Below are 57,671 nucleotides of genomic sequence, written 5' to 3'. Positions count from 1 at the left end.
AGCTTGAAGTATGACGGGTATAGTTGCGAATGCAGGCCAATAAATCATGACTAAAATTGTCAGGTCGTGAATATAGAAGCAGGGGGAGCGACTGATTAGCTCCCCCTGCTTCTAGCACCTATAATTCGGGGTGGTCAATGCTGATTTCTTAGAAATGTACTTTCGCACCGATACCCACTTCACGCGGTTCCAGCATGTATCCTGAAGACCCGGCATCACGATCCTGGTATTTGTATGTCGGCACACGTTTGTCAAAGAGGTTATTGACGTAAGTAAAGAGTTCCAGATTGTGGGTCGGATTATAGGATAAACGGAGGTTGGAAACGAAATAGGCACTGACTCGCAACGTGGGATCATTCTGGTCATTTGAGAAGTAACGGTCCACGTAACGAAGATCGCCACTCAGACGCACTTTTTCAGTGATGTTCCAGTCAGCACCAATGTTAAACATGTAACCAGGCGCTTTAGCGAATTGTTTTCCTTCAAACAAATTGCCTCGATAATCGGCGAATTTTTTGATTTCGGTATGCAGCAATCCAAGCCCGCCGCGTAGGCGAAGATTGTCCAGCGCCCGATAATCTGCCCCCAGCTCAAGTCCATAGGTTACCGCCTTATCGGCGTTGACAAGGATAGAACCGTTAGGTCTGCCTTTCGTGTCATCCTGTACAGAACTCTGGAAGCCCTTATAATCGGTATAAAAGAGATTACCGGTTACCAGCAACCGGTTATTGAGTGCGCTACCACGCGCAAACAACTCGTAATTCCAAGCCTTCTCCGGAGCGAAGGTGTAATAGGAGTGCCCAGAGAAATTCACCCCTGTCCCCCCCGGCGCATAACCTTTGCTTATCTGAGTACCGACGGTGATATCATCAGTCACGTCATAGGCGAGAGAAACTTTCGGCAGAATAGCCTGGAACCCTTTGCTATATTCATGATAGACGCCGGGCACATAGCTGGTGACCCCTTCATGCTTGACCTGATCATATTGATAACGCAAACCGCCAGTCAGAGCCCATTTTTCCGCAAAACGCCGGGTGGTTTCTGAGAAAATACCGACACTGGTGTTGGTGAGATCGGCGTCAGCCTTACCCAACGCGTTATCGAGCACATTCTTGGCCTTGTCACGCGAATAATAGAGTCCTGTCACGCCACTCCAGGTTGAATATTCATCACCGAAGTTCAGACGCGTTTCGTTGCTAATATTGTCCGAATCGCGGTTGGCGATACCTGAAAACCGCTTCGTGAACGTGTAACGGTACTTCGATGCAGAATATTGGAGCTGGTTAGAGAGCACCATATCGTTTTCGAACGCATATTGAAGATCGAAGATACCGACATCACTGGTCGTCTTGGATCTGTTGATGCTTAACGTCGCGTTCTTAAAATCACGGTAGGGCAATGAAGCCGACTCACTGTCAGGGCTTTTGTCTGCCATATGGGAGTAGGTCAGTTTGACCAGCCAAGGGCTATCCAGCGGTTGCCAAAGTGCCTTAACCCGGGCATCCAGATTTTCGAAGTCTTTGTTCATGTCAGCATCAAAGAAACCGGGGTTGGTATATTTGATGAACGTATTTTTGCCGCTGTAATCCATCGCGAAGCGGACTGCGAAATCTTCTGTCAATGGACTGTTGACGGTAAAGGAAGCACGTTTCTTTTGGTGGCTGCCATACAAAATCTGCCCATCGAATTCGGGGGTAAAGGTAGGATCGTTAGTCTTGATAACCACCGCACCGGCGATGCTATTTGCCCCCTGTGTCGTGGTTTGTGGACCACGGAATACTTCCACTGAATTCACGTCCCAAACCGGCCCCCGTCCCAAACTAAATTCTGCGGAGCTAATATAACGTCCATCAACACTGATGGTCGCTCGTGGTATGGGTTTGGATAGAAACGTATTCCCGCCTACGAGAGGCCCGTTTGTCTCAATACCACGAATACTCGGCGCCCCTGTACTACTGGTGTAAAGCACATTGGGTGTGCCCTGCAAAATGTCGGCGATGGTTGTCGCTTCTGGTTTACTTTGTATCTCCTGCCCGGAGATAACCGTGACTGAACTTGACGTTCTCTGCAGAGATCTTTCTGTTTTTTCACCCGTTACCGTGATGACATCGGTGTCATCGCCCCCTGTTTTGTTTTTCTCTGTTTGAGTCAAAGCGGTAGCTTGGCCCCCCACGGACGATAAGGAAAACAAAATCGCACTGCTAAGTAATACTTTTCTGCGTGAAAAAAGCAGATCCCCCATCTTTGTACCAACCGGAGCGACTTTCTTAATAGATATCATTATCATTATCATTAGCATTAATGTTCACAGACTGCCAATAATATGTTAACTTCCATATTTGTCAATTGCATATTTGTCAGTCCGCTTCAAATACGGCAGCCACTGCAACGTACATTTTGCAGGCAGCATTAGTCCTCCTATGTGGCATTTAATGGATATTGGCTCGTATTAATGCATTGATGTATTTATATGCATTGATGAAAGGTAAAAAACGACTGTTCAGTTTGATAAAACGAGAAAATCCATGTTGAATGTTGATTCAGGAAAGTTATCGCACCTATCCGTATCCCGTTATGAAGAACATATCTGGCTACTACAGCAACAGAACCCTGGCCGAATTCTCAAGCAGCTCTCAGCCTGGCGGCTTCATGACAATGTTAATCTTTCAATGATGGTCCATGCTATTCAGTCTGTGATTGAGGCAATACCGGATCTGAACGTACGCTATGAGTTAAATGATGACGGTGAGTTGCATAAAACCCGAGTCATGGGCTGGCAGGCATGCCTTGAGTTTTTCCACGCCAGCTCACATACAGACATGATCAAGCAGATGCTGGCTGTGCAAGCATCTGCTTGGGTTCCTGAGCAGCATCCACCCTTTAAGATATTGATAATACAAAAAAATAATGAAGTTGTTTTATCTCTTATTCTGCACGAGATATTGGCACAAACGTGTCATGCAAATGAGATACTCGAAATACTGATCCGCGCTTATGCCGGTCACCGGGTAGAGCCCCCATCCCTGAAACGCGCCTCCTTACTTCCTTTCGACGGAAAGGCGGCTTCTCTCATATCCTGGCTGCGCTGTTGCAATAGTGAGGACACCCTCATTCACTCCTGTTTTGATGTCACCGCCGACCTGAGTAAAGCCCGGCTCGCACTGCGTTGGAAAACAGGACTTAAAATTAATCAACTGAAAACGTCCCTTCTTCGTGACAGACTGCCCCATGGTGTGTCGGCTATGATTTCAGCCCGATTCGCCCAGTTCATTGGCCTGCTCGGTGGCCAAGAAAAGATCGCACTTTGTCTGTTACAGTCGGACGGTTTCCGCCGCATGATTATCGAGTGTGGCATGGCGGAAACAGCGATCATCAAATCCGTCATGGATAGGCTTCAGGCGCAACCAGACGAAGACCATCTTCTCTCCGGTGCTCCCGTAACAGGGAGTGATGAGTCCTGGATATATGTTCGGTTGCTATCTCGCCCGAATGGTCTGGTTGAACAGCAGAGCTTACTCAGTCAGCCCATCCTGTTGCCAACCTATGAAATGCGGCCCGATTTTGAACTGGCAATAGAGTGCGACGGTACAGAAGAAATTAGCCTTATATTAACCACCGGTCAGGCGATTTCCGGTCATGCCGGCGAGTTCCTGCTAAATCGTTTTGTGTCATTTCTTAAAAGTGGGGAAGATGCCATTGCGGGTTTAGTCGCGAACTCGGTGTCTGGCACTGCTGTGCATTCTGCTCACAACGTTCCCGAAAAGGAGATCTCTGTTGGTACTGATGAAATAGCCGCGATCATATTGTCAGAATTCCGTGAAGCTTTGGCCGTTACAGATATGACACTGGATGATGATTTTTTTGACTGTGGCGGCCATTCTCTGCTGGCAACGCGCATTATCGGTAAACTGCTTGGCACGCACGGGCTGGAAGTGCATTTCGGTGATTTCTTCAGCCACCCATCAGCTTCCGCCTTGGCATCGCGGGCAGTGATAACAAATCGGAACAAGGACGCGGAACCTTCGGCGCAGACGCAAAACGATCGTTTGACGGCGCCCTTGGCGCTCGCACAAGCCTCTCTTTGGAATGCCTATAACGCTTATGAATTTGGCACCATCTTTAACCTGCCATTCGCGCTGGATTTTCTTGATGAGGTTGATGAAACGCTCCTTGAGCAGGCTTTTTCTGATCTTATCGAGCGTCATTCCAGTCTGCGCACTTTATTCCATGTTCAAAATGGTGAAGCCTGTCAGCAGATTGTCGCCATGTCGGACGTGACTAATGATAAGTGGTTCTGGCGCAGTCATGAAAGCAAAGGTGTACGTCTTGATGACGAAGCGGCTTATAAGTTCGATCTTTCCTGCGAATTGCCGGTCAGAATACGGCTGATCCGCAATCCAGAAACCGGACGTCAAATATTGTCATTCCTCGTTCATCATATGGTTATTGATGAATGGTCGTTGAACGTCCTGATGGCGGAACTTGCCCAGGCTTATTTAGCGCGTTCTACAGGTATGGCTCCTGTCTGGAAAAAACCCGCATTGTCATTCCATAAGTTTGCTCTGCAACAGCAGGCAGACGGCTTTAATCAAAAGCATCTCGATTACTGGACGAACATGTTGCGTGATGCAACACGCGGGTTAGAACTCGCTTTATCTGACAACCGGAAGACTATCGCAGCGCATGAAAGTTCGTCAGAAGCCGGCTGGATCGAGTACAAACCTAAAGCTGAAATCACTCATCGTCTTTATTCCCTTGCTCGGCAAAATAATGCTTCCCTGTTCAGTGTCGTCTACGCTGCAATCGCGCTTTCGTTGCACAAACTTGGCAATCTGAAAGATATTGTGATCGGCACCTCTGCGTCGGGTCGTACCGATCCCGATACCTATGAAACAGTAGGTTATTTTACCACCATGGTTGCTCATCGGCTGCAGTTCTATCCAGAGAAACCCGTCGGTGCATTGATCGAAGACACCAGAGACACGATTAATAATTCAATGCCGTATGCGGATGTACCGCTCGATCTTATTCAACAATCGTTGGGGATGACACCTGAGGATGGCCTAATCTTCGACGTTTATATTCAGATTCATGCCAATAATGCGCTGAATGGTGCTCTTAAAACCTCGTCTGGCAACGATATACGCTACCGGCAAATCGATCCCGATAAAAAAGAATCCATGTTCGGTCTTCAATTCGAGATCATGGAAGATGTCATTGATGGAGAAAGAATAATGCGGCTGGTGATCACTTACCGAGCGGATCGTTATCCTGAAGAACACGTCCAACGCATCCGTGAAACAATAGATAAAGTTTTCGCATTCTTCACAACGCCTGAGGTCTCAAGCCTCCCCCTTGCTCAAGTTCCTGTGTGATGTTTATAGGGATGATGAACTAACCATTATGGGCGCGGTCAGGGGCGGTTTGTTGCCTGACCGAGCCCTATAATCCTACTCCGCTCTGAAAGAGAACTGAAAGAGAAAACGTTATGCGATCTGCTATTACTGTCATATTACTGTGCTTGATGGGGACATCGGTCTTTGCCGCAACGCGGCAGGTCACGGATACGATGGGACGGGAAGTCGTTATTCCTGAGGAGCCACAACGTATTGTGGTGATGAGCGAGCCAGCTATCGGTCTGCCCCTAATGGAGCTGGGCGTTCAACCGGTCGGCAGTTATGGCCGTTCGGAAGATGGCACCTATCAGCTTGGTGCCGATTTCATCGATATTGTGCTCGGTAAAGGATACACAAAACCACAAGGCATCAGTACTGGCCGGGAAATCGACCTGGAAAAACTTTACGCGCTGAAACCCGACCTCATTATTGGAACAGAATTCGATATCGACAAAGTAAAACAGCTTTCAACGGTCGCTCCTGTCTATCTGCAAAATTTCCTTGCTGGGAAATTCCATAATTTCAATATCGAAGAAAATCTGGCCAGACTGACCGGACGTGAGCAGGACTTTCAAAAACGGCGGGATATCTATTTACAACGTGTGGCGGCAACGCGCGCCCTTTTTCCGGAAAATCCGACTAATAAGACCTACCTGCCAATCCTTGTCACAGATCAGATCAATGTCGTCGGCGAAGCAACCGGTTTCACTCAAGCATTGGAAGATCTTGGGTTCACCCGCCTGAGTCTCTCGGCACAAGGCGATCCTTCTGTCACCTCATCTCAACTGCTTTTACAGTTGAGTGCCGACAAATTAGGCGAACTCAATCCGGACATTCTGGTCGTACTCAACAGTTGGGGCAGCAAGGAGCACGATGAGAAGGCTATTCGCTCCGCCCTTGATCGGATTGTGCCTGGATGGGTTCATTACATAAAACCCGCGCGCGAAAAACGGGTGGTTTTTCTGAATGCAGGCGAAGTTTTTACCCCCACGTTTGCCAGTGCGGAACATACTCTCCGAGCCATGGGAGAATGGGTTAAGACAAAGCAATAAAATGATCTCGTCCGCCAGAGACGGTATGAATTCAACTTATTTTTATACTTGCTCCTATTTTTATACTTGTTTCTATTCATCAGGATTTTTCAACTACGTGAATAAACTATGAGAGAATTAACATCAATGCAGGCAGCCTGTTGGGTCGGGCGTAACGTTCAGACTGATTTGGGGGGCGTTGCCGCGCATCTTTATGCTGAGTTCGACGGCGATGACATTGAGGTAGAGCGATTTAAACAGGCTCTGGAACGTGTTTGTGCTCTGCACCCCATGCTAAGACTCTGTGTCAACGCAGAAGGGCTTCAGTCTGTGATTCCATCCAGTGGGTCGTTGTTGCTGGAGATTGAGGATTTTAGGGGATTACCAGAACAGGAAGCGGCAAGGTTACTTCTTGTTAAACGCGAGGAGTGGACTCATCAGAAACTTGATCTTTCTTCTGGTCAGGCATCCCGTTTCTCGCTCAGTCTGCGAGATGGCGGAAAGTTTCGTCTGCATGTTGATACGGATATGATAGCCATCGATCCTTCAAGTTTCAGGGTATTAATGGAGGATCTGGCGAGATTTTATGATAATCCGGATCAGCCGGCTCCGGTTATCGCGTCCTATTTCGACTGGTGCGACCAGATGCGCACCGATCCCTACCTAAAAGTGGCCCGTGAAAGGGACAGGATCTGGTGGCGCTCACGTATTCCGCACATTCCGCCTGCTCCTATGCTGCCTATTAATAAAACGTTACCTATTAATAAAACGTTGCCCAATCAGGTTCGCAGCCATCGGCTGGCGGCCTGGCTCCAGCCAGACGAGCGTCAGGTGTTGAAAAGACTTGCCCGAACACACGGAATAACCATGTCGAGCCTGATGCTGGGACTTTTCTCTATTGTTCTTGCAAGGCATACCGGAGATAAATGCTTTCGGCTCAATGTGCCGATGTTCTGGCGTTCCCCCCTTGTGAATGACGTGGAGAGGATCGTCGGCGATTTCTCTAATGTGCTCATCCTCGGCGTGGATATCAATGAAGCAGAAAGCCCTGCTGACCTTTGTCAACGGCTTGGCGGGCAACTGACAGATGTGCTCGCCCATTCGGCTTATCCGGGGGTGAATCTGATGCGCGATCTTTCCCGGCATCATGGCGCGACGCAATTGACGCCGGTCGTCTTCACTGCGGCACTGGATATGCCGGGGGGAGAGCTTTTCTCAGATCGTGTCAGGCACGCATTGGGTTCCATGAACTGGGTGATCTCACAAGGTCCGCAAGTTGCGCTCGACGCACAAGTTGCTTCCGCCGACGGGGGTATTCTCATCAACTGGGACATTCGTCTGGATATTCTGCCAGAAGAATGGATAACGCCAATGTTCGATAGTTTTGTCAATTTCGTCCGTGAAATCGCTACCTATCCGCAACGCTTCGAGATAGCCGGAATCAAAACCCCTGACCCTGCGGTAAAAATCGACCAGAAGAACAACACGGAAAAACCATTAACCTCCCTGCAACTGGCATATTTGCTTGGGCGGCGAGCAGAATTACCGCTTGGTGGCGTTGCGATGCAAGAATTTCGCGAGTACCGCGGACGCATGGAATTGACACACCTGCGAAATCACCTGATGGATATGGTTCAGCGTCATGAAAGTTTGCGCACCCGGATAGATGCAAAGCGACTCGTCCAATATGTCAGTGCAGAAGCGGATATCAATTTACAGCAAATCGATCTGAGCGCCCTGTCACGGGAAGAGGCACTCCGTCATGTGGAAAACCAGCGTGAAGCATTTGCACATGCGCTTTGCGACTTGAACCGCTCTCCGTGGGACATCACACTGTTTCGTTTGCCGGAGAATAAACCGGAAGAGGATGATCTGATCGCGTTTGTTCGTTTCGACGCACTGATCCTTGATGGACGGTCGATAGCCGCCCTGATGGTAGAGCTTTTCGAGGGCAAAGTATCCATTGTGGCGGATACGGATGCGCCCTTGGAGGGGGAAGATATCTCTGAAAGGCGCAAGGTGGATGAAGCGTATTGGAAAACAAAACTTGAGGCAATCAGCGGTCCATTGCGATTTCCGTGGACAAAGCCACTGGCACAAATAGGTACTTCCCTTTATGCCCGGCAGAGCCTGATTATCGCACGGGAAGATTATCGCGCCGTGTCGAAAGCCGGTGCCAAACAAATGCTTTTCAAGAATTCTACCCTCATGGCGCTGGTACTTGAGGTGATGTCCCATTGGTTCGAAGAGGGATGTTTGTTCATCGGCGTTCCCGTCGCGCCGCAAGCATCCGGTGTCTTGTGCAATCGTTCAAGTTTTATTGTGGTCAACTGGAATGCTGAACAGGGCCACCTTTCTGAGCGGGCCAACACCCTACAGAACGATGTGCTGGAAGGGCTGGAACATCTTGCCTTTTCAGGGATAGACATTACCCGGCTTCTGGTTGAAAAGCAGGGGGCTGGCCCGGTTTTACCTGTGGTGATGACCAACGGACTTTCGTGGCCGGTATCAGGTCAGGACAGTGGTATGCAGTTGCACAGTGGGCTGACACAGACACCACAAGTCGCGATGGATATTCGTTTTTCGATCAATGCAGACAAAGCGCTGGTCTTTGACATCGATTATGCCACTGCGGCGATTGAATCGGCGCTCGTTCGGGACATTTTAAACGCTATCGGCAAGGCAATGCAGTCCATCGCAGCTTCAGGTGTATTTGCAATTTCGGCGCAGGATATTATCGATACGAACCACGGTCGATTGAACAGTCTTGAAGCTGATTTTCACTGCGGGCGATTTCTCAGCCGGATAGCCACCAATATCTTCGACAGCCAAAACACCAAAACGGCACTCATCAGTGGCGACAGGCATGTCAGCTACGCCGAACTGGGACGTAATGTGCGTCGGATAATGGGCGCTTTCATGGAGAAAGGGCTTTCCAAGGGGAGTGTTGTTGCCCTCTGTCTGCACCGTGGGCCTGAGCACACGGCGGTGACCCTGGCCTGTGCGTTGACGGGGATAATCTGGGTTCCGATAGACGCAGATTCGCCCTCAGAGCGACGGCACTATCTCCTTGAAAACTGCCATCCAGACCTTGTGGTAACGGCAAAAAGAGAAGGGATTGAACATCCGGCAGAAACGCCGGAAAAACTCTTGTCCGCCGAGCCTTTGGCGGAACTCCCGCTTGCGCTTGACGCTCTCTCATCAAGTGAAGCGCCGGCCTACTACCTCTACACATCCGGGACAACCGGAAGGCCGAAATGCGTTGTTTTATCCAATAAATCAACATCGAATGTCATCACCAGCACTCTGGACGAATGGTCCGTAACGCATCGGGATGTTTTCATTTCGGTCACGCCTTTGCATCATGATATGTCGGTCTTCGACGTTTTTGGCTGCCTGACTGCCGGTGCGACCCTGGTTCTGCCCGCTATCGGTGAAGAAAAGGATGCACTACGCTGGAATCAGTTGGTTGCCAAGCACAAGGTGACATTATGGTGTTCTGTGCCCGCGATTCTGGAAATGCTTCTCGCATGCCGTCAGGGAAATGAATTGAAAAGCCTGCGGCTGATTGCGCAGGGTGGCGATTACATTAAACCTGCTGTTATTGCCAGCCTGCGTATACTCCTGCCGTCAGTAAGATTGATTTCGTTGGGGGGACCGACAGAGACGACGATATGGAGTATATGGCACGAAATAGGGGAGGACGATGTTAGCCTGATCCCTTATGGAAGGCCGTTACCAGCTAACCGCTATTTTCTGCTAAACGGACGTGGTGACCATTGTCCGGTGGGTGTTACTGGCCTTATTCATACGGCAGGCGTCAATGTCGCACTGGGTTATCTGGAAAACGGACACCTCACCCAGACCGATTTTGTGACCATCAAGGATACGAACGGAGAAGAGATCCGCGCGTTCCGGACGGGTGATCACGGGCACTATCGTCGTGATGGCATCATTGTTTTTGATAGCCGTGTCAACGGTTATGTCAAGGTGCGTGGAATACGTATTTCGTTGCCGGACATCGAGAATGAACTGGTTCGTCACCCGTCGGTGAAGCATGTTCTTGTGGTGGACTATGGTGAGGAAATGCACGGCGAGACTTCCATCGGCGTACTTTATGTGCCGCAACAAAAGGAGGCTTTGTCAGGAGCAGAATTGCGCAAATATGCCTGCCAATGTCTGCCTCCATCGCATATTCCAACCCGGATCCTGCCGGTCACCGAATTACCGCTCTCGCCAAATGGCAAGCCTGATCGCGCTAAAGCTCGCAGCCTGCTGACGGAATCGGTGCCTGAGCAACCGACTATTCCGCACGATGTTTTCCCTGAGCGAGAAACAGCGATGAAACAGAAGGTGTTGGATATCTATCTGGATGTGCTCGGCCAATCGCGCGCTAGCCACATCGATGACGCCAGCGACTTCCTCGGTATGGGGCTGCGTCCTCAGCATCTGAAAACAATTTCAGCACGGATCTATGAAGAATTTGCGATCGAGCTTTCGCTCCCGCAATTGCTGCGTTGCCGTAACGTGGCAGAAGTTGAACTGCATCTTAATGAAAAAATGTTAGAAAACAGTCTGGATTATTAATATGAATAATATTGACCTGATCGGTATTGGTATTGGCCCCTTCAATCTGGGATTGGCGGCGCTGCTTTCGTCGCATTCTGATCTGACCAGCCTTTTCCTCGAACGTAAGCCTGAGTTTCGCTGGCATGAGGGTCTCCTGTTACCCGGTACAACGCTACAGGTTCCATTTCTGGCGGATCTGGTCACGATGGCAGAGCCGACACACCCTCTGAGTTTTCTTAATTATCTGCATCAGCATGATCGTCTTTACAAATTCTACTATTATGAAAACTTTCAGATCCCACGCCAGGAATATGACCATTATTGCCGCTGGGTGACGCAACAGCTTCCCTCCTGCCAGTTCGGTGAAAATGTCATTGATGTGGCTTATGATCCGGTTTCCGATCATTTTATTATTGAAAGTCAGCCTCATACGGGACCGACGCATCAGTATTACAGTCGTCACCTTGCCATCGGTATAGGCACCGCTCCGTTTCTGCCGGAGTGGGCTAAAATCCAGACCAAAGCCCCTGTCTTCCATTCGGCAGAGTTCATAAACAGACGTGCACAGCTCTCAACCTGCCGGCGTGTCACGGTCATTGGCTCAGGGCAAAGTGCTGCCGAATGCGTGCTGGCGCTCCACAATGCGTTGACGCCTGAAATGATAGAGGCCGGTGCTTCAATCCAGTGGATCACCCGATCTGCCGGTTTTCATCCTATGGAATCGTCAAAACTCGGTCAGGAATGTTTCACGCCGGCCTACATGAACCATTTTCACAGTATAACCAGAGAGAAACGCCGCAAGATCGTGGCGGGTCAGGGGGGGCTTTATAAAGGTATCAGCACTTCAACTATCGCAGATATCTTCGACATTTTGTATGAAGGCTCCATCGGCGGCCGTGATCCCGGACTTTCGCTTGTTGCAAACTGCGAGGTTGAGCAGGTGGAAAACACCGGAGATTCTGAGGCGTTACGGGTCATTTTTCGCCATCAGCATCTCGATAAAGTCGGTGCCATTGAAACCGATGCTATTGTCGCTGCGACAGGTTATACGCATACCCGTCCCGAATGGTTAGAAGGACTCAAGAATACCGTGCTGGCAACCGACGATTATGGCGATTTTATTGTCAAAGCGGACTTTAGTGCTCAGCGCCTTGACAAAGGAAAAGGCCGTATTTTTGTCCAGAATGCTGAGATTTTTCAGCATGGTATTGGCTCTCCCGATCTGGGGCTTGGCGCGTATCGCAATGGGATTATTGCCAACCAGCTTCTTGGGCGAGCGTATTATCGCCTGCCTCAAAACTCTTCATTCCAGAGCTTTAGTCTGCCAGAGTGTTACGATACCGGAGATAAAAATGATGTTGTCCCTTGCTGATAAAAACAGACTAGATGCGTTTTGGCATTACTGTGTTGAAAACCAGTATTTCAATATCAGCTATCCGGAGTCCTCAGACTTTGATTATGCTTATTTACAGAGATTTATGCAGTTCTCTATCAACAATTGTGGTGACTGGGGAGCGGAGTGCAACTATCTGTTAAACTCTTTTGAGTTCGAAAAAGAGGTCATGAAATACTTTGCTGAACTGTTCAAAATCCCTTTCGAAGACAGTTGGGGTTATGTTACCAACGGAGGAACGGAAGGTAATATGTTCGGCTGCTATCTTGGGCGAGAACGATTCCCGGAGGGGACACTTTATTATTCAAAAGATACGCATTATTCGGTGGCAAAAATCGTCAAATTACTGCGTATCAAATCGTGTTTAGTCGAATCTTTACCCACTGGTGAGATAGATGATAATGACCTGATGCAGAAGATCATCGCTCATAAAGAACCTCATCCCATCATCTTTGCCAATATCGGCACGACATTGCGCGGTGCGGTGGATAACATAAAGATTATTCAACAACGTATGCAGCAAGTCGGTATCGCTCGCGAGAATTACTATCTGCACGCCGACGCGGCCTTAAGCGGGATGATCTTGCCGTTCGTCGATAACCCGCAGCCTTTTACCTTTGCAGATGGTATCGACTCCATCTGTGTCTCCGGGCACAAAATGATAGGTTCTCCCATTCCTTGCGGGATTGTTGTTGCAAAACGGAAAAACGTTGAGCGGATTACCGTCGATGTTGATTACATCTCGGCTCAGGACAAGACCATCTCAGGTTCACGTAATGGCCTGACGCCACTGATGATGTGGGCGGCCATTCGCAGTCACTCATTTGCCGATTGGCAGCGCCGCACCAAACACTGCCTGGAAATGGCACAATATGCCGTCAAGCGTTTCCGTACTGCCGGGATAGATGCCTGGCGTCATGACAACTCCATTACGGTGGTATTTCCATGCCCGTCGGCCGCCGTCTGGAAGAAGCATTGTCTGGCAAGGTCGGGAGATGTTGCCCACCTAATCACCACAGCTCATCATCACGACAGTCGTAAAATCGATGCATTAATCAACGATGTCATTGCTGAATCGCACCAGATAGTTCAAGTGCGGGATGCGGTCATGTGAGAAGTAAAAACAACATTGGAGCTTACCCTGTGATTTTGGTAGGCGAGCCAAATCATAACTATTACACTGTAATTTATTTTATATAAGATAAACTGAAGGAGCCTTTGGTGCTTACAGCAAAAAATATCACCGCAACTTACGGCAAGAAAACCGTATTGCATGATCTGTCAGTAGACTTTGCCCAAGGACGCATCACTGCACTCGTCGGGTCTAATGGCTGCGGTAAGTCGACACTTCTGAAGTCCATCATGGGTTTCATCCCACTGAAAAGCGGAGAAATTCTGTTGGAAGGTAAGCAGATTACAGGGATAGGCCGCAAAGCGCTGGCTCGCAAAGTCTCTTATCTGCCGCAGGAATGCCACTGTCCGGATTACATGACACTGGGAAATTTGATCGAGCTGGCCGCTTGTGGGCGCAATTCGCTTTTCGGCGGGCCATCCTCACGGGATCGCAAATTGTTTCATGATGTACTGGAAATTGTCGGCTTGGCCGATAAAGCCGGCTCCCAAGTCAACGCCCTTTCCGGAGGGCAACGCCAGCGCGCTTGGGTGGCGATGGTGCTTGCACAGGACACTGACATCATTCTTATGGACGAACCAGTGAACCACCTGGATATCAAATTTCAATACACGGTGCTTAAACTGGTTCGCGATCTCTCACTCCAGCACGGAAAAACCATCGTTGTGGTGTTACATGATTTAAATCTGACAACGACTTTTGCCGATGATGTGGTGATGCTGAATACTGGCAGCGTTATTGCAGCAGGTGCAGTCAATGAAACGGTAACGGTAGAGAATATCCGGCGCGTATTCGATATTCCGGCCGATATTTTTAATTACAACGGCAGTCTTATCTGCCAGCCTTATCCGGGCATAAACCACCCTGGAAATCAGTCCGGAGTATGGAAATGAAATCCAGTCTGTTCTTTATATTCGCTCCTTTTGTATTGCTGCTGATCTTTTTTTCGAGTCTCGCTGTTGGCGCGAATATTGCGTCAGTTTCGCAAATTTATGCGGCCTTAACACTGCCCGAACCGCAAGACTATGAGCAGGCAGTTATTTTATACCAGCGATTGCCACGGGCTTTGATTTCTGTTTATGTCGGTGCAGTGATGGCATGCAGTGGTCTCGTCTTTCAGGGGCTTATCCGCAATCCACTGGCCTCTTCATCAACATTGGGAATCAATGCCGGTGCGACACTGTTTGTCATAATAGGCGCAATCAGCTTTGAATTCGATCTGACATTACAAGGCATAGCAGCCCTGGCCGGCGGGTTATTCGGTTTTCTGTCATCTCTTGCTATATCTCGTCTGGCGAGTGTCAACGGCGTTTCTCGCGACTTGCTACTGATACTGTCAGGCACATTAATAGCGATGCTTTACCTTGGGATAAGCAATGCGGTTCTTCTTGCCTATCCTGCATTACGAACCGAATATTTGAGCTGGTTAGCAGGGGCGATAAATCATGCCTATATCACAAGGCTTTACCATTTCTGGTGGTTCGGAATACTGGCCTTGATGGTACTTTTATTACTGGCACGTCCACTGACACTGATTCTGCTCGGTTACGAAAAGGCGCTTTCGATTGGCGCGAATGCCACGCTTGTTTCACGTATTGCGCTAATTGCAGCTATCGTTGCATCCAGTTCTGCCGTTGCCATATGCGGTCCGATTGGTTTCGTGGGGCTGGTTGTCCCCCATATTGTCAAGCCTCTGGTTGGTCAGAATTTTATGTTATCGTTGCCAGCTTGTGCTCTGACGGGGGCAAGTATCTGCCTGATTGCCAATCTCTGTGCGCAGACACTCTTCCAGCCTTATGTCATACATACCGGCGTTCTGACGGATTTTTTGGGCGGGTTGTTCTTTATCTGGATCATCAGAAAGCGCTATCTTTCAGCAACATCGGAGAGATCGTTATGAATTTCGGTCAGGCAACAGACGGACAAAGGGTATTACGTTTCGCCAACGGATTGCAGATGCGTACCCGTGATGTAAAAGTCGGTTTATGCCTATTTATCATCACGATCATACTCGTGGCTATCTCTTTAAACGTCGGGGTGACGAACGTGGGGATACGTGAATTCACGCATATGCTTTTCGGACATTCCCTTGAACACCACCAGTTTTATGCACTCTGGGTTGTACGGATACCTCATATTTTATTGGGACTGATGGTGGGTTGGTGCGCAGCCCTTGCCGGTGCTATTTTGCAGCCGATTGCCCGCAATCCGCTGGCCGACCCCGGCCTTTTTGGCATAAGTCAGGGATCGATGACGATGATCATCGTCTTGCTGGCGTTGGTTCCTTCTGCACCTAAGGTGCTGATCGTCCTTGCTGCACTGGCTGGCGGACTGATTGTTGCATTATTTTTGACTTTGCTCGTCGGCAATAATCGCGCAAGTGGCCTGGCCATTTTACTGATGGGGATTGCTATCTCGTCAGTTCTGAGTTCTGTCAGCTCTTTTCTTATTCTCTATCTTCCGACCGAGTTATCCTTGAATCTTGCTGGATGGATGCAAGGATCGTTGTTTCAGGCCAGTTGGTCAATTATCGCATCATTCATGCCATTATTCTTATTGAGTATTATCGGAATTCTGATAACTGGCCCCGCTTTAAACCGCTATGAGCTTGGAAACGAACTTGCTATGTCCCTTGGGGAGCCGATCAAATATTCCCGTCCGTTGCTAATGATGTTTGCAGTCCTGTTAAGCGCAGCATCTGTCACCGCAGTAGGGCCATTGAGCTTTTTGGGGATACTGGCGCCGCATCTGGCCAGCTTTATTTCATCAGCCACAGGCCGCGCCCGACTGTTTCTTTCTGCTTTGGTAGGCGGCAATCTGGTTGTTGCCGCAGATATCATGACGAAAACAGCACCCGCAGGCGTCTTTCTCCCTGTCGGGTTGAGCTTCACACTCATTGGTGTGCCCCTGTTCATACTGACGATGCGGCTGAGTGCACTACGTAAGCGCTGAATAGCTGGGGGGTGATATCAATGCATTGAATTGTGTATCGTCGCCATTTTTTTGGAGAAATTAAATGGCGACGATTGAAGTGAAATGTCGCCCTAACATAATGGCGTTTATTTAACATGTTAATAACATTATGAAGATCGTTTCGGGGTGATGTTTTCCTGAACGGCCTGTTTTTAAATTAATCAACGAAAACGGCTGACCCAGCCCTGTTAATGATGTGACCGCCTGCGAGCGGTCTTTTTTTGCTTGAATAAAATGTGCTTACCTGTGTAATAATTTCATAATGAAATTTTAGGTTAGCACGGGGAATGGATAATTTTATGCAAGAGGAAGATCGCTGCCTTTTGCTGACACACTGATACGAAACTTAGTCATCCTACGTAAGGAGATTTCCATGTCTTATTCTTTTAGACGTATTGATAGCTTTCTTGAATATGAAAGAAGCCAGGGAAGACATTGGAAAAAGCGGAGTGAGAATCAATTATATTATTCTGTCAATGGAAATTCACGCCATGAGTACCCTGTTTTATGGATTTCATTTAGCGACTTACAGTGTCATAACCTAGCCGATATAGAATATGAAATTAACCCCGACATGGGATATCTTTTATATCATCACGGTGTTTGGAACCAACATAATGTAATTAATAATGCCAGAAATATACGGGTTGTTATTGATAGTATTATCGAAATTTGGGGGTAAAAATAACGCTGATGACAGTATTCACTCATTATTATATTCCCGCCTGTCAAAGGCGGGATTGATCGTCTTTCCATTCAATCGTTTTAAACGTGTGCGAAGCGTCAGATTTGCTCTTTCTATCTATACGTTCTATACGTTGCGTACAACGCTTTCCAATAATCTATTTTTCTTCAGGAAATCTCCCATACGGGGGAAAATCATCTGTACAATAAAACCGGACATTAAAGGGCGATAATAATGCAATAAGTTTGCGTAAAGTCTTCGTGCTGCGATCACCAAGGACATGAGCCACAATCCGTTTCAGGAGAGGCTCCCAAGCAGCGCCGATTTTTCTTGTTGCGAACAAAAGACCACTGCTCTTTCACGCCGGGATGGCAGGCTTGATAGGTGTACTTGAGTTGGAAGGTCTTACGACAGGCATAGCAGTGATAACAGGGATGACCTCTATTCCCTTTTCTATGTCCTTGAAGTATAAAACTTTTGAACCAGTCAATTATGATAAATCAGATGACCCATACTTTTGATGTAATGGTCGAGAAATTAAATAAGGTAGCGAATTTTAACCGATTATATACAAAGGTGAATGGAATATAATCATGTTCCGCCTATTAAGGTTGATTTCCTGATTAACAGCACTCATGCGGCAATCGGACAAAAAAACAGTTTAAATGCTGTGATATTCCTAAAGCCAGAAGTGGTTGTAAAATAAGCAATTGGTGAAAAAGAAACGCAGTTCCCATTTTTTGTGAACTTACGCTACCTTTATTAATAGTTAATTATGATGTTTGTGAGGTTTTTATGCGTAATAACAATGTATATACAAGGGATACGGCGATGAGCTTTATGACATTTGAAAGAAATCAAGGAAGGCGTTGGGTATTCATCACTCCTGAATTATTTTTCATTCCTACAGGAGTTATATTGAATGGATATCCACGTCTTGGGCTTCTATTTAATCATAACGGTCTAACTGACCTACGTTGCTTACTTTCCCGTCGCGAAGTGTTTTATTTATATACTGAAAATAACTGGCTCAATCACAATATGCATAGAGTTGGATTTATTAATAATCCACAGTTAAGCGCTGCTGCTGAGAGTGCCAGGCAATTTTGGTGGGAAGACGCCTAACATTCGTAATCTTACCGCACGTTATAGATCCTCTGTCTATCATATTCTATTGTTGGAGATACAGTATATTTAACTGATTCACCAGAAAAATAATAGCATCCAGATATAATCATTACAGAAATGACGGAAAGCATTATGCAAACATCTCAACTAATTCTGGGCAAGCGGTGACTTTCCTTGTGAATGTGCTGGATAATTTACCCGTCGGGTTCAGCTACGATTGGCAATCTGATCCCACTCTTATTAGCCAGTCGTCGAAACTTTGCCATTCTCGATATGGCCGGTATAGCGGCGCAACCAGCGCTCGTCCATGTCGAGAGTGATGGTGAAATCGTACCAGCCATCGGATTTTTCGATAACTGGAAAGTAAAAATACTCAGTTTGGGCGGCGGCGACTGAGTACCGCCACGGACCTTCAGCAGTATAATCTGGATTGTTCGATGTGATGGTGAAGAGCACTTCCTGAGCTCCGTCATTGGTCAATGCGACGCGGATGCCCAAGCCCGTCCCTTGGTCGATGTAAGATGAGGTGATGCTACACTTACTGCCCAACCCTTTCAGATCGCCTGTGAAGTGGCGTAGAAAGCGGTTGGGGCCGATCACAGTAAAATCGTAATGGCTGTCACCGTAGCCTGGACCAACATTGAAGAAGTCATTGACCACGCTATTACTGTCAACCGTGTATTGCCACGGGCCACCATTGCGATATGCCGTGGCGTAAACTGCCAGTGGGACGGCCCGAGTGGCACTGCTACCCGCATTAACCATCTCGATCCATATCAAAATCCGGCCATTTTCGTTGTATTGGATTGACGAAATGTTCGCATCTGGTTGAAAAGGTAGGGGACGTGCGGGTCGTCTGCCATCTTCCTGTGCCGGAAGGCTGTTGGGAGCGTTGTCGCTTGAGGGAGTCGGCTGTTTATTGCATAGGCTGAGCTTTGTTATTTTGGTTGCCGGTGGCAAGCTGGGGAAACCATAAAGAGGATTGGCAAAATCGAATACGCCAGTGAGATCGCCGCTGATTTGTCGCCGCCATTTACTGATTGTAGAGCATAAGGCTGGGTGGCCCAAACTCGTTGTCCAGCGCTCCAGAAACTGGATGACTGAAGTGTGGTCGTAGACCTGCGAGTCCACGACACCGCCTCGGGTCCAGGGAGAGCAGATGATCAGCGGTACGCGAAACCCCATGCCAATCGGCTCATTCTTGAGGAATTCGTCAGGTGTGGAAGCGGGAGGAATTGGCGGCGGGACATGATCGAAGAGGCCGTCATTTTCGTCATAGTTGAGAATGAATACCGTAGAATTGAAGGTGTCTTCGTCCGCCCATAGCGCCTTCAGGACTTTGTTGATGAAATAGGCACCATTGTCCGGAGGTGCATTGGGATGTTCGCTATACTCTTGATTGGCAACGATCCAACTCACCTGTGGCAAATTGCCGTTTTTCACATCATTTTCAATCGCTTTTGCAATATCGTCTGGAGTGGAACCTGTTACTTCGGGCACGGACCCCATGCCATATTGATACAGGGGGCTGGTGGTGGGGGCTTTCTCAAATTGCGTGAAATAGGCCAGGCCATTGTCGGTAAAATTGTCTTGCGCATTTTGATAGACCTTCCAGCTAATACCTGCATCTTGCAATTCTTCCGCATACGTTTTCCACTTCAATCCAGATTCTTCGCCTCCGTCAAAGGAGGGTCCTCCGTTTTTACCATCCGGGTCGATCATCCCGCTCCACAGATAGGTTCGATTAGGGCCAGTTGGACCGATGACAGAGCAGAAGTAGTGATCGCAGATAGTGTAAGCATCGGCAAGGGCGTAATGGAAAGGAATATCCTGCCTCGTGAGATATCCCATCGTGCATGTGCTTTTTTTGGCCGCGATCCATGCATCAAGTTTACCGTTATTCCAGGCTCTATGTTGCGAATGCCACCCATGGTCGAGACTTGTATTACACTGAGCGATTATTTCACTAGGCTGGTCGGATGTCGGCGATGTTGTGTTCAATGCCCATGGGTATTGGCGTGAGGTGCCATTAGGCTGATTAAATATGGAGGGTCCGCCGAGGTTGAATATCGGATATAGGTTGGTAGTTACGGTGATAGCCGCTTTGTCCGAAAAGCCTCGCACGCCACGCAGCATTCCGAAATAATGGTCGAAGCTGCGATTTTCTTGCATAAGAATCACAACGTGTTTGATATTCGCCAAGTCTGCTGTGTTAACGGGCATGGCGAAAGATTTATGAAGATCGAGCTGGGTCATAAGGCACTCCATTTTAAATGTTGTGGTTGTATAGATCGCGCAGTCACACCTGTATTCAAAATAATTATTTCGTTACATTTCATTAACAATTATAGAGCCTTTTAACCCACCTATAGCCATAATATTGTTATACAGAACCGTAAAGGATGCCTTCAACAGCCAGATGATGTCCTGTTTTGTGATAGACAAATCAGAGTGTTTCATTAATGTGAATGGATTGTTTTATTGAAAAAAATCAAGCGATAGTTTCAATCTTAAAAAGGGGTAGAAATTTTTTAACCCGACCATCGCCGAATTCTGCGCCAAAATGGTAAAGGAGCGCTCACATTAATCTTAAAATGTTCACGTTAACCTTAAGGAAAAAATCATGGATATCGAAGTTTCCCTCAGCGGCGAATTACCCGATCCCCGGATTTATCAGGATGTCTCAGCCGTTGGGTTGTTGAGGGGCGAATATATTTTTCGCCGCGCTGGAAAGTATCTCACCGCATCCGGTGGGCGTCAGTTAATGAGCGATTATATCCAAAACGTACTTAACGTATTTCCTGATAAAGACGTTTGGTATCCTATGACGACATGGATTTCATGCTGAATTTTAAAAAGCAGGATAATCGTAAACGCCTGCGACTCTGGGCACAGTCACTACTGGATGTCACTAACGATGATGATTCCATGACCATTCAGGGACTCCAACGGCATAAGAAACCGTAGTCGGCTTGATTTGGCATAAAGGGCGAGTATGGAGTATCAAGTTTGATCTTGATAACGTAATGACAGGCGATGATATAAAATAAAAACCGATGACACGAAGTTATCGCGTCAAAGAAATATCCGAAATTATCAAAAAAGATTAAATAATTTTAGATGGAGAGTTTTTGTTTTTATTTTTTCTTCTTTGCCTGAGTATATTTAAAGTTAATCAGGGCTGAGGTTATAACCTTGTTTTATTCTTTTTGAAGCAGAATTCTCGGCCCCGATCCGGTTTCTCCCAAAATATCATTTGGATTACGCAACGGACATTCTGTCAGTGAAAGACACCCACAGCCAATGCAACTATCCAGATTATCACGTAGCTGGATTAATTTTGTTATGCGTTGTTCCAACGTATCCCGCCATTGCGAGGAAAGCATTCGCCATTGTTCGGCAGTGAGTTTGCTGTTAGGAGGAAACTGGCCTAGTATTTCCTGTATTTCTTTCAACGGGATGCCGGTACTCTGTGCGACTTTAATTATGGCTATATAACGAAGTACAACGGCCGGAAAACGGCGCTGATTTCCCGAATTACGTGAGCTTTTGATTAATCCTTTTGATTCATAAAAATGCAAGGTTGACACAGCGACTCCACTACGTTTCGCGACTTCTCCAACCGTTAATGCCCTATTAAAATCAATGTCTCTGTTTTTTGCCATCTTTATTGACCTTAGGTCAGAGTGTATTCCGCTTACCGGGAGTGTATGGTGCATCAATGAAAAGGGGGGCTTTCTGTTCGGGAATCAGATGAATTTTCATGGGCGTTAGAATGATCTAATTTCAATGAGATATCAAGCATCTTCAATGATGACGGGTATATAATCAATCAGAGTGATAGGTTTATTATGAAAAAAATACTTATTTTCATCGTATTTGTTTTAACCCCAATATCCTTACAAGCTGTGGCTGAACAGGTCAGCTATAGTTTACAGGGAAATGATGGCAAAGATATTATTTACTACCTGATATCGCGCGATGGCACGCATTATAAAGATCTGCTTGTCCTGATTCAGGGTTCTGATTGTAAAAGTGTTATCAATAACCGGACAATGATAGAAAATTTTGGGGCGACTTTTCCTGATAACGATATTCTCTTGGTAGAAAAGTCAGGTCTTGATCGCAGGATCGGCAAAAATGGTGTTGAACCTGATGAATTGACGTGCCCGCAGGAATATATGCAGGGTGACTCACCATCAAAACGGGTTAAAGATTATCTTGCTGTCTTGCATCAATTAAAAAACCGTTATCGTCATATTGTCCTGCTTGGGGGAAGTGAAGGTGCGATTATCACCAATATGATAGCTTCTGATGCAGATTTTATTACTGCTGCTATTTCAATGAATGGTGGAGGACGTTTCTTTATTGATGATGTCATTCAGAGTATCAGGCGTGAATCACCAGAGGAAATGACCGATGAAGCCGTTAACAATTTTAAGGCCTTTGCAGAAAAAGCCAAAAAACAACAATTGCCGGCTGGCATGACAGTGAGTAAACATGGTACAAACTGGTGGCACGAGGTGTTATCCATTGACAATCAGAAAATGATCCAATCCAGTAAGACGCCACTATTGGTTATCCAGACCATGAGTGATCATAATGTTGATGCGGCTGGGGCATTACAGATGATGGCGGCAATTGATAACCCAATGGTTTCTTTTAAAACTTATGAGGGTTTAGACCATTTTTTCAAGGATAGTGATGGGAACGACCATGCTTCAGCGATAATTAAAGACATTAAAAGCTGGTATCAGTTACAAGTGCACGGTCGCAAACAGGGTCATGAAAAGCGTGATGTTCCATAGAAACCGGCCATCAGAAATGAACGACCAGAAAAATATTTTTAATGCCCTGGCTGGAATAAAACGTTTTTATGCAAGCGTCACAAGGAACGACAAATCAGAAGGAAATAGCGCCAGTATGTCAATGCCCAAAGTGCTGCAAGTCACACGGTGGCAGAAAACAAATATTATAATCAATTTATTACACAAGCTGGTTATTTTCAGTCATACGGTGTACTACCGAAGTAATTTTGCCAAGATATTATGCCTGTTGCTTTTCAAGTTGCAGCTTTGTTGGCTGCATCTTGAAACCCATTGAGTATATTCATATTATCGTCAAGGCCACTCATTTTTGTTTGGTGGCCTGAAAAGCTCATTTTAGGTTTTTGTGGTGGTTATCAGCACATTTTTTCATGGCCTTGGCATGGTGGGCGATATGATCCTCAATGAAACTGGCAATAAAGTAGTAGCTATGGTCATACTCCGGATGCAAATTTAGGGTCACGGGATAACCAATTTCATCGCAGACAGCCTGTAATAAATGGGGACGTAACTGTTCATCCAAAAAGTCATCGTTGAGTCCCTGATCAACCAAAACAGGGAGCCTTTCTTTTGCGTTTTTGATCAGTTCTACAGAATCATACTGTTTCCATGCAGATCGGTCTTCGCCAAGATAGGTGGAAAAGGCTTTGATTCCCCACGGAACCTGACTGGGTGCGACAATGGGTGAAAACGCTGATACGCTGCAATAGCGATCAGGATTTCTCAGGGCTATCATCATGGCGCCGTGGCCCCCCATAGAGTGGCCGCTGATAGCCCGTATCTCCGTTACCTCAAAGTTTGCTTCAATCAGTTCGGGTAATTCCGCAACCACATAATCGTACATGCGATAATGTAAAGACCAAGGGTGTTTTAAGGCATTGAGATAAAACCCTGCCCCTTGTCCCAGATCATAAGCGGGGTCATCAGCAATATCATCACCTCGTGGACTGGTATCCGGGGCAACAACGACGATACCTTGCTCCGCCGCATAACGTTGGGCGCCTGCTTTGGTGATGAAATTTTGTTCTGTGCACGTCAATCCGGAGAGCCAATACAGCACAGGCAATCTTTTTTCTTTAATCTGGGGAGGCAGGAAAATGGAAAAACGCATCTGGCAGCCCAAGACTTTTGACTCATGTTGATAGACATCCTGCCATCCACGAAAACAGGCGTGATGTTCGATTCTTTTCATTAACTTTTCTCTCTAAGGTCATTGGTTGTGGCGATTTTCTGCTGAAGGTAAAGACTGAGTCAGTAGTGAATGACGGTTCGGATCGATTTACCTTCATGCATCAAGTCGAAAGCCTCATTAATATCCTCCAGAGACAGGGTATGAGTAACGAAAGGCGCCAGCTCGATTTCACCTTTCATGGCCTCTTCCACCATTCCGGGCAACTGGCTGCGTCCTTTCACGCCGCCAAAAGCACTGCCTTTCCATGTGCGTCCCGTAACGAGCTGAAACGGACGGGTAGAAATTTCCTGTCCGGCACCCGCTACGCCAATGATCACGGATTGTCCCCATCCACGATGTGCACTTTCGAGCGCCGCACGCATTACGTTGACATTACCGATGCATTCGAAAGTATGATCAACACCCCATTTTGTCATCTCCAGAATGACCTGCTGAATTGGCTTGTCATGCTCATTGGGGTTGATACATTCAGTGGCACCAAAGTGTTTGGCCAGTTCGAATTTAGCCGGATTGGTATCGATGGCAATAATACGTCCCGCCTTTGCTTGACGGGCACCTTGAATGACGGCAAGCCCGATTCCACCAAGGCCGAAAACCGCAACGGAATCTCCTGGCTGTACTTTGGCGGTATTATGTACGGCACCAATTCCGGTAGTGACACCGCAGCCTAACAGACAAACATGTTCATGCTTTGCTGCCGGATTGATTTTTGCCAGTGAGACTTCCGCGACGACCGTATATTCACTGAATGTGGAGCAGCCCATGTAATGATAGATAGGCTGTCCATTGTAAGAAAAACGTGTTGTGCCATCCGGCATAACGCCTTTACCCTGAGTATCACGAACCGCGATACAAAGGTTGGTTTTACCAGACCGGCAGAACTCACATTGACCGCATTCAGCAGTATATAATGGAATAACATGATCACCCGGTTTTACACTGGTGACGCCTTCACCCACCTCGACGACGATACCGGCTCCCTCATGTCCCAAAACAACCGGAAATACCCCCTCAGGATCATCGCCTGAAAGAGTAAAGGCGTCAGTATGGCAAACGCCTGTATGGCTGATTTTTATCATGACTTCACCCGCTTTCGGGGGAGCAACATCAATTTCAATAATTTTGAGTGGTTGGTTGGGGCCAAAGGCAACAGCAGCACGTGATTTCATATAACCTCTCTTTCTTTGATGGTATTTATTTTTAATATCAATGAGTTGGTGTTTATGTCTTCTTCATCTGGCGATTGACCCTATAGTTGTATCACAAATTTAACGATTGATGATTGGGTATCACTAAAATAATGGCTTCAAGACAGCAACGACATAAGACATAATATGAGGGATAAATTTGGCGAGAGATTTATAGCATTAAAACTAATAGAAAAATAAGAAACCAGTAGAAAAATAAAAGGTATTGATTTTGACTGGGGCTAAAATCACCGTCAAGACGCTGACGGTGATGATATATTTCTCGAAACTTATAACAACTCAAATGCCCGCTTAATGACAGCATCGGAATAGGGTTGCTGACCATTTTCCATCTGGATAATCGCCTTAACTAATCGACTCATCGTGTGGATATTGTCCACATCCAATACCGCACTGCTGGATACACCGACCGCTTTGCAGACATAAGCAATGTAATTTTCAGTATGATTTTCATTGGGTGGAGCCCAGCGGGAAATAAACTGGCGGATCGTGTTATATCCATATTTTCGTTCGTAATTACGCAGAATTTTCAGCATCGCGCGGATGCCGTACTCAGGAGCGACAAACTGGCAAAATGATTTGTCTGTTTGTGCCTCACGTAAACCCTGCCATTTATCCCCGTGGCGGATATTGCCTGGATTATGGTTACGGATCCCTCTTGTCATTATTTATCTCCTAAACGTTTGTTGATAGCGCGGATAGCAAATTCCCGTATTTTTTCTACGCCAATAAAGCCAACGGCACCGCCAAGGGCAGGTGAAACACTGCTTGGAATACCAAATAGTTCCAATCCGCTGGAACACCCCCATGACAGCGCTCCGCACAATAGCGGTTCGACCCAACGATTTTTTCGCTCCACACCGTCATAAATCAATCGGCCATAACAAATCATGATGGCTAAAATAGAGCCTGATATCTGTGGCCAGGAATTTTTCAGACCGTTTAATAAATCGGCCCATAAATCAGGATGTTCTTTCATTCTCAGTCCCATAATTTAATGATGGGATCACCGTAGCAGGCGCTTTCAAACGTGATGGTTTTTCAGTACCGACTCAGTGATGCCCTGTACTTTTCCATAGTAACGTCAGTAAAGAAAATCCACATTGCCATGCCGTTGTGCTCTGGCTCTTACTAAATTAACGTGATGATGGCGTGAATTGCCGGGAGGTTTTTACCGGGGAATAGCCAGTAAATGAGTGGTATGACATTTTTCTGAAGTTAACTAAAAGGCCAAAAAACAGCGATAAAATAGATTGGTTATACAAAAAACAAGTTAAATAAGCAGGGGGTAGATAAAAAACTAATTACGCTAAAATATTAGCATAACGGTGATTAACTGTTTTTCCTGTTATTTCAATATTCATAACCTCAACCCGGTATAACCACTCCAATCTCTGGCTATTTACCTAAATTGCACAAATTAAAATAGACACTATATTAATCAATGTGATTTTAAGCGTAGAAATTTATATACCAACGAATAGTTGTCATGAGTTATTACAACTCACCCAGCACCGTTAGAAATACTTTTTGTACAGCTCTGACAGAATGAAAACCATCCAATTTCCTGATTGTATCAACCATTCTATGGCAATTGCCAGTAACACTAAATTTATCTTGTTGGTTCAAGTAGAAATAGCGTAAGGAAAAATGTTATGAAAGTATTGATAGCAAAAAACGCAGTGGGTACACGATATCATAGTCACTATATTGAAAACGCGGTACAGCGTTTGGCTGATACATTAACTAAGAAAGATGTTGATGTTGTTATTGCGGATTCTCTTGAGGATAGCTATACGATAATTTCAGCCAATGAGCCATTCGATTGTTTGATGGTGAGTTGTGCACTTATGGATGATGATTTATATCGCAATATACAGCGAATATTGAATAAATTATCTCAACGTCAGGAAAACGTTCCCGTCTTTTTATTAAGTGACCGAGAAAAAACGGTATTTTTACTGAACCATGAATTGCTGGAACAACTTGCTGAATTTGCCTGGATACTGGAAGATTCGGCGGATTTTATTGCCGGCCGAGCCATTGCGGCCATGTCCCGGTATCGCCAACAATTGTTGCCTCCTTTAATGTCGGCTTTAATGAAATACAGCCAAACCTATGAATATTCGTGGGCTGCCCCGGGGCATCAGGGCGGGGTGGGATTTAATAAAACACCCATTGGCCGTTTTTATCATGACTATTATGGAGAAAATCTTTTCCGTACCGATATGGGGATCGAACGCGCGTCATTGGGTTCGCTGTTGGATCACTCAGGCGCCTTTGGCGAAAGTGAAAGAAATGCGGCCAGAATATTTGGCGCAGACCATTCTTACTCGGTTGTCGTCGGAACATCAGGTTCTAACCGCACGATTATGCAGGCTTGCATGACCGAAGATGATGTTGTCATTATTGACCGAAATTGCCATAAATCCATCGAACAAGGGTTAATCCTGACAGGCGCGAAACCTGTCTACATGCTGCCCAGCCGTAACCGCTATGGCATCATCGGCCCTATCTATCCGCAGGAAATGCAGGCGAAAACACTACAGAAAAAGATTAAACAGAACCCATTGACTCAGGGCATGTCCAGCCATAAGCCCGTCTATAGTGTAGTGACAAACTGTACGTATGATGGTGTTTGTTATAATGCCAAGCATGTACAGGAATTGCTGGATAAAAGTGTCGATCGGATACATTTTGATGAAGCGTGGTATGGCTATGCGCGTTTTAACCCGATTTATCATGATCATTACGCCATGCGCGGGGAACCTAAAAATCATTCAGGGCCGACGGTCTTTGCCACTCACTCCTCCCACAAGTTACTGAATGCACTATCACAAGCCTCATTTATCCATGTGCGTGATGGACGAAATTCCGTGGATTTTTCCAGATTTAATCAAGCCTACATGATGCATGCGACAACATCCCCTTTATACGCAATTTGTGCTTCAAACGATATCGCCGCTTCCATGATGGATGGCAATAGTGGTTATTCCTTGACGCAGGAAGTCATTGAAGAGGCTGTTGATTTTCGTCAGGCACTGGCCCGTTTGCATAGGGAATTCAGCAAAAAGGGTAGCTGGTTCTTTAAACCGTGGAATCAGGAAAAAGTCACTGATCCCGCAACAGGCAAAAAAATCGCTTTTGAAGAAGCTCCCAAAGAATTACTGACAAAAGAGCAAAGTTGCTGGGTGATGCGTCCGGGAGACAGTTGGCATGGATTTGAAGATTTGCCTGATGACTGGAGTATGCTCGATCCGATTAAAGTCAGCATCTTGGCGCCGGGGATGGGGGATAATGGCAAGTTACAGAAACAGGGCGTACCGGCGGCATTGGTGACTGCGTGGCTAGGCCAACATGGTATTGTGCCGACCCGTACCACGGATTTCCAAATTATGTTCCTGTTTTCAATGGGCATTACCAAAGGAAAATGGGGAACATTACTCAATACCCTATTATCTTTCAAACACCATTATGACGCTAATACGCCGTTGAGTAAGGTTTTGCCTGACTTGGTGAATCAATATCCGGAAGTTTATGGGCATTTAGGCGTAAAAGAACTGGGCGATAAAATGTTCGATTATTTACGGCAGGATAATCCGGGTGAAAAATTGAACCAGGCATATGCGGGTTTGCCTGAAATGGCAATGACTCCCAGAGCGGCTTATCAGGCCATCGTGACCAATAATGTGGAAATGGTGGCACTGGACGATTTACCCCACCGTATCGCAGCAAATTCCATTATCCCCTATCCACCCGGCATTCCGATGTTGCTTTCAGGCGAAAATTTCGGTGATAACACCAGCCCCCAGATTGAGTATTTGCATGCACTGCAAAAATGGGATCACGAATTCCCCGGTTTCGAACATGAAACGGAAGGTACTGAAATCATCAACGGTATTTATCACGTTATGTGTATCAAAAAGTGAGAACGGGAAAATAAATTATGGCTACAGTTTCAGAGACGACAAAAGTCGGATTGATCCCCGTTACACTGATGGTTGCCGGTAACATTATGGGGTCGGGGGTTTTTCTGCTGCCAGCCAGTCTGGCTTCAACGGGAGGCATTGCCATTCTTGGCTGGTTAGTGACTATCATCGGTGCGGTGGGACTGTCAATCGTATATGCCAAGATATCCTCATTGGACGATAGTCCCGGTGGTTCCTATGCTTATGCCCGCCGGGCCTTTGGGCCTTTTTTGGGCTACCAGACGAACATTCTATACTGGCTGGCGTGTTGGATCGGAAATATTGCGATGGTCGTGATTGGCGTAGGCTATCTGAGTTACTTTTTCCCCATCCTGAAAGACCCGATCATTTTAACGATCACCTGTACGGCAATATTGTGGATATTCGTTTTTTTGAACATTATCGGGCCGCATGTCATTACCAGAGTACAAGCGGTGGCGACAACGTTGGCGTTGATCCCCATCGTGGCGACGGCGGTATTGGGTTGGTTCTGGTTCAGCGGTAAAACTTACATGGATGCGTGGAATGTCAGTGGATTAAACACTGTTGGGGCGATCCAAAGCATTTTAAACGTGACGCTATGGTCTTTCATTGGTGTTGAAAGTGCTTCGGTTGCTGCCGGTGTGGTCAAGAATCCTAAGCGGAACGTACCGATTGCGACCATTGGTGGCGTGCTGATCGCGGCGGTCTGTTATGTCCTGTCCAGTAGCGTGATTATGGGCATGATCCCCAATGCAGCATTGAAAGTTTCCTCTTCACCGTTTGGGGATGCCGCCAGATTAGCATTGGGAGATACCGCCGGGGCAGTCGTCGCTTTCTGTGCTGCAGTAGGGTGTTTGGGATCGCTGGGGGGCTGGACATTACTGGCAGGGCAGACAGCCAAAGCAGCAGCAGATGATGGGCTGTTTCCTGCGATCTTTGCCAAAGTGAATAAAGCAGGAACCCCGGTTGCGGGTTTATTGATCCTTGGCGTTCTAATGACGATTTTCCAGCTTAGCAGCATATCCCCGAACGCCGCGAAAGAATTTGGGTTGGTTTCTTCCGTCTCAGTGATTTTTACCCTGATCCCCTATTTATATACCTGCGCGGCTTTGCTGCTCATCGGTCACGGACATCTTGGGCAAGAAAAAACGCGCTATATTATCATTACTTTTATTGCCTTTGCTTATTGTATCTGGGCAGTTTTGGGAACGGGAGCCAAAGAAGTGGTGTGGACGTTGATTGTGATGATGATCATCACGGCCATGTATACGTTTAACTACAACACTAAACATCCTGTCCCTTTTCCCTTAGATAAAAAGGAATAATTCAGGTTTACAGGATAAAAAGGTGCTGGTGTTTCAGCACCTTTTTGTATTTAGGGATAGAGATAATCAATTTTCATATTGATTTTAGGGCATAAAAATAGTTAAAAGTTGGAGTGTCTAAAATGATTAGACGTTGTGATAGACTGCAGTCTTTTTCTGGATGAAGTATGGCTAAAATTGATGTTTGTTGTCGTTATTGTCACAAATCAAAATGACATAAAAAACAATGGCAACACCTTGTTCGCTTTAATTATCCAGAACACGATATAATTAAATATAATTTAAGTGATGTCTTTATGGTAAATATGCGAGTAGACATATAAATAATAATCTTACTCAATATTTTAATGTTTTCTTGATTGTGAGTATTGCAATTGTTACTACAATCAGTGATGCTGCAGCAACATGGTTTATTCTAAAAGTTTAAATCTCTGTAATAATATGTAATGAATGCGTATTATAGTAACATTGTAAAAAATAAATACATTTAAATTCACTTGCTTATTCTTAATTATGATATAGAAATCTTTTTCATTGGAAAAAATATTTTTAAATATGATAAATAAATATAATCACTAAGTCGTGTTTCATAACTTACTATATATAAATAATTTTATAAATAATGCAGTCGCTGATAACTTATTAGGTGGAATGTAATAATAAGATAATGTTTTGTAATTTATTTTACAATAACTTGCATATGGTTGGTTGTGTTTTTTAATGCAATAAGATTGGAGAAAATTATGACTATGTTAATAGCGCCTGGCAGAAATGCAATGGTTGATATAAAAGACAAATCTTTGGTTGTGAATATTACTTATGTTGATAATGTTATTGGTACATTAATGTCAGGGAAAAAATTGCAATGGGAACTTGATCCATCTTCAAAAAAACTTGCTGAATTTCATTATTCAACAGTGCATACCTGTAATGACGGGACAGCCACTAATATTCTTCGCCCACTTGCTGATGCGAAAGTCGGAGATAAGATTTCCTTCAAAATTACAGATATCACTGACAGCAATAATAAAAAATCATTTGATACAATCACCTATTATTATGAAGATATTCTGTTATCCCCATTAGTCGCACCACTTGGTTTACACGCTTATAGTACTTTTTCTGATATTGCTGATATTGGTACTGCTGACTATTATCTGCAATTAACAGTAAAGGTAACCGAGGCAAAACCTGACGGTACACCCGGCAATCTGAAACAAAATGCTAACATTTGTTTTTATACCCCTAGTTCAGCAGTACAATTTTTTTCAGATAAAAACAAAAACGCCCAGCTGAAAAATGATAGTGGCTTAGGGTACCTAGTCCAGACAAATCCACAAGGGGTCGCGACCATCTATTTGGGAGCAACTATGCCAGGAATATTTAGGATAACAGCTGCATATTATTCAGGTAGTAGCCTCTATAAGAGAAATGTTCTAACTCAAGTTATCTTCCTTGATACCGATCCTGGAGGGAATTTACCTCCTCCATTTCTGCCATTAGATATTAATAATGTACTGGATTTAGATGAATATTCAGGAAATTATTATCCTGCAAACTTACCATCAAGTTTAACTACCCATTTTAAATTTAATGAAGAAAGAACATTGGGTGCGATTGTCATAAACGATAAAATTGTAAAAACCAGTAAATTGAAGACCCTAATAGAAGGTGTTTCATTAGCAAAAGCTAATATTCTTACGACTCAAGATAATTCAATCTATTATTTGTTAACTAATGAAAATAGTGATGATGGTTTTTCTTCCTCAGTACAAAACTTCACTGCGGTAGGTAGTGCACCATCAATGCCTGATCCGGTTGTTTTACGTACACTTGAAACACCGGAAACAACAGTTACTTTTGTAAATATTTCAGCTATCACTGGAGATTTATACATCACCATTCCTAATTATAAAAATAAAGCTAAAAATGATAAAATTTACGTTACTGTTTATCTGAATGGTTATAAAAATAATACCAATGTAAAAAAATATGATGTCATTACATATACTGACATCGAGGTAAATAACGATAATTTGAAAGCTGAAATTCCAATCGCTATTGCACAAGGTGATCTCTTTGGCTATTCCAGCAATGCTGAAGAATCTCCAGGTACTTTTCAAGTTGAGTATAAGGTTATATCCGCCATATCGCCAGATACTCCATTTTATTCTAAGATATTGAATTTACCTCTTTCCACTTATCAAGTAGATGGAACTATAGAGTGATTTTACTTAAACGATTTTTGACATCATTTTTATTGTTATTGATAACAGCATCATCTTGTTATGCCTTTGCTGATATTAATAGATTATCATTACAGGTTTAGTCAATGGTTTACGGTATTAATTCAATAAGTTGATTTATAAGGGTCTATACCCGTCATACTTCAAGTTGCCTCTTTGTTGGCTACGCTCACTCACCCAGGTCACATAGTTATCTATGCTCCCGGGGATTCGCTCCCTTGCCGCCGCGATGCAACTCAAATTATTTTGGGTCTATAACAAGTAAGGATGGTAAAGGCGGTGTATTTCAGGCTCAATATATAGTCATTGGTAAAGAGTGTTCTCAAATACTGACCTTACCTAAGTTGAACGGTAATAATGCCTATATTGGTAATAAATGACATTTCAAAATTGTAGAACACTTCCTTACTCCCCGCTGCGCGGGGAGTAAGGAATCTTCGGAATTTCAGTGTATCACTATTATGAAAACTTATTTATGCACATTGAGAATGGAATATTAAAAATCTCAGCAAACAATAATCTTGGTGATATTAAAACTGCAAGGGAAGTGGTACTCAATGGGGTGAACTTAATATTACCAAGAGTTTTGACTCAAAATGCTTACTGGAGCTACGGCAAAATGGAGCTGCTGCCGTTGATGGCAAAGAAGTGGATTCAGTATGGTGCGGGGTCCACTCTTCCAACACCTTTCTAACTAAGAAAGGTGTTGGTCGATTAGCGTTCAATAAACAATTATCTTAATGAAGGTGACTGCCAAATTGCAGTCACCTATTCTGCTCAGGGTGTTACTCTCCCAAGTCTCCTCTTTCACCCGGTGCCACGGTACCAAAACTTCTGGTAAAAATTTTCGATTTCTGGTTCGGGGCAAGACGACTGTAGTCAATCGTGAGTACGGCGACATCATAACCATCTGCTGAGTCATATCCCATCAGTTGGTCAGGCGTGATGGTCGCTTTATAATAGCCATTTATGATTTCTGTCGATTTCACCACGCGATCTTGAGCAACTACAATAGGTAAAGGACGTGCTTTTTTGGGAAAGATATCGACATAGTATGAGATATAGGCTGTAATCGTGATCATGTCACCGACGGCAATGGTATGCTCCGGATTCTTGGGGTCAGAGAGTAGCCGAACCTCAAGCCCTTTTGTACCGACACTATGGATATTGACAGGGTTATATATGCCAACAAATAGGCCAAACTGATTATAGACTTCCGGTGCAACCAGAGTCCGGTTTTTATCATTGGGGTCTGGGCTATTATTGCCACTGCTATCATAATTGATAAAATTAAGCTCGGACCCTAGTACGTTGCCTTTTTGGTCAACGGCAACATAGCTGATAAAATTATCACCATCGTATAGATTTCCGTAATCGGCTGGCAATTTATAATATCCACTCTGTTCACGTTTTAATTGCCCAAAGCATAGCTGCCGCTTATACCTGTCTTTTTCATCGTCGGTCACAAAACCGATGATGAAATTACCGGATTTGGCTCCCGGATAACTCGGAATCATGAAATGGAAATTATCCGTTTGATCTTCTCTTGTTAAAGTAGAAGATGAATATGTTTCTTCAATCACTGGCGGTTCAAAATCACTGGATGTATTAATCAGAGCAGTCGTAATAAATATGACTTGTTTTTGATTGTATTCCTTATTATGGAATATTGTATCAAACTCAACGAAATTACTGATATCTTGAGTAGCGTATATTTTAAGGTTAACAGCCGATGTTGATGGTTTCTGAATTAAATAGTCATAATACTGTTTTTGATGATCGATTTCATAAGGTAAAATTTCAATATCGTCTGTAGTAAATATTCGCACAGGAGCTGTTGCTCGAAGCGGAATATCATAGTCTGAAATTGGCCCCCCATTTTTTAGCATCGGATTGATTGACGCCGAAACGAATGGGTTGTTTATTGTGGGGGGAGTGCCAGAGAAGGCAACAGGATTTGGGTCGTACAAATAAGCCGCTGATCCTCTCAATATGCAAGTTTCTGGTTTCAACTCTGGGTTGTCGGTAGCTTTATAGCTGACATCCAGTTTTGGTTTACTCTGTGTATTCGCGGCAAACGAGATTTGGTAATCATCATTCATTTCTTCGGCCGCAAAGAATACCAGTTGCTGGGAAAACACGCCTTTATCAACTCCGCCGGGGAATGTCTTAATGAGTTGCACCCCCGATGATTGGGTGACACTGATCTCTGTAGTCTTAGGGTCAATATTTGTTTCACCGCTCACCTCTACAAATACATTGAACGGTTGGCCTTTGATAACGCTAGAGCCGCCTGTAGTCGTTACTTTAAGTTGTCCAGCCATAATATTACCTTCTTTAAAGTATGAGATTGATTATTGATTGAAAACTACGTCCTATGGGTGTAGCCAATAATAGGTTGTAACCTGTCTTGAAAGTAACAGAAATTGATATTTATGATTTATCACGCCCCTTTGGGGGGCGAAATTAAGGACAGAATTTTACAGGGATTTTCAAGAAAAGATGACATTAGGACAAATAAGTGTCAATGCATTAACATAAAAAAAATTTATATATGGAAATAACTAATTACATCCTTTAATAAACTTTTTCCAACCGCAAAACTGAGTAAAATACAAACAATATAATGCCTGATAGGTATACTATTTATGACGGCTTGCTCTGCTGCTTGACACACATCAAACCGTGATACAACTCACGTTCTCATGTAACAACCGATCCTCCATTTGTTCGATAAACCAACAAATATGGAAAACCAAACACATGTTTGTCGGGTAATGTATTTTATCAATCTGATTGTTTTTATTGTGATAATTACAACAATAAAACATTATTGAATCGATTAAATGGTATAAAATAGTGACTTTTTGTAAATTTTCAATATATAAAAAGTGACTTGTATCTTGTTTTTGTGCTGCGAGGATTTTTTCATCGGCTCTACGATCTCTTCCTCATAATGATAATAAACATCATAAATGAACTTTACTGCGGGGTGGTGATGAAATAGAACGTTCTCATGTTCAAAACATCAGTAAGGACATGGTATGGCCAATCGAGAAAAACAGATATTGCAGCTTATCAGGCGAGATCCTTTTATTCAGCAGCAGGAAATTGCCGATATTCTTGGAATTAGCCGTTCATGTGTCGCAGGACATATTATGAATCTGAGTAAGAAAGGGTATATAAAAGGTAAAGGTTATATTCTTTCAGAGAATAGGTACGTCGTTACGGTTGGAGCTGCCAATATGGATGTGACCAGTTATGTATTTTCCCCATTAATCTATGGCGATTCTAATCCGGGTAAAAATAAAGCCACAGTGGGAGGCGTCGGACGAAATATTGCACACAATATTGCTTTATTAGGGCAGGAAAGCTATCTGGTTTCTGTTATTGGCGATGATTTTTATGGCAAAACATTATTCGAACAAACCAAATCAGCGGGGGTTTATACCGATTATTTTCATAAACTATCGGGTGAAAATACATCAACATACCATTCATTAATTGATGAGCAAGGTGAGATGCAAGTGGCTGTCAATGATATGAATATATTGGAAAAACTGACGCCAGCTTTATTATCTCAATCCAAGGCTCTTATTCAAAATGCCGGCGTATTAGTGATTGACTGTAATCTGACGGAAGATGCGTTAGAGTGGTTATTCAGTCATGCAGAAAATATTCCAATCTTTGTTGATACCGTATCCACATTTAAAGCCACTAAGATCCGCCATTGGCTATCTCATATCCATACTTTGAAACCCAATCGGCTTGAAGCCGAGATACTCAGTGGAATAAAAATCGTGACTCTGGCGGATGCGGCAGAGGCTGCATCGTGGTTCCATCAACAAGGCGTTCAACGACTGGCCTTGAGCATGGGAATAGAGGGCGTGTATTACAGCGAAATAGGGGGTGTTGCAGGGTGTTCACCCGCGATGCCAGTTAATATTGTCAATGCCAATGGCGCGGGTGACGCGATGATGGCCGGTCTTGTTTACTGTTGGCTGGAAAATATGGCATTGGAAGAGAGCATTCGTTTTGCACAAGGCTGTTCTGCACTCACGTTATCTTCAGAATTTACCCATCATCCGAATTTATCCTGTATCAGAGTGAAAAAACTGTTGGAATTAAAATCATGAATAAAAATATTGCATTAAATGAATATCTGGATATTTCCCCAGAAGTGGTTCATGCGCTGGCAAATAATCGTCCTATCGTCGCGTTAGAATCGACCATTATTTCTCATGGAATGCCTTATCCGCTAAATAGGGAAACGGCTTTGGAAGTTGAGCAGTGTATTCGGGAAAGTGGTGCGGTTCCGGCCACCATTGCCATTATTGAAGGGCGAATGAGAGTTGGGTTATCCCATGATGAAATAGAGTTGTTGGCGAAAGAGCGTCACTTAGTGGCAAAAGTCAGCCGTCGTGATTTGCCTTTTATTGTTGCATCGGGAAAACATGGCGCAACTACGGTGGCTTCTACCATGATTATTGCCGAAATGGCGGGTATTGCCGTCTTTGCAACGGGAGGTATTGGTGGTGTTCATCGTGGGGCGGAACACTCCTTTGATATTTCGGCCGATTTACAGGAATTGGCCATGACCAATGTCGCTGTGGTGTGTGCGGGTGCCAAATCCATTCTGGATCTGGGGTTGACGATAGAATATCTGGAAACGCACGGCGTGCCGCTGGTGGGATATCAGACCGAAAAATTGCCGGCATTTTTCTGCCGTTCCAGTCAATTTCCAGTCAGTGTCAGGCTTGATGACCCCAAACAAATTGCCCATGCCATGAAAGTAAAGTGGCGTTCGGGGCTGAAAGGCGGAGTCGTGATTGCCAATCCTATCCCTGAACGATTTGCCATGCCAGAAAATCAAATCAATGAAGCTATTGAACAGGCCGTGAGGGAAGCTGAAAATCAGGGGATCAGGGGGAAAGAAAGTACGCCATTCCTGCTGGCCAGAGTCACTGAGCTGACAGGAGGTGAAAGTTTACAGGCGAATATTGAATTGGTTTTCAATAATGCTAAATTGGCAGCAGAAGTTGCCATTGCTTACCAAGAGATAAATAAAAAACCGTAATTTTCATCCAATCTGTTTTATCCAAAATCATAATAAAATACCTGCCAGTCTGAAAAAATACCGGGAAATAGACCTTTGGTTTTTTTAGACTGGCTGAAAATAACAGGAATATCATTATGGATATTTTACGCAGCTTGCTCGGTATAATCATACTGCTTCTGATTGGTTATCTGTTTTCCCTGAATAAAAAAAGAATCAGCCTGCGTACTGTAGGGGCTGCATTATTTTTGCAAATAAGCCTTGGCGCGATTATGCTTTATGTGCCAGCGGGGAAGTGGTTAATTAATAGTATCGGCAGCGGGGTCAATAACGTTATTTCTTACAGCTCATCAGGGAGTGCATTTATTTTTGGCAGTTTAGTCGGGCCGAAAATGAATGAGTTGTTTGATGGTGCCGGGTTTATTTTCGCATTTCAGGTGTTGCCTGCCATTATTTTCATTACCTCTTTGATATCCATTCTTTATTATCTTGGCATCATGAAATGGGTCATTAATATCTTAGGCTATGCGTTCCAGAAATCGATGAAAATTAGCAAAGTAGAAGCCTTTGCCGCAGTAACGACCATATTTCTGGGGCAAAATGAGCTGCCTGCGGTTTTAAAACCGTTTGTCAACAAAATGAACCGCAATGAGCTTTTCACCGTCATGTGCAGTGGTATGGCTTCTATCGCAGGGTCGATGCTGGTGGGCTATGCAGGGTTGGGCGTGCCGATAGAATATTTGCTGGCGGCATCATTGATGGCTATTCCGGGGGGTATTTTATTTGCCCGTCTGCTCAGTCCTGCAACGGAACCGTCACAAGTTCAGTTTGAACAAATATCATTCAGCGAAAAACGTCCTGCCAGCATTATTGAGGCAACTGCGGGTGGGGCGATGCTGGGATTGAAAATCGCCGTCGGCGTAGCAACCGTGGTAATGACTTTCGTTGCCCTGATAGCGCTAATCAATGGCCTGATTGGTGGCATTGGTGAGTGGTTTGGCTTCAAAGGAACCCGTTTAGAAAGTCTGCTGGGTTACCTCTTTTCACCTTTGGCTTACATGATGGGGGTTAACTGGGAACATGCAGATTTGGCCGGAAGTTTGATTGGACAAAAATTGGCAATCAATGAATTTGTGGCTTATGTGAATTTTTCTCCCTATCTGACGGATACTGTGGTGAGCTTAGACCCCAAAACCATTGCTGTTATCTCATTTGCCCTTTGTGGTTTTGCCAACTTTGGTTCCATTGCGGTTGTGGTCGGCGCATTTATCACGGTGGTTCCCGAACGAACTTCGGACATAGCACGGCTTGGGCTTAGGGCATTACTGGCGGCGACACTTTCCAATCTGATGAGTGCAACGATAGCCGGGCTATTTATGAGTTTATCTGCCTGATCTCTATCTATGCGCTTGTATAGACGCTAACATACCCAGATGTTAGACAACTCACAGTAAGTTATCTGAGTTTCAATATAATGAAAAAATCAGGCTAATTCGGTATTCCAGTAATAGGAGCGTGCCTATGTACAAAACTATTTTAGTACCCGTAGATATTTCAGAAGAAGATCTCACCAACAAGGCCGTTGACTGCGCACTTAAAATCGCCAGAGAAACAGGGGCTAAATTACATTTCCTACATGTATTGCCTATTTCATCTGCCATTATTAATGCTTATGCATTAGGCTATATGGAAATTAAGGACCGGGCGACGATCAAAGCAGAGAATGATTTGAAAAAACTGGTTGATTCCCTTGCAGTACCCCATGATCACATTTCCTATTCGATCGCATTTGGCTCACCAAGGGATGAAATCACCGCGACGGCGGACGAAATCGGGGCTGATTTGATCGTTCTTGGTTCAAGGCGACCTAATATCACCACACATTTACTGGGTTCGAACTCTTCTGGCGTTGTCAGATATGCAAAAACATCAGTTTTAGTCGTGCGGTAATGGTGCGCTTTGGGCTTGATGGGTTAATAATGGTAATGGTTTTTCCGTGATAGGTTCTTGCGGTAGTTTTACGGTTGATACTCAATAGCTAGCGGTGATATCCGATTACAGGGGAGTCGATATGTATAACACGATTTTAGTTCCAATTGATATTCCAGAAGACCAACTAACTGATAATGCAATTAAACATGCAGAGTATTTGGCAAAAATATCCAATGCCAAGGTGCATCTTTTTCACTCTGTGCCAGACATTTCCAGGTTTTCCGTAAGTTATAGTTACCACTATGATTTATTGAGCGCTTTTGCTAAAAAAGCCATAGCGAATTCGGAAGAGGAACTTAAAAAAGTGGTAGAAAGAATCAATCTGCCAGAAGACAGAATATCGTACTCTGTTGCCTTTGGTTCGCCACGAGACAAGGTGTTGTCTACAGCCCGGGAAATCGGGGCAGACCTGATTATTGTCGGATCACGCCGGCCTGATATTGCAACGCATTTACTGGGTTCAAATGCGTCGGGTATTGTGGGATATGCTGAAATTTCAGTCTTGGTTGTGAGATGATTTAATTTATTGAGTTTGATCTGGTAACGCCCTCTAAAAACCGTGCAAAAAATAGCGCGGTTATTTTTTTGAAAAAACTGATTCAAAAATCCGTTTTCATAATAGTGACATACTGAAATTCTGAAGATCCCTGACTCCCCGTAGTGCGGGGGAGTCAGGAAGTGTCCTGCAATTTTGATATTTCATTTAGGTTCATTCTGTGATGAGATAAATACAACGAATTTGAGTTAATCAGAAAATGAGTTTAACGTAATATCCAACTGATTTTTACCGGCGATAATAATCTGAATCTGTAAGTTATTTTCTGAACTGTTCGTCGTAATCACAGTCACTTCTTCATTCCCTGAATATTTTTTCACAACGTCCTGTAGCTCTTGTTCAAGCTGTTTGATTTTAGCGTTAATTGTCATTTGTCCTAATAAGTTCAACGGAATAGTTTAAAAGGTGGTTCGATATTATCCAAATAAATAACATTTAATAGTTTAATAAGCATGATATTTTGGCGCTTAAATCTCCAATAAAGTGGGTTATTTCGAGCATTAAGTCATATTAATATTAATTAATCAAAATAATGGGTTAATTCTGTTGTCATCATTAATGAAAATTCAAGGAATAATGTTTGCCATTTTACGCCATTGTCAGGCAGGATAATAGATGGATGTTATAAACAATAAATAAATAGGTATTATTTTGAACAGTAAAATTGGCCTGTGGGCACGTTATCTTTTGGTTTTTGGGTTAACCCTATCTTTTAATGCATGGAGTGCTCCAACCAGTTTCGAGCAGGCAAAGGTTGAATCAAGAAAAAATGTTTATGATGGACAAACAAAATCAGGCATAGGGACATTGTATTGTGGCTGTGATTGGCAGTGGGTTGGTAAAAGTGGTGGCCGTGTTGATTTGGCATCTTGTGGTTATCATGTAAGGTCACATTCAACAAGGGCAGAACGCACTGAATGGGAACATATGGTGCCCGCGTGGGTATTTGGGCACCAGCGTCAATGTTGGCAGAAAGGCGGGCGAAAGAATTGTGTTGATACTGACCCGGTGTTTCGCACGATAGAATCAGATATGCATAATTTGGCACCTTCAATTGGTGAAGTGAATGGTGATCGCAGTAATTTCGCTTACGGAATGGTTGCCAGAAATACACCTAATATGTATGGCGCTTGCAGCAGTAAAGTGGATTTTAAATCACGGCTGTTTGAACCCCGCGACAGGGTGAAAGGTATGGTTGCCAGAGTCTATTTTTATATGCATGACCGCTATAACCTGACAATGTCACGTCAACAGCAGCAATTGATGATGGCATGGGATCGTCAATATCCGGTCGATGCCTGGGAACGGGCAAGAGACGATCGTATTGCCCGGATTATGGGGCACCATAACCCATTTGTGACGGGCAGTAAAAAATGGACATTGGGACATAAAAACGCGGGGCAGGGATGGGTGGCACCGGCAGGTATGCCAAAACAAAATAATCTGCACGCCGGGAGCGATCAGGCATCAACTCAAAAAGTCGCATCAACAGCGGTGCAGGGTGACATGATTAAGGGGAATAAAAATAGCCAGATTTATCATTTTACCCATTGCTCTGGCTATAAGACGGTCGCAGATAAAAACGTCATTTATTTTCGTTCAGAAGCCGAAGCCAAACAAGCAGGCTATCGTTTGGCGGGGAATTGTAAAAAGTAATAAGGAAAACAATATTGTTGGCTTTTTGTGATTATTCAGGGGCTTCCGGTCAATAAAAAGTTAAACGTATTTTGGTGAAATTTATCCTTTAAACTTGTCATAAATAAAAAACTGTCATTATACTGACATCATGGTCCGTTAGCTTACACCAAAGAAAGCGGAAAGATGCGAGGAATGCTAATGACAGATACTGAAACTGCATTCTCGGTTAGAAACCGGCGATTGAGATCAAGGTCACTGAAAATGAGTGGCGATCTTAGCGCCGGTTTTTTTATAGACCCTAATGAGCTGAAAAGGAAGCTCCCATCCGTTCAACCGATCCCCAATATTTCTCAAATTGTAGCCTTAAAGAGGAAGAACATAACTCAGTTATTCTATCGATGATAGAACACCGCAAATGTGAAATTAACGATAAGGTGTGTGACTATGGGCAGACAGAAAGCAGTGACTAAATCTCGTCGTGAAGTGAGAAGAATGTTAAAAAAGGACATGCGACAATCACGTTATCGGGGTAATGATAATGTCACCTCATTAATGCAATTTGGTGGTGTTGAAACCATTGGAATGGCGCGTGAGAGTCGGGATACTTCAGAAATCCTGCCACGCAACGAAGTTCAATACCGCTATATGCGGGCAATCAATAATAAGCAATTGATTATTGCCAATGGTGAAGCCGGATGTGGGAAAACCTACCTTAGTGCCGTCATGGCGGCTGATGCTTTAATTAATAAAGAGGTCGATAAAATCATCGTGACACGTCCGGTCTTACAGGCAGAAGAAGATCTGGGTTTTCTTCCGGGAGATATGGCGGAGAAATTTGCCCCTTATTTCCGTCCGGTTTATGACGTGTTGTTAAAACGCATGGGCGCTTCATTTTTGCAATATTGTCTGCGTCCGGAAATTGGCAAAGTAGAAATTGCCCCTTTTGCTTATATGCGAGGAAGAACATTTGAAAATGCGTTTGTGATCCTTGACGAAGCTCAAAATGTCACCGTCAATCAAATGAAAATGTTTTTAACTCGATTGGGCGAAAATGTCACCGTGGTGGTTAATGGTGACGTTAGCCAGTGTGATTTGCCGCAGAATGTCACATCAGGGCTGGCGGATGCCCTGAAACGTTTTTTCGATGATGAATCTATCAGTGTGATCCATTTTTCCCAACAAGATTGTGTCCGTTCCAGATTGTGTCAGAAGGCGTTGTTGGCCTATGGTTGATAGCCAATAGTTTGCAAAAGAACAATCCCCCGGTTAATTTTATGGCTGGGGGAGATCATCATTATTTAATCTATCTCATGAAGTTTATCACCCGGCAGCGGGAATTGAATTTCAATTTCTGTACCGTTTTTTCTGCGTTTCTTGATCTTCATCTGACCGGAAAGCAAAGAGACCCGTTCCCGCATAATTGCCAGCCCAAATTGTTCTCGCTCCGTCAGGGGGTGGGGCATTCCATGACCATTGTCGCTAATAACCGTAATAATTTTTTTCCCGACCGGATAAATACGAATACTGATCCAGGTAGCGGCGGCATGTTTATAGCAATTATTCAGTGCTTCCCGAATAATTTGCACCAAATGCCGACCCTGCGCAATGGGAATAACTTGGTGTGTGATCCGATAATGGAATTCAATATTGAACCCCAGACGATGATTGAATTCTTTGATCAAGGCTTTCAATGAGTCATATAAATCATGATGGCTTTTCTCGGTACACAGTGAAACCAACATTTCTCTGAATTGCTGACCCGCGATATCCAATTCTTCTTTAATCATCCTCAAGGAGATCAAACCCTGTCGGGAGAATTTATCCGTGCGGAAATGCAGGCTATTAATCTGAATTTTCAGGAATAGAAATGATTGCGCGACCGTGTCATGCAGCTCTCTGGAAATGGCTTTTCGGTCGTCACTGATATTCTGTTTAATTTGCTGGCGCACCGTACTTTTGAGTGAAATAAGTTTTGCCAGCGCATCGGTGACAGACTGAATCAAATTTCTTTCATAAGAAGACAAAACTTGATCCTGATGAATCAGAATTTGGATCATGCCGTGAAAAATAGGTTTGTCATATAAGTCCCATTTCATCATACGCGGAAGATGGGTATCCGGGAGGCTATCCGGGTATTCAAAGCGATATTGCCTCTGCGGATGGTAAAGAGTGATCCTGACTTCACTGAAAGGGACTAGCTGATTAAGCCGATAAAACACCACCTGAAAATTATCAGACAGTGAAATATTCAGATTGAGTTGAGAATGAACGGAAATGAGAAAACGTAAATATTGTTTTTCCTGTTTCAGAACCGCTATTTTTCTCTGCTCTTTGGTGGGAAACAACGTTATGCGGAACGAAACGAGATTCGTTTTATAAAGTAAGATAAATAAAACTAGGATATTCAAAGTATTAAAAGTAGCCCACAGTTCTTCGACCAACGTGAGCGGGGTATTGAATCCCAGAAACAGAAGTATAAACAAATTAATGGCGATAGCTGTACCGCACAACCAGCTTGTTGCCGTTGCTGGATTGTCAGAGAAGGTTTTCATCAGTTAAACAATCCTCTTGTGATCCTGATCAAAACCTTAGCTCAATTCATTAAAAAAGGTTAGTTATCACCGAATTTTCATGCCCGCTGTTGTCATTAAGACACGAAACAGTGTGGATACGGCGTATAAGGCCAGTACACTGCAAAGCCAAATTGTTACCATCCAGCCCAAGCGTTTCCATAGTGAAGGGCGTGATGGAGGGGTATCAGTGGTAACCTTGTTCATGGGTGATTTTTCCTCGGAAGACATAATAGCTCCAAAAGGTATAAGTCAAAATGATCGGGATGATAAATAGGGCGCCAACCAGCATAAAGCCCAATGATTGAGGCGGGGAGGCGGCCTCTTCATAGCTAATGAAAGGCGGGATAATGTTCGGCCAAATGCTGATCCCCAACCCACTGAATCCCATGAAAACCAGTAATAGTGCCGCCAGAAATGGGGTGTAATGGCGTGAATTTTGGTTGGTTTTTAATAGCTTCCAACTTGACCATAATGTCAGTAAGGGGACGGGAATAAAGAAAAACAGATTGGGCAGGCTGAACCAACGTTCAGCCATCGCTGAATGGGCGAGTGGTGTCCAGATACTGATTATGGCGATGATTGCCAGCATCAGCATTGTCAGGGGAGGTATAACGCGATACATCTGCTGTTGCAGATGACTTTCGGTTTTCATCACCAACCAACCACAGCCCAGTAAAGCGTAAGCGCTGACAAGGCCAAACCCACAAAATAGAGGAAAAGGCGCCAGCCAGTCGAAATAACTCCCGGTGTAAACACGATTTTCGACAGGAAAACCTTCAATCACGGCCCCAACGACGACACCCTGCATAAAGGTGGCGAGGATTGAACCGACAATAAATGCCTTATCCCAGAAGTGTTGATGCGTTGGCGTAGCCTTGAAACGAAATTCAAAAGCCACACCACGAAATATCAAACCCACTAACATCATGGTTAATGGGATTGCCAGTGCATCCAGAATCACGGCATAAGCCAGTGGAAAGGCACCAAATAACCCTGCGCCTCCCAGCACCAGCCAGGTTTCATTGCCATCCCAGACCGGCGCGACAGAATTCATCATCAAATCACGATCGGATTGTCCTTTAACCAGCGGATATAAAATACCGATACCGAGGTCAAAACCATCCATCACGATATACATCATGGTGCTGAATATGATGATCAGGAACCAAATGAGAGGAAGATCAATGCCCATTAGCTAACTCCTTATTGGGATTTTGATTGAGACCTTTACGGATAAGTTTCATCATATAGGCATAACCGACGCCAAAAACGGCGGTATAAACGACAAAGAAAATCAATAGGCTAATGCTCATGTGGATCTCGCCATGTGCCGATACCGCATCTTTCGTGCGCATCAAGCCATAAACCACCCACGGTTGGCGGCCAATTTCCGTGGTGAACCAACCCGCCAGAATTGCGATAAGGCCGGAAGGGGCCATGAAGAACATAAAACGGAGAAAGCGCCGATTTTCGTACAGCCGTTTTTTATGACGCAGCCATAATCCCCAGAACCCGGCAAAAATCATCAAGATCCCAAGCCCGACCATGACACGAAATGACCAGAACACCATAAAGACATTCGGGCGATCTTCTGGCGCAAACTCTTTCAGTGCCGGAACTTGTTTATCCGGACTGTGTGTCAGGATCAGGCTGGCAAGATAAGGAATTTTAACGGCGTAGCGGGTTTCTTCTGCTTTTTGATTGGGGATGCCAAACAGAATCAATGGAGTGGCTTCACCCGCGTGATTTTCCCAATGACCTTCCATTGCGGCAATTTTAGCCGGCTGATGTTTCAACGTATTTAACCCGTGCATATCACCTATCATGGCTTGTAATGGGGCAATAAACAGGATTATCCACATGGACATTGACAGCATTTTTCGCATGGCGGGTGAATCATTGCCTTTGAGTAAATGCCAGGCAGCAGAAGCGGCAATGAAAAATGCCGAAGCGAGAAATGCAGCGGTTCCCATATGCAGCAGACGGTAAGGGAAGGACGGATTGAAAATGACCGCCAGCCAGTCAACAGGCACGACTTGATGACCCACAATCTCATGGCCTTGGGGTGTCTGCATCCAACTATTGGAGGCCAATATCCAGAATGTGGAAATAATTGTGCCGAGCGCGACCATGCAGGTGGCAAAAAAGTGTAGTTTTTCGCCGACCCGATGCCAGCCAAACAGCATGACACCAAGAAATCCGGCTTCGAGGAAAAACGCGGTCAGCACCTCATACACCAGCAAGGGGCCGGTGATCGAACCGGCAAAATCAGAGAAGAAGCTCCAGTTAGTACCAAACTGATAGGCCATCACTAAACCAGAAACGACTCCCATACCGAAATTAACGGCAAAAATTTTTGACCAGAAATGGTATAACGTTTTGTAGTCTGTGTTGCGTGTTTTAAGCCATAAGCCCTCCAATACCGCGAGAAAGCTGGCCAAGCCTATCGTAATGGCCGGAAAGATAATGTGAAAAGAAACCGTAAACGCAAACTGTATCCTTGCGAGTTCAAGGGCATTTAACCCGAACATAGTGACCTCTTATTGAAATCTATTGGGTATATGGATAAACGAAGTTGTTAGAAAGTGAGGTAAGTAAAACATAGGGGTTTGGGGTATAATAGTTACAATTTTTCGTTTATTGACTATAACAGTTTGGGCGGGCGACAGTCAGTGAAGTGGAAATCCTATAGGGTTTTTACGATTAGCCATTTTCTGACCAACAAAGTGGCAATTTGAAAGACGACGAATATATCTTTAGTTTAGAAGGAATTATATTATGTTATCCAGAATGAGGTTTCTTAATAATGAGTTAACGGGAAGTAATCGGTTAACTCGTTCAATGTCCAGCCCAAATCTGACATCATTTTCTTTTGATGCTAACGCATCTTTAGTAATAAAAAATGCTTCCTCACAAGAAATATCCCATGCAGCAAAGAGCATGAAACTACAAATAGAAAAAGATAAATGGATGTATTTAGCCTGTAAAGATGAAAAATTAGATGATAATCAGAAAAAATGGAACAATAGAATTTTTTGCACAACGGATATGTGTGAAACTTGTATCAATGTAATACAGGATATTAAATATGATGCGAAGCACCAGCACAGGTGTTTTATTGCTTATTATAGGGGAGTTCCAGTGGGTATTGAGATAGTGTCTTATCCGTCTGATCCCACTCACTTACCTGAAATTGTTGTTTTGGTGACGCATTGCGGTCTTCAGGGTGGTGGTATTTTGATGGTCGAATATGCAGCCGATATATCACAAAATCTGGGAAGAGAAGGGGTCCGGATTTACCCCATGGGCGATAGTGAAGGTGTCTATCTTAAGATGGGATTTGAACATACGCCTGCGGGGGATATGGTATTAAAGCCCGCCCGAAGTAGAAACTGGGGGAAGGATAAAAATGGCCGTTATCGTTTTTTAGGTCAATAATTTCTAATTGGATTTTACGGGATGATTACCCTGTTTTATATATCACATACTTAATGTAATGGTTTTAGATGAGTCATTTTTATAAAAATATAATTGATTAATTAAGTAATGTTAAAGTTAGTCTGAGTTTAACCATGAAGAAAAGTGAAATTGGAAAAATTAAAAATATTTCTGAAAGTTTAGAAAATTATGAAAATAAATGTCATGGGAAATTAATTTCAACAAATTTTGTAAAATCGTATTGGGGAAAATATAAAAATCGGCAATGAATGGGTTGAAGAACAGGCCAGAGAACAAAATTCGTCGATTAAAATGAATGTTTTATGTGGAGAGAGATAATCGGTTTAGACGGTATCATATGAAACCCATTCGGTATAAATGACATTTCAAAATTGTAGAACACTTCCTTACTCCCCGCTGCGCGGGGAGTAAGGAATCTTCGGAATTTCAGTGTATCACTATTATGAAAATTTATTTATATCGACTTAACCGTCTTAAGAAAATTTTTAGCTGATGGGTGAGTAAGATATCGATACTTAAGGTATAATAGTTGAAATTTTTTATTAAATAACTATAACAATTAAGCCGGAAGCCTGATATATGACACGTTACGAACAATTGGCCGGAATGATCCGCCAACAAATAGAAGATGATATTTGGCAGGTGGGTGACAGGTTGCCATCACTGCGCGAATCGGTGAAATCGTCAGGGCTGAGCTTGATGACAGTGCTGCAAGCCTATCAATTACTGGAAAGTCAGGGCTGGATCGTAGCACGTCCGCAATCAGGCTATTATGTTGCTACCCGATTGCAATCCTTTGCGGCGGCAAAGGGAGGGAGGGAACTTAATTTAAGTGAAAATGTGGAGATCAGCGCTTCCATTTTTGATGTTTTGCAGGCATGCAAAGATCCGCTAATTATCCCTTTCGGTTCGGCTTTTCCTGATCCTTCTCTGTTGACCGAACCCAAATTGTCCAAAATACTGGCCTCTGTTGCCCGCCGCTTCGTTCCACACAGTTCACTGGCAAATTTACCCCCCGGCAATGAAAAGTTACGGCGTAACATATCCCGCCGATATGCTTCACAGGGTATCCATGTTTCACCGGATGACATTGTCATTACTGCGGGGGCGATGGAATCGCTGAGTTTCAGTTTGCAATCCGTGACTTCCCCGGGGGATTGGGTGGTGATTGAATCTCCGGCTTTTTATGGTGCCTTGCAAGCGATAGAGCGGTTGCGTTTGAAAGCGGTTGCGATTAAAACAGACCCACATACCGGCATTGATTTAGGGGCATTGGAAGACATTGTGCAAAAATATCCCATCAAAGCCTGTTGGTTGATGTCGCGTTTCCAAAACCCACTGTGCAGCACCATGCCACCGGAAAATAAACAACGGTTGGTGAACATCCTGAACCAGAATCAGATTGCCCTGATTGAAGACGATGTCTATGGCGAATTGTATTTCGGGCAGGAACCGCCGGCACCCATAAAAGCATGGGATACAGAAAATAATTTCATGCACTGTTCATCATTTTCAAAGTGTCTTGCGCCCGGCTATCGGGTGGGGTGGGTCGCCGCAGGAAAACATGCCAAGAAAATTCAGCAATTACAGATGATGAGTACTGTCTCTGCCAGTACACCCACACAGTTGGCGATGGCGGATTATCTGGCTCAAGGAGGATATGACAACCATCTGCGGCGGTTGCGGCGCCAATTGGAGCAGCGGCAGGGTCAGATGCTGAGGGCGATCGGTGAATATTTTCCTCAATCGGTGAAAGTGAATAGCGCCCGGGGCGGTTATTTTCTTTGGCTGGAGTTTGAACCGCCTTTCAATGCCAATCGACTATATCAATTGGCCCTGGCTAAAAATATCAGTATTGCGCCGGGCAGTATGTTTTCCACCAGTGCCCAGTTTGATCATGCCTTTCGCTTGAATACCTCATTTGCATGGAATGAAATTCAGGCTTCTGCAATGAAAGATTTGGGGGATCTGTGCCACATGATTTTACGGGAATGCGGGTAATCAATCACATTTCAACTCTTCCGATATTGTCGCAAGGGGAATTATTTGCGAATGTTTCTGTTAACAATTTGACACTGATTATCTTTTGGCCCTGTATACAACATAGAACAGCGTTGATAGAACAGCGTGAGGGAGTGGCATGAAAATGAAATGTTTCGATTATACAACATTACCAAGAGTGCAATGGTCTGAAGGGAAAGGTGAAACAAGGGACATTGTTTGCTGGCCTGTGTCTGATGATTTCGCCTGGCGAGCCTGTTTTACGACGATTCACCAAAGTGGCGTATTGGGGCAGTTTCCTGATATTGATCGTTCAATCGTTTTATTGAAAGGAAAGGGCGTCCGCTTGACCCGTCCGGGTTTTTTGGAGCATGAACTGGTGAAAAAGATGACCCCATTTAATTTTTCGGGCGATATTCTGGGACATGCAGAATTGTTGGAGGGTTCCGTCCAGTGTTTCAATATCATGACTCGCCGTTCATGTTGGACTTCCGATATTTCATTGGTGTCTGATGAACGTCTACTGCCGACATTGCACAGCGGCGTACTTTATGTTTTAAAAGGCCGTTGGGAAATGACAGGCGCAAATTGTGTCCAGCTTGCTTTTGGTCAAGGAGCATGGTGGCTGCCGGATATACGGGAAGGCGTGATTAAGCCATTGGTTGCGGATAGCCAATTATTGTGGGTTGATTTACGCCCGGTGGGATAATTGGATGCCCGTTCACCTTTTAAAACGACGCTCATTAATCAAAACTGACAGTGACCATTTTTTCGGTATCTGTCAGTTTAAAGGGGTTCAATCCTTAAAGTTCCACAAAATACCGCCTTACAATCTCCCTGCCAATCTCCATCGAAGCCGTCGCTGCGGGTGAAGGTGCATTGCAAACATGCAGGGAACGGCGACCTTTGACAAAGTGAAAATCATCCACCAATTTGCCCTCAGCGGTTAGCGCTTGGGCACGCACGCCGGCGGGTCCCGGTGTAATATCTTCCGGTTGCAGGTCAGGCATGAGCTGGCGGGCATTTTCGGTAAAAAGCCGGCGGGAAAAGGAACGTCGCATTTCTGCCATGCCTTCACAGAAATAACGGGTGGCGATTTTCCAAAATCCTTTGTAAGTCAGTACCTCTGCTAAATCCCGTGGATTGAAATCAGTTTTATGATATCCCTCCCGCTTAAATGCCAGCACCGCATTCGGGCCAACATCCCGTTTGCCATTGTGCATCCGCGTAAAATGCACGCCAAGGAAAGGGAAGTCAGGATTGGGTACGGGATAAATCAGGTGATTAACCAGATAATTCTTACTGCTGTCCAGAACATAATATTCCCCACGGAAAGGAATGATCTTCATCCCTGTCTCATAGCCTGCTAATCTGGCAATTCTGTCACTGTGCAAGCCGGCACAATTCACCAGCCATTTTGCCTGATAGCAGGCTTGCTGAGTCTGTACCTCAACATAATCACTATGTTCACGGATCCCCTGAACGGGCTGCTGATAATGAATCTCCCCACCTTTGGTTTGAATGAGTTCAGCCAATTTTGCCGCAATTTCCGGGTAATTGACGATCCCCGCATCTGGCACCAGGATCGCCTCAAGGCCGTTGACATAAGGTTCGCGTTCTTTCAGTTGGGCTTGTGAAAGGAGGCTGACGTCAAGGCCGTTTTTTAATCCTCGCTGGTAGATCTTTTCCAGCAACGGAAGCTCTTTGAGTTGGGTGGCAACAATCACCTTACCGCAACGGTCGTAATATAATCCGTGCTGCTGACAAAATTCATATGTCGAGTGGTTTCCCTGTTTCGCCAATTGAGCTTTTAAACTGCCGGGCATGTAGTAAATGCCGGAGTGCACAACGTTGCTGTTATGTCCGCTTTGATGGGCGGCCACGCCATTTTCTTTATCCAATATCAGCAAACGCAAGTGCGGATGCTGTTCTTGCAGGGCATTGGCGGTGCCAAGTCCGACCAATCCTGCGCCGATGATCATCACGTCATACATTGTTAGAATGTTCCTCATTGTTCTGATTTTCTACCCGTTTCAATTTATTGCGTAAGCCATGCATAAGCCCTGCGGTGACAATCAATACTATTCCGGTGAGGTCAGTGATCACGCCGGGTTTGATTAAAAGGATTGCAGCAATAGCGAAGAAAATTCTTTCTAACCAATGGGTTTTGTGCATCCAGAAATTGGCACTGGCAACGGAAAGCGCATAGATGCCAATCAAGGCAGTCAAAATCATATACCCAATGGACAGGGCGTTTAAATCATCGCCTTGCATCAATAATGCAGGGTTGTACACCAAAATAAAGGGAATGATAAAACCCGGTAGGGCCAGACGTACCGCATTCCATGACGTTTGCATGGGATCAGCACGGGCAATGCTGGCAGCCGTGTAACTGGCCAGTGCAACTGGCGGTGTAATATTGGAAAGTGCGCCAAACCAAAAAACAAAAAAGTGGGCGGCCAATGGCAAAACACCCGCTTTGATTAATATCGGTGACACTGTCACGGCGACGACAATATACAGGGCAGTCGATGGCAGTCCCATACTGAGGACGATGCAAACGATCATAACCACCAGCAGGATCATCCACAGTGTATTGTCGGTCAAGGAGACAATATTGAAAGCGAGGGTTGCGCCAATTCCGGTCATGGTGACAACACAGATAATAACCCCAATGGCGGCACAGGCGACGGTCACTTGAATGGCACCACAGGCGGCGTCATTCAGGGCAACGGCAATTTTCTTGGGCGTCATGCGCACCGAACTATCCGGCGTGATCCAGCTTGCAATGATTATCGCGATAATGCCGAGGAAACCCGCATAAATCGGGGTTTTTCCGGTCAATAACGTCCCGATCACGATAAATAGCGGCAGTAACAGCAGGCCACGGGCTTTCAGTACCGTTTTGACTTGCGGAATATTTTCCTTGTTAATGCCTTTCAATCCTTGTTTTTTGGCCTCCAGATCAATGGCGATAATCAGGGCGGTGTAATAGAGCAATGCCGGAATGATGGCAGCAATGACAATGGTGGTGTAGGAAATGCCCAAAAAACCCGCCATGATAAATGCGGCAGCGCCCATAATCGGCGGCATGATCATGCCTCCCGTTGATGCGGCCGCCTCTACGGCACCGGCAAAACGGGGGGACAGGCCAATATTTTTCATCAGGGGAATGGTAAAAGTGCCGGTTGTTGCAACATTGGCTACCGCACTGCCGCTCAATGAACCCGTTAAGGCGGAGGAGATAACGGCAACTTGTGCGGGACCGCCGCGACGACGCCCGGCTATTGCCATAGCCAGGTCATTGAACAAGGCCGTTGCGCCGCTGACACTTAAGAATGACCCAAACAGAATAAAAATCATGATTGCCGTTGATGCCGTGGAGAGAGTAATGCCAAAAATACCTTCGCTGGTCATGAATAAGCGGAATAAGAGGCGTTCAAGTGAGAATCCGGCATGTCCGAAAATTCCCATAAAATACTGGCCGAACAGGGCATATACGATGGCTAAAATCGATAAACCCGGGATGAAATAACCCGTTGTTCGTCTTGCTGATTCAAATAACACCCCCATACCAATGACAGACATCACATAGTCTGTGGTATTGGGGATGCTGTTGCGTACAACATGCAAGTCAGTGTAAGTGAAATAAAAATACCCATAACTGATCAAGGTGAGCAGAATAAACAGATAATCCCAATAATTGAATTTAGACGTCGAATAATGTTTGGAAATCGGAAACAGAATAAAGCCTAAAATCAGAATGCCACCCAGAAATAGGGCATTGCGATAAAACTCTTGCGTGTTGGATAATGCGTTGGAATAGATAGCATAAAGAGAGATGGCGATAGCCAGTATTGTCGTGAACTTCAAATAGAAACCGATTAAATGGCGGCTGCCTGATCCCGCTTCTTTATCCAGCCCAATGGTGGATGACGTATAATTCTCAGTATTCATAGTGACTCCACAAGATGATGATTAATGGCATGATGGAAAAATCAGGGTTAGCGGGTCGCAGTGTGAAGTTCTGGGGGCACAAGAACGTCGGGGATATCCAGGCCAATTTCACGATAATATTGATATGCACCAGGATGTAATGGCACAGAGACACCTTTCAGTGCATTTTCGGGCAGAATGTATTTTGCGGAGCTGTGGATTTGGTGGACTTCTTTCTGATTTTCAAACATCACTTTTGTTAACTCATAAATGATTTTTTCATCTATTTTGCGCGTCGTCATCAGAATGTTGGGCTGTGCGATAGTCTGAATGGGCTGTTTTTGGCGTGGATAAGTTTCGGGTTTAATGACGAAGTGAAACCATGAATTAGCGATGGCATTAATTTTTTCCAGTTGTTCATTTGTCACATTCAGAATGCGGGCAGGGACTCCGCTGGCATACATATCTGTGACGGCGGATGCCGGTACACCTGCGGGTAAGGCCCCGCCATCAAGACGACCATCCCGCATGGCTGAAACGGTATCGCCATAGCCAAGATATTCCGGCTGAATATTTTGTTTGCCAAGGTTGACCCCTTGCAGAATAATCAGGGTAGATTGTTCTGTACCACTGGCTTGTGGCCCGACAGAAAAACGCGTTCCTGCAATATCGTTTAGCGTTCCATCCTTAACTTTATCCTCCAATAAAACAAAGTGTTCAACATTCGGCCAAAGCACGGAAATAGAACGCAGATCCTGATAAGGGTGTTGCTCAAAATTTCGAACACCTTGATAAGCCTCAACAGCAATAAGACTCTGTAAGATAGCGAGTTGAGCTTCATTTTTTTGGAGTAGATCAATATTTTCAACGGAACCGGCAGAAGATTGTCCCGTAACCTGAATGTTTTCCGGCTTTAAATGGTTGCTCCAAATGTTGGCTAAACCGACTCCCATCGGATAATAAGTTCCGCCTGTAGAGGCGGTCGCTACAGAGAGGAAACGTTTATTGATATTTTCCCGTTTTCCTGTAATGGCCATAATAATCAAAGCAATGACGATAATAGCCGTCAATAACAGTTTTACTTTTGGGGAAGCCATCTTCTTTATTGTCATAACGTGGTTACCAAATGATGTTGTGTAATAGGTGATGTTATGTAATAGATGTTAAATGCTTGCATTAACTTGTATACAACATTACCGTTCGGGTGCAGAGTTTAATGTTGAAAATTTGTGATAGGTGTTTTGTATGCATCAAAAAAACAGACGAAAAACAGGAATTCACGGATAGATTTTTTAATGCTGGTGATTTGTAATACGGCTGCCTCGACTGCGTTTAACTTAATCTGTTATTGATTATTGAGGAGATAGAATCATGGCGACGACACACAATGAGATCCATCACTATAATATTCAAACCCGTTATGCAGGAATTTCCGTTATCGATACCGGCGGCAATGATCTGCCCGTACTTTTAATTCACGGAAATTCAAGTTGTAAAGAAGTATTTCGTCATCAAATTAATCAGTTAAAAGGGAAATATCGGGTTTTGGCGCTAGACTTGCCGGGGCATGGTTTATCATCAAATGCCAGCGAACCGCGTCAAGCCTATTCAATGCCGGGTTATGCAAACACGGTTATTGAAGTATTGGAAAAACTAGGCATTAACCGAGTGGTGGTTTTTGGTTGGTCATTAGGGGGTCATATCGGGTTGGAAATGTTGGCCTTATTTCCTAAGATGATTGGCTTAATGATTTGCGGGACTCCACCTGTATCGGTTGGTGCAGATAATGTGGCTAAAGGTTTCCGTCCCGGCGTGGGGCTTGCCGGCAAAGCAGAGTTCACAGAAGAAGATGTCAAAAACTTTGTATCTGATACCTATGGGGCCAATGCGCCTCACGAACCTTTTCTTGTTGAAGCCGTGATAAGGACGGATGGTTTGGCGCGGCAGTATATGTTTGAAGCCTTTCTTTCTCCTCAAGCTACAGATCAAAAATTATTGGCTGAAGCCAGTGAAGTACCATTAGCGATTGTTAATGGGGCCGATGATCCCTATATTAACTTTGATTATATTCATGGCCTGAACTATCAGAACCTTTGGAGAAGACGGGTATTTAATTTATCAGGTGTGGGCCATGCCCCTTTCTGGGAATCGCCTGAATTATTTAACCCGATTCTGGTCGAGTTTCTTGAAGGTTATCGATAAAATCAGGAACCCCATTGAATTTAAATCAATGAGATAAAAATGGTCGATGTTTGATATAAATATATGTTCACTAATGATAAGGATATTCTTTCATATGAAGAATATCCTTATTTTTATTTATAAATTATCAACACTGGAATTATATGCAAAGAGCCCACGCGCGCCCTTCTTTGGCTGGACAAATAGCCTTTATACAATATTCACTAATAGTTGGATTAAATAACTTGCAGAAAAGTGCGTTTGCGTTAGCTGTGAAAAGTACGCCTATGAATAATGAGGCTATAACGGCTGCTATTTTTTTGTTCATGATTTTAGTACCTTATCTAGTTAAATGTAAATATGATTAAAAACATAAAGATTAACTATGTGTGGTATATAGGTATTGACGTTAATATCAACGTCAACGCCCCATTCTTACAGGGATTCTGTGTTTTTAGCTATTGTTTTTTTGATTGCATTGATAAGCTGTTTATAGAATAGAAAAAATATTTTTTATTTTTTTATGGCAATAGATGATGACAGAATATATCTGAGGAGATTTATTGATATTTTTTTAATTTATTGAGGCGTTAATGAAGTATTTTATTTCTTGTGTGATATTCAACGGGGTTATTTACTTTGGTATTTTGGTTGATGGTTTTCATTTTTCAGATATTCAATTATCCACTTGTAATATACAAGTGGATAGATAATCTCTTTATTTTCGAGACAATTACTTGAAATTGATTGGATATAGATAAGTGCTTAGAAAAATGCTGACAAGTGTTCTTTCAATCGCTGAATATCCTGTGAAACCTGTGGGTTTTTTATCACATCATGGCAAGCAAACGTGGGGATGGGAGACATGCCCAAAAACTGGTTTGCTTTATCCGGTGCGCCTTATATCCTCATCCTTCAGGACGGGGATATAAGGCGCGGTTTTCCGACTAACTTGGTGTTTGCTGCTGCTCAATGTATTGCCGAATGATCGATATCGGTGCTCCATCACAACTGCTCGCAAAATAGCCCGGCGTCCATCCCGACCAGCTCAACATCAAAGTCAGCGCATACACTGGCAAAGTAACGGCGCCGCTTTTCTATAGCATCCTGATCAACTATTTTTCGGCGATATTTGGCAACAAATACCAAGTGGACATGCATCAGGAAAACGCAGTGTCTTCACCGGCGGATATCCGTTTCTTTTGTCATAGACCAAAGTATAATG

Annotated in this window: 45 protein-coding genes and 2 pseudogenes; 29 read left to right on the top strand and 18 right to left on the bottom strand. The window is 44.5% G+C overall.

What is annotated here, in order from left to right; genetic code table 11:
- Nucleotides 1-148: 148 nt before the first annotated feature.
- Nucleotides 149-2,281, bottom strand: coding sequence for a TonB-dependent receptor (locus Xbed_RS14665; RefSeq protein ID WP_208612252.1), 2,133 nt, complete (start codon nucleotides 2,279-2,281; stop codon nucleotides 149-151).
- Between the two features lie 244 nt (nucleotides 2,282-2,525).
- Between Xbed_RS14665 and Xbed_RS14660 the strand changes: the two genes are divergently transcribed.
- The 9 genes from Xbed_RS14660 (at nucleotide 2,526) to Xbed_RS14620 (ending at nucleotide 17,176) form a co-directional block, all read left to right on the top strand.
- A complete protein-coding gene (locus Xbed_RS14660) occupies nucleotides 2,526-5,375 on the top strand; it encodes a condensation domain-containing protein (RefSeq protein ID WP_208612251.1) in 2,850 nt (949 codons plus the stop codon).
- A 113-nt stretch (nucleotides 5,376-5,488) separates the two neighbouring features.
- Nucleotides 5,489-6,448, top strand: coding sequence for an ABC transporter substrate-binding protein (locus Xbed_RS14655; RefSeq protein WP_086113653.1), 960 nt, complete (start codon nucleotides 5,489-5,491; stop codon nucleotides 6,446-6,448).
- Nucleotides 6,449-6,556: 108 nt separating this feature from the next.
- The gene (locus tag Xbed_RS14650) at nucleotides 6,557-11,014 is read left to right on the top strand and encodes an amino acid adenylation domain-containing protein (RefSeq protein ID WP_208612250.1); all 4,458 of its coding nucleotides are present in this window, start codon (nucleotides 6,557-6,559) and stop codon (nucleotides 11,012-11,014) included.
- Nucleotide 11,015: 1 nt separating this feature from the next.
- Entirely contained in the window at nucleotides 11,016-12,368 is a 1,353-nt protein-coding gene (gene basC, locus Xbed_RS14645; protein ID WP_086113651.1) for a putative histamine N-monooxygenase, read from the top strand.
- Entirely contained in the window at nucleotides 12,349-13,503 is a 1,155-nt protein-coding gene (locus Xbed_RS14640; RefSeq protein ID WP_086113650.1) for a histidine decarboxylase, read from the top strand. The genes basC and Xbed_RS14640 overlap by 20 nt, the downstream gene beginning before the upstream one ends.
- A gap of 107 nt (nucleotides 13,504-13,610) precedes the next feature.
- Nucleotides 13,611-14,414 (top strand): ABC transporter ATP-binding protein, encoded by an 804-nt coding sequence (locus tag Xbed_RS14635; RefSeq protein WP_086113649.1) that lies wholly within the window; start codon nucleotides 13,611-13,613, stop codon nucleotides 14,412-14,414.
- The gene (locus tag Xbed_RS14630) at nucleotides 14,411-15,421 is read left to right on the top strand and encodes a FecCD family ABC transporter permease (RefSeq protein WP_086113648.1); all 1,011 of its coding nucleotides are present in this window, start codon (nucleotides 14,411-14,413) and stop codon (nucleotides 15,419-15,421) included. The genes Xbed_RS14635 and Xbed_RS14630 overlap by 4 nt, the downstream gene beginning before the upstream one ends.
- The gene (locus Xbed_RS14625) at nucleotides 15,418-16,473 is read left to right on the top strand and encodes a FecCD family ABC transporter permease (RefSeq protein WP_086113647.1); all 1,056 of its coding nucleotides are present in this window, start codon (nucleotides 15,418-15,420) and stop codon (nucleotides 16,471-16,473) included. Before Xbed_RS14630 ends, Xbed_RS14625 begins: the two co-directional genes overlap by 4 nt.
- Before the next feature lie 394 nt (nucleotides 16,474-16,867).
- Complete coding sequence (locus tag Xbed_RS14620; protein WP_086113646.1) at nucleotides 16,868-17,176, top strand: hypothetical protein; 309 nt, start codon at nucleotides 16,868-16,870, stop codon at nucleotides 17,174-17,176.
- 21 nt (nucleotides 17,177-17,197) lie between these two features.
- Here the strand turns inward: Xbed_RS14620 and Xbed_RS20250 are convergent.
- Nucleotides 17,198-17,676: pseudogene (locus Xbed_RS20250) on the bottom strand (IS1 family transposase).
- 334 nt (nucleotides 17,677-18,010) lie between these two features.
- On the opposite strand from Xbed_RS20250, the gene Xbed_RS14610 reads away from it, so the two are divergent.
- On the top strand, nucleotides 18,011-18,304 hold the full coding sequence (locus Xbed_RS14610; RefSeq protein WP_086113644.1) for a hypothetical protein: 294 nt from the start codon (nucleotides 18,011-18,013) through the stop codon (nucleotides 18,302-18,304).
- Between the two features lie 243 nt (nucleotides 18,305-18,547).
- Here the strand turns inward: Xbed_RS14610 and Xbed_RS14605 are convergent, their stop codons facing one another.
- Nucleotides 18,548-20,563, bottom strand: a complete 2,016-nt coding sequence (locus tag Xbed_RS14605) for a phosphocholine-specific phospholipase C (protein WP_167371927.1) — start codon at nucleotides 20,561-20,563, stop codon at nucleotides 18,548-18,550.
- A gap of 367 nt (nucleotides 20,564-20,930) precedes the next feature.
- On the opposite strand from Xbed_RS14605, the gene Xbed_RS14600 reads away from it, so the two are divergent.
- Both Xbed_RS14600 and Xbed_RS20530 read left to right on the top strand, forming a co-directional pair.
- On the top strand, nucleotides 20,931-21,155 hold the full coding sequence (locus Xbed_RS14600; protein WP_086113642.1) for a hypothetical protein: 225 nt from the start codon (nucleotides 20,931-20,933) through the stop codon (nucleotides 21,153-21,155).
- Entirely contained in the window at nucleotides 21,149-21,274 is a 126-nt protein-coding gene (locus Xbed_RS20530) for a hypothetical protein (protein ID WP_279625530.1), read from the top strand. The genes Xbed_RS14600 and Xbed_RS20530 overlap by 7 nt, the downstream gene beginning before the upstream one ends.
- 233 nt (nucleotides 21,275-21,507) lie before the next feature.
- On the opposite strand, the gene soxR is transcribed toward Xbed_RS20530, so the two are convergent.
- Nucleotides 21,508-21,972 (bottom strand): redox-sensitive transcriptional activator SoxR, encoded by a 465-nt coding sequence (gene soxR / locus Xbed_RS14595; protein WP_086113641.1) that lies wholly within the window; start codon nucleotides 21,970-21,972, stop codon nucleotides 21,508-21,510.
- Between the two features lie 186 nt (nucleotides 21,973-22,158).
- Here soxR and Xbed_RS14590 point away from each other — a divergent pair, with 186 nt between their 5' ends.
- The gene (locus Xbed_RS14590; RefSeq protein ID WP_086113640.1) at nucleotides 22,159-23,115 is read left to right on the top strand and encodes an alpha/beta hydrolase family protein; all 957 of its coding nucleotides are present in this window, start codon (nucleotides 22,159-22,161) and stop codon (nucleotides 23,113-23,115) included.
- A gap of 349 nt (nucleotides 23,116-23,464) precedes the next feature.
- Here the strand turns inward: Xbed_RS14590 and fghA are convergent, their stop codons facing one another.
- The 4 genes from fghA to Xbed_RS14565 all read right to left on the bottom strand — a co-directional run bounded on the left by fghA (nucleotide 23,465) and on the right by Xbed_RS14565 (nucleotide 26,512).
- Nucleotides 23,465-24,325, bottom strand: coding sequence for an S-formylglutathione hydrolase (gene fghA, locus Xbed_RS14580; protein ID WP_086113638.1), 861 nt, complete (start codon nucleotides 24,323-24,325; stop codon nucleotides 23,465-23,467).
- A 59-nt stretch (nucleotides 24,326-24,384) separates the two neighbouring features.
- Nucleotides 24,385-25,494, bottom strand: a complete 1,110-nt coding sequence (locus Xbed_RS14575) for an S-(hydroxymethyl)glutathione dehydrogenase/class III alcohol dehydrogenase (protein ID WP_086113637.1) — start codon at nucleotides 25,492-25,494, stop codon at nucleotides 24,385-24,387.
- Between the two features lie 308 nt (nucleotides 25,495-25,802).
- A complete protein-coding gene (locus Xbed_RS14570) occupies nucleotides 25,803-26,198 on the bottom strand; it encodes a structural protein (protein ID WP_086113636.1) in 396 nt (131 codons plus the stop codon).
- Nucleotides 26,198-26,512 (bottom strand): phage holin, lambda family, encoded by a 315-nt coding sequence (locus Xbed_RS14565; RefSeq protein ID WP_086113635.1) that lies wholly within the window; start codon nucleotides 26,510-26,512, stop codon nucleotides 26,198-26,200. The genes Xbed_RS14570 and Xbed_RS14565 overlap by 1 nt, the downstream gene beginning before the upstream one ends.
- Nucleotides 26,513-27,188: 676 nt before the next feature.
- On the opposite strand from Xbed_RS14565, the gene adiA reads away from it, so the two are divergent.
- The 4 genes from adiA to Xbed_RS14545 all read left to right on the top strand — a co-directional run bounded on the left by adiA (nucleotide 27,189) and on the right by Xbed_RS14545 (nucleotide 33,748).
- The gene (gene adiA / locus Xbed_RS14560) at nucleotides 27,189-29,462 is read left to right on the top strand and encodes an arginine decarboxylase (protein WP_086113634.1); all 2,274 of its coding nucleotides are present in this window, start codon (nucleotides 27,189-27,191) and stop codon (nucleotides 29,460-29,462) included.
- A 17-nt stretch (nucleotides 29,463-29,479) separates the two neighbouring features.
- Entirely contained in the window at nucleotides 29,480-30,808 is a 1,329-nt protein-coding gene (gene adiC, locus Xbed_RS14555; RefSeq protein WP_086113633.1) for an arginine/agmatine antiporter, read from the top strand.
- Between the two features lie 743 nt (nucleotides 30,809-31,551).
- Nucleotides 31,552-33,036, top strand: a complete 1,485-nt coding sequence (locus tag Xbed_RS14550) for a hypothetical protein (RefSeq protein WP_086113632.1) — start codon at nucleotides 31,552-31,554, stop codon at nucleotides 33,034-33,036.
- Nucleotides 33,037-33,502: 466 nt separating this feature from the next.
- The gene (locus tag Xbed_RS14545; protein WP_139837498.1) at nucleotides 33,503-33,748 is read left to right on the top strand and encodes a hypothetical protein; all 246 of its coding nucleotides are present in this window, start codon (nucleotides 33,503-33,505) and stop codon (nucleotides 33,746-33,748) included.
- Nucleotides 33,749-33,839: 91 nt separating this feature from the next.
- On the opposite strand, the gene Xbed_RS14540 is transcribed toward Xbed_RS14545, so the two are convergent.
- On the bottom strand, nucleotides 33,840-35,378 hold the full coding sequence (locus Xbed_RS14540; RefSeq protein ID WP_086113630.1) for a hypothetical protein: 1,539 nt from the start codon (nucleotides 35,376-35,378) through the stop codon (nucleotides 33,840-33,842).
- A gap of 720 nt (nucleotides 35,379-36,098) precedes the next feature.
- On the opposite strand from Xbed_RS14540, the gene Xbed_RS14535 reads away from it, so the two are divergent.
- The 5 genes from Xbed_RS14535 (at nucleotide 36,099) to Xbed_RS14515 (ending at nucleotide 40,619) form a co-directional block, all read left to right on the top strand.
- The gene (locus tag Xbed_RS14535) at nucleotides 36,099-37,190 is read left to right on the top strand and encodes a PfkB family carbohydrate kinase (RefSeq protein WP_086113629.1); all 1,092 of its coding nucleotides are present in this window, start codon (nucleotides 36,099-36,101) and stop codon (nucleotides 37,188-37,190) included.
- Entirely contained in the window at nucleotides 37,187-38,131 is a 945-nt protein-coding gene (locus Xbed_RS14530; protein WP_086113628.1) for a pseudouridine-5'-phosphate glycosidase, read from the top strand. Before Xbed_RS14535 ends, Xbed_RS14530 begins: the two co-directional genes overlap by 4 nt.
- A gap of 116 nt (nucleotides 38,132-38,247) precedes the next feature.
- Complete coding sequence (locus Xbed_RS14525) at nucleotides 38,248-39,504, top strand: NupC/NupG family nucleoside CNT transporter (RefSeq protein WP_086113627.1); 1,257 nt, start codon at nucleotides 38,248-38,250, stop codon at nucleotides 39,502-39,504.
- A gap of 127 nt (nucleotides 39,505-39,631) precedes the next feature.
- A complete protein-coding gene (locus tag Xbed_RS14520; RefSeq protein ID WP_086113626.1) occupies nucleotides 39,632-40,060 on the top strand; it encodes a universal stress protein in 429 nt (142 codons plus the stop codon).
- Between the two features lie 121 nt (nucleotides 40,061-40,181).
- Nucleotides 40,182-40,619 (top strand): universal stress protein, encoded by a 438-nt coding sequence (locus Xbed_RS14515; RefSeq protein WP_086113625.1) that lies wholly within the window; start codon nucleotides 40,182-40,184, stop codon nucleotides 40,617-40,619.
- A gap of 227 nt (nucleotides 40,620-40,846) precedes the next feature.
- Here Xbed_RS14515 and Xbed_RS14510 read toward each other — a convergent pair whose 3' ends face one another.
- Entirely contained in the window at nucleotides 40,847-41,029 is a 183-nt protein-coding gene (locus tag Xbed_RS14510; RefSeq protein WP_086113624.1) for a hypothetical protein, read from the bottom strand.
- Nucleotides 41,030-41,309: 280 nt separating this feature from the next.
- On the opposite strand from Xbed_RS14510, the gene Xbed_RS14505 reads away from it, so the two are divergent.
- Both Xbed_RS14505 and phoH read left to right on the top strand, forming a co-directional pair.
- The gene (locus Xbed_RS14505) at nucleotides 41,310-42,314 is read left to right on the top strand and encodes an endonuclease (RefSeq protein ID WP_086113623.1); all 1,005 of its coding nucleotides are present in this window, start codon (nucleotides 41,310-41,312) and stop codon (nucleotides 42,312-42,314) included.
- 426 nt (nucleotides 42,315-42,740) lie between these two features.
- Nucleotides 42,741-43,529, top strand: coding sequence for a phosphate starvation-inducible protein PhoH (gene phoH, locus Xbed_RS14495; protein ID WP_086113621.1), 789 nt, complete (start codon nucleotides 42,741-42,743; stop codon nucleotides 43,527-43,529).
- Nucleotides 43,530-43,594: 65 nt separating this feature from the next.
- Here phoH and Xbed_RS14490 read toward each other — a convergent pair whose 3' ends face one another.
- The 4 genes from Xbed_RS14490 to Xbed_RS14475 form a co-directional block, all read right to left on the bottom strand.
- The gene (locus tag Xbed_RS14490) at nucleotides 43,595-44,848 is read right to left on the bottom strand and encodes an ATP-binding protein (protein ID WP_086113620.1); all 1,254 of its coding nucleotides are present in this window, start codon (nucleotides 44,846-44,848) and stop codon (nucleotides 43,595-43,597) included.
- Between the two features lie 66 nt (nucleotides 44,849-44,914).
- Nucleotides 44,915-45,073, bottom strand: coding sequence for a DUF2474 domain-containing protein (locus tag Xbed_RS14485; protein ID WP_086113619.1), 159 nt, complete (start codon nucleotides 45,071-45,073; stop codon nucleotides 44,915-44,917).
- Nucleotides 45,054-46,061 (bottom strand): cytochrome d ubiquinol oxidase subunit II, encoded by a 1,008-nt coding sequence (gene cydB, locus Xbed_RS14480; protein WP_086113618.1) that lies wholly within the window; start codon nucleotides 46,059-46,061, stop codon nucleotides 45,054-45,056. The genes Xbed_RS14485 and cydB overlap by 20 nt, the downstream gene beginning before the upstream one ends.
- Entirely contained in the window at nucleotides 46,051-47,400 is a 1,350-nt protein-coding gene (locus tag Xbed_RS14475; RefSeq protein ID WP_086113617.1) for a cytochrome ubiquinol oxidase subunit I, read from the bottom strand. Before Xbed_RS14475 ends, cydB begins: the two co-directional genes overlap by 11 nt.
- Nucleotides 47,401-47,647: 247 nt before the next feature.
- Between Xbed_RS14475 and Xbed_RS14470 the strand changes: the two genes are divergently transcribed.
- The 4 genes from Xbed_RS14470 (at nucleotide 47,648) to Xbed_RS14460 (ending at nucleotide 51,038) form a co-directional block, all read left to right on the top strand.
- Entirely contained in the window at nucleotides 47,648-48,307 is a 660-nt protein-coding gene (locus tag Xbed_RS14470) for a GNAT family protein (protein ID WP_086113616.1), read from the top strand.
- Nucleotides 48,308-48,441: 134 nt separating this feature from the next.
- Nucleotides 48,442-48,576, top strand: coding sequence for a hypothetical protein (locus Xbed_RS20525; RefSeq protein WP_279625529.1), 135 nt, complete (start codon nucleotides 48,442-48,444; stop codon nucleotides 48,574-48,576).
- Nucleotides 48,577-48,907: 331 nt separating this feature from the next.
- On the top strand, nucleotides 48,908-50,329 hold the full coding sequence (locus Xbed_RS14465; RefSeq protein WP_086113615.1) for an aminotransferase-like domain-containing protein: 1,422 nt from the start codon (nucleotides 48,908-48,910) through the stop codon (nucleotides 50,327-50,329).
- A gap of 139 nt (nucleotides 50,330-50,468) precedes the next feature.
- The gene (locus Xbed_RS14460) at nucleotides 50,469-51,038 is read left to right on the top strand and encodes a HutD/Ves family protein (protein ID WP_086113614.1); all 570 of its coding nucleotides are present in this window, start codon (nucleotides 50,469-50,471) and stop codon (nucleotides 51,036-51,038) included.
- Between the two features lie 94 nt (nucleotides 51,039-51,132).
- Here the strand turns inward: Xbed_RS14460 and lhgO are convergent, their stop codons facing one another.
- Genes lhgO through Xbed_RS14445 form a run of 3 tightly spaced genes read right to left on the bottom strand, consistent with a single transcriptional unit; the run spans nucleotide 51,133 to nucleotide 55,362 of the window.
- The gene (gene lhgO / locus Xbed_RS14455; protein ID WP_086113613.1) at nucleotides 51,133-52,323 is read right to left on the bottom strand and encodes an L-2-hydroxyglutarate oxidase; all 1,191 of its coding nucleotides are present in this window, start codon (nucleotides 52,321-52,323) and stop codon (nucleotides 51,133-51,135) included.
- Nucleotides 52,316-54,286 (bottom strand): TRAP transporter permease, encoded by a 1,971-nt coding sequence (locus Xbed_RS14450; protein ID WP_086113612.1) that lies wholly within the window; start codon nucleotides 54,284-54,286, stop codon nucleotides 52,316-52,318. Before Xbed_RS14450 ends, lhgO begins: the two co-directional genes overlap by 8 nt.
- A gap of 47 nt (nucleotides 54,287-54,333) precedes the next feature.
- Entirely contained in the window at nucleotides 54,334-55,362 is a 1,029-nt protein-coding gene (locus Xbed_RS14445; protein WP_086113661.1) for a TAXI family TRAP transporter solute-binding subunit, read from the bottom strand.
- 274 nt (nucleotides 55,363-55,636) lie between these two features.
- Between Xbed_RS14445 and Xbed_RS14440 the strand changes: the two genes are divergently transcribed.
- Nucleotides 55,637-56,467, top strand: coding sequence for an alpha/beta fold hydrolase (locus Xbed_RS14440; RefSeq protein WP_086113611.1), 831 nt, complete (start codon nucleotides 55,637-55,639; stop codon nucleotides 56,465-56,467).
- 926 nt (nucleotides 56,468-57,393) lie between these two features.
- Here Xbed_RS14440 and Xbed_RS14425 read toward each other — a convergent pair.
- Nucleotides 57,394-57,655 (bottom strand): annotated as a pseudogene (locus Xbed_RS14425) (transposase).
- Nucleotides 57,656-57,671: the final 16 nt, after the last annotated feature.

Origin of the sequence: Xenorhabdus beddingii (assembly GCF_002127545.1) — a bacterium.
Taxonomy (GTDB): domain Bacteria; phylum Pseudomonadota; class Gammaproteobacteria; order Enterobacterales; family Enterobacteriaceae; genus Xenorhabdus; species Xenorhabdus beddingii.
This window is presented reverse-complemented; position numbering and strand designations above follow the sequence as displayed.

What these genes read in the sequence shown, in the direction of transcription:
- Xbed_RS14665 (WP_208612252.1), bottom strand. Translation starts at nt 2,281, where the DNA reads ATGATATCTATTAAGAAAGTCGCTCCGGTTGGTACAAAGATGGGGGAT.
- Xbed_RS14660 (WP_208612251.1), top strand. Translation starts at nt 2,526, where the DNA reads ATGTTGAATGTTGATTCAGGAAAGTTATCGCACCTATCCGTATCCCGT.
- Xbed_RS14655 (WP_086113653.1), top strand. Translation starts at nt 5,489, where the DNA reads ATGCGATCTGCTATTACTGTCATATTACTGTGCTTGATGGGGACATCG.
- Xbed_RS14650 (WP_208612250.1), top strand. Translation starts at nt 6,557, where the DNA reads ATGAGAGAATTAACATCAATGCAGGCAGCCTGTTGGGTCGGGCGTAAC.
- basC (WP_086113651.1), top strand. Translation starts at nt 11,016, where the DNA reads ATGAATAATATTGACCTGATCGGTATTGGTATTGGCCCCTTCAATCTG.
- Xbed_RS14640 (WP_086113650.1), top strand. Translation starts at nt 12,349, where the DNA reads ATGATGTTGTCCCTTGCTGATAAAAACAGACTAGATGCGTTTTGGCAT.
- Xbed_RS14630 (WP_086113648.1), top strand. Translation starts at nt 14,411, where the DNA reads ATGAAATCCAGTCTGTTCTTTATATTCGCTCCTTTTGTATTGCTGCTG.
- Xbed_RS14625 (WP_086113647.1), top strand. Translation starts at nt 15,418, where the DNA reads ATGAATTTCGGTCAGGCAACAGACGGACAAAGGGTATTACGTTTCGCC.
- Xbed_RS14620 (WP_086113646.1), top strand. Translation starts at nt 16,868, where the DNA reads ATGTCTTATTCTTTTAGACGTATTGATAGCTTTCTTGAATATGAAAGA.
- Xbed_RS14610 (WP_086113644.1), top strand. Translation starts at nt 18,011, where the DNA reads ATGAGCTTTATGACATTTGAAAGAAATCAAGGAAGGCGTTGGGTATTC.
- Xbed_RS14605 (WP_167371927.1), bottom strand. Translation starts at nt 20,563, where the DNA reads ATGACCCAGCTCGATCTTCATAAATCTTTCGCCATGCCCGTTAACACA.
- Xbed_RS14600 (WP_086113642.1), top strand. Translation starts at nt 20,931, where the DNA reads ATGGATATCGAAGTTTCCCTCAGCGGCGAATTACCCGATCCCCGGATT.
- Xbed_RS20530 (WP_279625530.1), top strand. Translation starts at nt 21,149, where the DNA reads ATGCTGAATTTTAAAAAGCAGGATAATCGTAAACGCCTGCGACTCTGG.
- soxR (WP_086113641.1), bottom strand. Translation starts at nt 21,972, where the DNA reads ATGGCAAAAAACAGAGACATTGATTTTAATAGGGCATTAACGGTTGGA.
- Xbed_RS14590 (WP_086113640.1), top strand. Translation starts at nt 22,159, where the DNA reads ATGAAAAAAATACTTATTTTCATCGTATTTGTTTTAACCCCAATATCC.
- fghA (WP_086113638.1), bottom strand. Translation starts at nt 24,325, where the DNA reads ATGAAAAGAATCGAACATCACGCCTGTTTTCGTGGATGGCAGGATGTC.
- Xbed_RS14575 (WP_086113637.1), bottom strand. Translation starts at nt 25,494, where the DNA reads ATGAAATCACGTGCTGCTGTTGCCTTTGGCCCCAACCAACCACTCAAA.
- Xbed_RS14570 (WP_086113636.1), bottom strand. Translation starts at nt 26,198, where the DNA reads ATGACAAGAGGGATCCGTAACCATAATCCAGGCAATATCCGCCACGGG.
- Xbed_RS14565 (WP_086113635.1), bottom strand. Translation starts at nt 26,512, where the DNA reads ATGAAAGAACATCCTGATTTATGGGCCGATTTATTAAACGGTCTGAAA.
- adiA (WP_086113634.1), top strand. Translation starts at nt 27,189, where the DNA reads ATGAAAGTATTGATAGCAAAAAACGCAGTGGGTACACGATATCATAGT.
- adiC (WP_086113633.1), top strand. Translation starts at nt 29,480, where the DNA reads ATGGCTACAGTTTCAGAGACGACAAAAGTCGGATTGATCCCCGTTACA.
- Xbed_RS14550 (WP_086113632.1), top strand. Translation starts at nt 31,552, where the DNA reads ATGACTATGTTAATAGCGCCTGGCAGAAATGCAATGGTTGATATAAAA.
- Xbed_RS14540 (WP_086113630.1), bottom strand. Translation starts at nt 35,378, where the DNA reads ATGGCTGGACAACTTAAAGTAACGACTACAGGCGGCTCTAGCGTTATC.
- Xbed_RS14535 (WP_086113629.1), top strand. Translation starts at nt 36,099, where the DNA reads ATGGCCAATCGAGAAAAACAGATATTGCAGCTTATCAGGCGAGATCCT.
- Xbed_RS14530 (WP_086113628.1), top strand. Translation starts at nt 37,187, where the DNA reads ATGAATAAAAATATTGCATTAAATGAATATCTGGATATTTCCCCAGAA.
- Xbed_RS14525 (WP_086113627.1), top strand. Translation starts at nt 38,248, where the DNA reads ATGGATATTTTACGCAGCTTGCTCGGTATAATCATACTGCTTCTGATT.
- Xbed_RS14520 (WP_086113626.1), top strand. Translation starts at nt 39,632, where the DNA reads ATGTACAAAACTATTTTAGTACCCGTAGATATTTCAGAAGAAGATCTC.
- Xbed_RS14515 (WP_086113625.1), top strand. Translation starts at nt 40,182, where the DNA reads ATGTATAACACGATTTTAGTTCCAATTGATATTCCAGAAGACCAACTA.
- Xbed_RS14510 (WP_086113624.1), bottom strand. Translation starts at nt 41,029, where the DNA reads ATGACAATTAACGCTAAAATCAAACAGCTTGAACAAGAGCTACAGGAC.
- phoH (WP_086113621.1), top strand. Translation starts at nt 42,741, where the DNA reads ATGGGCAGACAGAAAGCAGTGACTAAATCTCGTCGTGAAGTGAGAAGA.
- Xbed_RS14490 (WP_086113620.1), bottom strand. Translation starts at nt 44,848, where the DNA reads ATGAAAACCTTCTCTGACAATCCAGCAACGGCAACAAGCTGGTTGTGC.
- Xbed_RS14485 (WP_086113619.1), bottom strand. Translation starts at nt 45,073, where the DNA reads ATGAACAAGGTTACCACTGATACCCCTCCATCACGCCCTTCACTATGG.
- cydB (WP_086113618.1), bottom strand. Translation starts at nt 46,061, where the DNA reads ATGGGCATTGATCTTCCTCTCATTTGGTTCCTGATCATCATATTCAGC.
- Xbed_RS14475 (WP_086113617.1), bottom strand. Translation starts at nt 47,400, where the DNA reads ATGTTCGGGTTAAATGCCCTTGAACTCGCAAGGATACAGTTTGCGTTT.
- Xbed_RS14470 (WP_086113616.1), top strand. Translation starts at nt 47,648, where the DNA reads ATGTTATCCAGAATGAGGTTTCTTAATAATGAGTTAACGGGAAGTAAT.
- Xbed_RS20525 (WP_279625529.1), top strand. Translation starts at nt 48,442, where the DNA reads ATGAAGAAAAGTGAAATTGGAAAAATTAAAAATATTTCTGAAAGTTTA.
- Xbed_RS14465 (WP_086113615.1), top strand. Translation starts at nt 48,908, where the DNA reads ATGACACGTTACGAACAATTGGCCGGAATGATCCGCCAACAAATAGAA.
- Xbed_RS14460 (WP_086113614.1), top strand. Translation starts at nt 50,469, where the DNA reads ATGAAAATGAAATGTTTCGATTATACAACATTACCAAGAGTGCAATGG.
- lhgO (WP_086113613.1), bottom strand. Translation starts at nt 52,323, where the DNA reads ATGTATGACGTGATGATCATCGGCGCAGGATTGGTCGGACTTGGCACC.
- Xbed_RS14450 (WP_086113612.1), bottom strand. Translation starts at nt 54,286, where the DNA reads ATGAATACTGAGAATTATACGTCATCCACCATTGGGCTGGATAAAGAA.
- Xbed_RS14445 (WP_086113661.1), bottom strand. Translation starts at nt 55,362, where the DNA reads ATGGCTTCCCCAAAAGTAAAACTGTTATTGACGGCTATTATCGTCATT.
- Xbed_RS14440 (WP_086113611.1), top strand. Translation starts at nt 55,637, where the DNA reads ATGGCGACGACACACAATGAGATCCATCACTATAATATTCAAACCCGT.